Below are 46,669 nucleotides of genomic sequence, written 5' to 3' on the forward strand. Positions count from 1 at the left end.
GCGCGACGCCCGGGCCCGAGGCCAGCGCCCCGCGGCCCTCGTCCGCGCCCCCGCCGGCCCGCCGCAGCGCGCCCCCGCCTGCTGCGGAGGTCGCACCGGCACCCGAAGCGCCCACCTCGCGCCCGGCCCGCAAGCCGTCGGGATCCGCGATGAACCTGCCGCGCGTGCAGACGCTGCGGCTCGCGACGGCGGGCACGATCCCGCATGCCGCCTGGCCGGTGGCGCTGCGGGTCGCCGGTTCCGACGCGCCGCGCTTGGCCGAGGCCCGCCCCTCGCGCAGGCCCGCCGGGGCAGGGGAAACCCGGACGGATGCGTCGGTGAAGTCGGCGATCGAGGCAGCGGTCGAAGAGGCGGCAGCGCCCGCGCGGAAGTCGTCCGCCAAGTCGGCTTCGGCATCGGCTTCGCCCGAGAAATCGTCCTCCGAGAAGTCTTCTTCCACGAAGTCGTCCTCCGGCAAAGCGTCCGAGAACGCCGCCAAGCCGCCGGCCCGTTCCGCCATCGACGCCGCGGTGGCAGCCGCCGACGATCCGGCGCCAAAAGCCATCGTGGCCAGGTCCGCCTCGGCCGAAGGACGGCCGGCGCACCGGCCTTCCAGGTTGGCGCCTTCCGCCGCCGGCGCATCGGCTGTCGACGTGGCCGTGGCCGCCGCCGTCGCAAGTGCCGGGGCGAGCACCGCTTCGCCGGTGAAGATCGCGGCGCTGAGCTCGCCTTCGCCGCGCGCCCGTCCGAAGGGGTTGGGCCAGTCCGCCACATCCGGCACGGACGAGACGGCCGAGGCGGTCGCGAAGGCGGCCGCCCGCGCACCCGTCGCCACGCCCGACGCGCCGGCGCAGGCGGACACGGCCCCGGCGGCCCCCGCAGCCCCCGCGGCGGCTGCGGCACCGAAGGCGCCCAGCCCGACCCAGCAGGCGATGGACGAGCAGTTGCAGGCGCAGGCCGAGGCGCGCGCCCGCGCGCAAGCCTCGGCCGACCAGCAGCGCGAGCAGAACGAGCGGGCGGCGGCAGAGGCCCGCGCCCGCGCGCAGGCGGCGGCCGAGGAGCGGGCGGCGATCGCCTCGACCGGCACCTACAAGCCGCCGGAAGCCGATGCCGAGCCCGAGGTCGCCACCGCGACCGCCAGGACGCCGCAGTCGAACGCCGTCACCAAGAACGCGACCGTGGGCGGGCTCGACCTCGCCAAGACGCAGGTGATCGGGGTGATCGGCGCGGGCAAGGCCAGCCGCGGTCTGATCCGGCTTCGCAGCGGCAAGGTCGTGACGGTGCGCCTGGGCGACCGGATCGACGGCGGCGCCATCAACTCGATCGGCAAGGGGCGGATCAGCTACGTCAAGGCCGGCCGCCAGTACGACCTGCCGATCCTCGGCGGAAGCTAAGGACCGCCGGCGCCTGCCTCAGCGGCAATAGCTCTGCCGCCGGGTCCACGTGGCAAGCTCGCCGCGGCTTGAACCCGACCGCAGCGACAGCAGGTCGCGCGCGGCACCGCGCCAGCCGCGCCCGGTGCTGTCCAAAGGCGCGCTGATCGCGCCGTCGCGGGCCACGTTGCGGGCCATGATCCGGACGCCGCACTGCAGGTTGGCGCGCACGTCCAGCAATCCCGCCTCGCATCCCGCGCCTTGCGCCGCCTTGGCCGACACGCCCAGCAAGCCGACCGCGTCGCCGCGCTTCGACAGCGGGTTCCAGCCGCTTTCCTGTCCCGCGACCTTGGACATGAACCCGGCCCAGAAGGCGGCGCGGTCCTGCGGCGACTGCTTCGCGTAGCCCGGGCAGTATTCCAGCACGTCCGCGGGCATCGACGACATCAGCGTGACGCCTTCGGTTTCCAGCGCCTCCAGCATTGCGGCGGTCCAGTCGTCGGACTGGGCCTGGCCTTCCCACGCCATCGGCAGGGGCTTGCCGCCGGGCAGGGCCGCGCGCAGGCGGGCGACCGCGCCGGGCTTCGCATCCGGCACCATGGTGGGCGCGCGGACGGCGTCGCGCACTGCCGGGGTTCCGCAGCCCGCCAGTACCGCCATCATCGCGCCCGCGACGATCATCCGCATCGTTCTGTCCCCTCGTCGTTCTTTTGCCCCTGCATTGCAACGCGCGCCGGCAGGCCGCAACCAACGATCCCGCGACCGGAACCTGCGTCCGCCGCGGCGACTTGCCCAAACAGGGGCGGGGCCGTAGAAAACCCCGATTGAAGCCGGAGGCCCAGATGCTCGACCACCTCACCTATACCGCGCCCGAACCCAAGGTGATCGCCGGGGCCAAGGGCGACTGGGAACTGGTGATCGGGCTCGAGGTCCACGCGCAGGTCGCATCGAACGCGAAGCTGTTTTCCGGCGCGTCGACAACCTTCGGGGCCGAGCCGAACTCGAACGTGAGCTTCGTCGATGCGGCGATGCCGGGGATGCTGCCGGTCATCAACGAATACTGCGTGGCGCAGGCCGTCCGCACCGGGCTGGGGCTGAAGGCCGCGATCAACCTGACGAGCGCGTTCGACCGCAAGAACTACTTCTACCCGGACCTGCCGCAGGGCTACCAGATCAGCCAGCTCTACCACCCCATCGTGGGCGAGGGCGAGATCATCGTGGACATGGGCCCCGGCGTAGCGCGGCGGGTGCGGATCGAGCGGATCCACCTGGAACAGGACGCCGGCAAGTCGATCCACGACATGGACCCTGCGCTGTCCTTCGTGGACCTGAACCGCACCGGCGTCGCCCTGATGGAAATCGTGAGCCGCCCCGACATCCGCAGCCCCGAGGAGGCGGCGGCCTATGTCGCAAAGCTGCGCCAGATCATGCGCTATTTGGGCACCTGCGACGGCAACATGCAGAACGGCAACCTGCGCGCCGACGTTAACGTCAGCGTCTGCCGTCCAGGCGACTATGAACGCTATCAGGAAACGCAGGATTTCAGCCATCTCGGCACCCGCTGCGAGATCAAGAACATGAACTCGCTGCGCTTCATCCAGGCCGCGATCGACTACGAGGCGCGCCGGCAGATCGCCATTCTCGAGGATGGCGGGCAGATCGTGCAGGAAACCCGGCTCTACGATCCCGACCGGGGCGAGACGCGGTCGATGCGCTCCAAGGAAGAAGCGCACGACTACCGCTATTTCCCCGACCCCGACCTGCTGCCGCTCGAGATCGAGCAGGGGTGGGTGGACGACATCGCCGCGTCCATGCCGGAGCTTCCGGACGAGAAGAAGGCCCGCTTCGTGCAGGTGCTGGGGCTGTCGGAATACGACGCCGGCGTTCTCACGGCCGAGGTCGAGAGCGCGGACTTCTTCGAGGCGGTGGCGAACGGCCGCGAGGGCAAGCAGGCCGCGAACTGGGTCATCAACGAACTGTTCGGCCGGCTGAACAAGCAGGGCCTTTCGATCGCCGACAGTCCCGTCAGCGCGGCCCAGCTTGGCGGGGTGCTGGACCTGATCGGGTCGGGCGAGATTTCCGGCAAGATGGCCAAGGACCTGTTCGAGATCGTCTGGACCGAGGGCGGCGACCCGGCCGAGATCGCGGCCGCCCGCGGCATGAAGCAGGTGACCGACACCGGCGCCATCGAGGCCGCGGTGGACGAGATCATTGCCGCCAACCCCGCGCAGGTCGAGAAGGCGCGGGCCAACCCGAAGCTTGCCGGCTGGTTCACGGGGCAGGTGCTGAAGGCCACCGGGGGCAAGGCGAACCCGGCCACGGTCAACGAGCTGGTCGCGAAGAAGCTGGGGCATTGACCGCGGCCCGGGGCTGCCGGGTGCAACGATGAACGGGTCTCGGGCGTTCGGTCGCAATCGACGCCGGTCGCGAAGCCGCCGGTCGTGAACAGGGGGGCAGCATGCAGAGCTACGAATACACCGTCATCCCGGCCCCAAGCCGCGGTGAAAAGGCCAAGGGCGCGCGCACTGGGGCGGAGCGCTTTTCCTATGCGCTGCTGACCGAGATGAACCGGATGGCGGCGAACGGCTGGGAATACGTCCGGGCCGAGACGCTGCCCTGCGAGGAACGCAGCGGCCTGACCAGCCGCACGACGGTCTATCACAACGTGCTGGTGTTCCGCCGCGGGCTTCATGGCGACCAGCAGCGTAGCAACCCGGCCGCCCGTCACGATTCGGCGCAGCCCCCGGCTTCGGTGCCGCGGCAGGCGCAGGAGGTCCGGACGCAGGGGGCTTCGAGCGCCCCACCGCCTTCCGCGACGCCGGTCCCGATGCAGCGGGCGGACACCGCCGCGCCCGTCCGCCAGCCCGACCCCCCGCCCAGCTGGCCCGACGGGCCTTCCGGCGACGCGACCCCGACCGGCCAGCCGGTCCCCGACCGCACCCATGTCCCCGAGCGCGTCACTGACTTCGCGAGCGACCGGGCAGCATACCCGCCCGCACTCGACGGAGACGAGCAGAACGACGGTGCAGCGGCCGGCGCCAGCCCGCACCGCCCCGCCTTCGGCGAGGCGATGCCGCGCCACGGCGAGCCGGACCTGCCCGCGGACCCGACGGCGCCGCCGACCCGCCTGGGGCCGGCGCAACGCTGATCGCCGTCCGCACGCGATCACCCCGGACCCTGCGGTCCGCGACTCGTGCGGGAGCCGCGGGTTGCATGTCGGGATCATCGGCTTTTGTGGTCCCGCCCAGCCCCGTCGGCTTCCTGCTGCAGTCGTCTCAGCCGCCCGGGAACGCAGCGGGCAAGCGCCTGACGAAGCGCGGGGGATTCCCCCGGCCCTGCGCCCGTGGCACACTGGATGCCACGCCACCTTGCGGACGCCGCCATGAACCAATCCCGTCTTTCGATCAGCGCGCTGGTTTTCTTTGCGCTGATGGTCCTCGTGGGGCTCTACTTCGCGATCGCCGCCGTGCAGGGCCCGTCGGGGATCCTGCGGCGGGTGCAGCTTGACGCCGAGACGGCCGATCTGGTGGCCGAGCGCGACCGCCTGCAGGCCGAGGTGGACCGGATGAAGAACCTGACTCGGCGGCTGTCGAACGAATACCTCGACATGGACCTGCTGGATGAACGCGCCCGCGACGTGCTGGGCTACGCCCGACCCGACGAGATCGTGATCCGCTGACTTGCGGGGCGGAACGGGCTGCGCTAGCGTTGGTTTAACGCTGAACTATCGCCAGCCGGAGGAGCCCGCATGGCAAGGAAGCCCGCAGCCGCAAGCCAGGCCGACGCCACGTCGCCCGCCCCGACCAACATCCCGCGCGACGAACTGCTGAAGCTGTATCGCGACATGCTGCTGATCCGCCGGTTCGAGGAAAAGGCGGGGCAGCTGTACGGGATGGGCCTGATCGGCGGGTTCTGTCACCTCTACATCGGCCAGGAAGCGGTCGTCGTCGGCCTGGAAGCGGCAGCCAAGGAAGGCGACAAGCGCATCACCAGCTACCGCGACCACGGCCACATGCTGGCCGCCGGGATGGAGGCGCGGGGCGTCATGGCCGAGCTCACCGGCCGCATCGGCGGCTATTCCAAGGGCAAGGGCGGCAGCATGCACATGTTCAGCCGCGAAAAGCATTTCTACGGCGGCCACGGCATCGTCGGCGCGCAGGTGCCGCTGGGCGCGGGTCTCGCCTTCGCCGACAAGTACCTCGGCAACGACAACGTCACCTTCACCTATTTCGGCGACGGCGCCGCGAACCAGGGTCAGGTCTACGAAACCTACAACATGGCCGAGCTGTGGTCGCTGCCGGTCGTCTTCGTAATCGAGAACAACCAGTACGCGATGGGCACCTCGGTCAAGCGTTCCACCAAATCCACGACTTTCTACGGGCGGGGCGAGGCGTTCGGCATCCCGGGCGAGCAGGTGGACGGCATGGACGTGCTGGCGGTCAAGGCCGCGGGCGAGAAGGCGGTCGCGCACTGCCGCGCGGGGAACGGCCCCTACATTCTCGAAATGATGACCTACCGCTATCGCGGCCACTCGATGTCGGACCCCGCCAAGTACCGCACCCGCGAGGAAGTGCAGAAGATGCGCGACGAAAAGGACGCGATCGAGCATGTGCGCCAGATCCTCGTGTCGGGAGGCCATGCGTCGGACGACGACCTGAAGGCGATCGACAAGGACATCAAGGACATCGTGAACGACTCGGCCGACTTCGCGCGGGAAAGCCCGGAGCCGCCGCCCGAGGAGCTCTGGACCGACATCTACGCCGAAGCGAACGCCTGAGGGGACGACGAACATGGCAATCCAGATCCTGATGCCGGCGCTGTCCCCCACGATGGAGGAAGGGACGCTCGCCAAGTGGCTCGTCAAGGAAGGCGACGTCGTGAAATCCGGCGACATCCTGGCCGAGATCGAGACGGACAAGGCCACGATGGAGTTCGAGGCGGTGGACGAAGGCACCATCGGCAAGCTCCTGGTGGCCGAGGGGACGCAGGGCGTGAAGGTGAACACGCCCATCGCCACGCTGGCGGGCGAGGGCGAGGAGGCCGGCGACGCCGCGCAGCCCGAAGCGGCCGCAGCCGCACCGGCGGCGGACGGCCCCCTCGCCCAGAAGGGCAAGGGCGAGAACAGCCGCGACGAGACGGGCGAGGCCCCGGACCGCGCCCCCGCCGCCGCGAAATCCGCGGTCGAATCGGTCGCCACCCCTGAACCGGATGCCAGCCCCGATTGGCCCGAGGGCACGCCGGTCAGGCAGATGACCGTCCGCGAGGCGCTGCGCGAGGCCATGGCCGAGGAGATGGAGCGCGACGAGGCCGTGTTCCTGATGGGCGAGGAGGTCGGCGAATACCAGGGCGCCTACAAGATCAGCCAGGGCCTGCTGGACAGGTTCGGCCCGCGGCGCGTGGTGGATACGCCGATCACCGAACACGGCTTCGCGGGCATCGGCGTCGGCGCCGCGTTCGGCGGGCTGAAGCCGATCGTCGAGTTCATGACCTTCAACTTCGCCATGCAGGCCATCGACCACATCATCAACTCGGCGGCCAAGACGCTTTACATGTCGGGCGGGCAGATGGGGTGCCAGATCGTGTTCCGCGGCCCGAACGGCGCCGCCGCCCGCGTGGCCGCCCAGCACAGCCAGGACTACGCCGCGTGGTACGCCGCGATCCCGGGCCTGAAGGTCGTCCAGCCCTACACGGCGGCCGACGCGAAGGGCCTGCTCAAGACCGCGATCCGCGACCCGAACCCGGTCATCTTCCTGGAAAACGAGATCCTCTACGGCCGCAGCTTCGACGTGCCGGTGCTGGACGACTTCACCGTGCCGTTCGGCAAGGCGAAGATCGCGCGGCCGGGCAAGGACGTCACCATCGTCAGCTTCGGCATCGGCATGGCCCACGCGCTGGAAGCCGCCGAGACGCTGGCGCAGGACGGGATCGAGGCCGAGGTGATCGACCTGCGCACCGTCCGGCCGATCGACTACGCCGCGATCCTCGCCTCGGTGCAGAAGACCAACCGCTGCGTCACGGTCGAGGAAGGCTTCCCGGTCGGGTCCATCGGCAACCACCTGAGCGCCTGGCTGATGGAGAACGCGTTCGACTGGCTCGACGCGCCGGTCATCAACTGCGCGGGCAAGGACGTGCCGATGCCCTACGCGGCGAACCTGGAAAAGCTGGCGCTGATCACCGCGGCCGACGTGGTCGAGGCGGTCCGCAAAGTGACCTATCGGTAAGGGGGCGCGCGACATGGCAACCGAGATCCTGATGCCCGCCCTGTCCCCCACGATGGAGGAAGGGACGCTCGCCAAGTGGCTCGTCAAGGAAGGCGACGTCGTGAAATCCGGCGACATCCTGGCCGAGATCGAGACGGACAAGGCCACGATGGAGTTCGAGGCGGTGGACGAAGGCACCATCGGCAAGATCATGATTGCCGAGGGCACCCAGGGGGTGAAGGTCAACACGCCGATCGCCGTGCTGCTGGAGGAAGGCGAGGACGCGTCGGCCGTATCCGCTCCCGCCGCGACGGAAGCGCCCGAGACGAAGGGCGGCGCGGCGAATGGGGACGACGCGCAAGGGGCCGCTGCGAGGACGGGCGAGGCGCCGCAGGAAGCCAGGGGCTACGGGGGCGCAACCGACGCACCGGCGTCGGCCGACGGCCAGGCGGATGCGGCCGGGGCGGCGCCGGTCAGGGCGGCTGCGGCTTCGGCCGACAAGCCTGCGCCGAAGGGAAAGGGCGACCGCGTCTTCGCGTCCCCGCTCGCCCGCCGGATCGCGGCCGAGCGCGGCATCGACCTGTCCGGCATCGCCGGCAGTGGGCCGAAGGGCCGGATCGTCAAGTCCGACGTCGAGGGTGCGGAACCCGCTGCGGCCCAACCCGCCGCTGGCCAGCCCACCGCTGCGAAAGCCCCCGCCGAGAAGGCCACCGCAGCCGGCGCGCAGCCCGCAGCCGCCGCACCGGCCGCTGCCGCCGCGCCGAAGGGCATGGGGGCCGAGACCGTCCGCAAGATGCTGGAAGGCCGCGAGATTGAGGAGGTGCAGCTCGACGGTATGCGCCGCACCATTGCCGCGCGGCTATCCGAGGCCAAGCAGACCATCCCGCACTTCTACCTGCGCCGGTCGGCCAGGCTGGACGCGCTGATGGCGTTCCGCGCCGACCTGAACAAGCAGCTTGCGGGCCGAGACGTGAAGCTGTCGGTCAACGACTTCATTATCAAGGCCTGCGCCGTCGCGCTGCAGCAGGTGCCCGACGCCAACGCCGTCTGGGCCGGAGACCGGATCTACAAGCTGAAGCCGTCCGACGTGGCGGTCGCGGTCGCGGTCGAGGGCGGGCTGTTCACGCCGGTCCTGAAGGACGCCCACACCAAGACTTTGTCGGCGCTGTCGGCCGAGATGAAGGACCTTGCGAACCGCGCGAAGTCGAAAAAGCTTGCGCCGCACGAATACCAGGGCGGCAGCTTCGCCATCTCGAACCTCGGCATGTTCGGGATCGAGAACTTCGACGCCGTCATCAACCCGCCGCACGGTGCGATCCTCGCGGTCGGCGCGGGCATCCAGACGCCCGTCGTCGAGGGCGACCAGGTCGTGATCCGCAACGTCATGTCGATGACGCTGTCGGTGGACCACCGCGTCATCGACGGCGCGCTGGGGGCGAAGCTGCTGGCGCATATCGTCGAGAACCTGGAACACCCGATCTCGATGCTCGCCTGACCGGGGCGGCCCGCGCACGAACGGCGCGGGCCTGCCCTGCCATCGTCCAAGGTCCGGCCGCGGCGCTGTCCTTGCACTTATTCGGCGGGTGCCTTCCGCTCGCTGTTCACCCCGATCAGCTGCCGCAGCACGCGTCCCAGGCGGTCCTGCATGCCGTCCAGAAGCGAGAACAGCGACGGCACGAACAGCAGCGACAACAGCGTGGACAGCAGCAGCCCGCCGATCACCGCCACGGCCATCGGCGACCGGAACTCGCTGCCGTCGCCCTGCGACAGGGCCGAGGGCAGCATCCCCGCCGCCATTGCGATCGTAGTCATGATGATCGGGCGCGCGCGCTTGTGGACGGCGTCGAGGATCGCGTCGCGCTTGGGCACCCCGTCGCTCATCGCCTGCAGCGCGAACTCGACCAGCATGATCGCGTTCTTGGTCACGATCCCCATCAGCATCAGGAACCCGATCACCACCGGCATCCCGATGGCGAAGTCGAAGATGTAGAGCGCGAGGATTGCGCCGCCGATCGCCAGCGGCAGCGACAGCAGGATCGAGATGGGCGTGATGAAGCTGTGGAACAGCAGCACGAGCACGACGTAGACGAGCAGCACCCCCGCAGCCATGGCCAGGGCAAAGGAACTGAACACCTCGGCCATGATCTCGGCATCGCCCGAGCTCTGGAACTCGGTTCCCGGGGGCAGGTCGAGCGAATCCTGCAGCGCCTGCACCTGAGCGGCCGCCGGCCCCAGGACCGCGCCGTCGGCAAGGTTGGCCGAGACCGAGGTGCGATAGCGGCGGTCGTAGCGTTCGATCTGCGTGGGACCGGCCGACAACGACACGTCGGCCACGACTGCCAGCGGCACCTGGCCCGCGGCGGACGGCACGCGCAGGTTCTGGACCTGCTGCAGGTCGTTCCGCGCGGCCTCGTTCAGGCGCACCACGATCGGGATCTGCTCGTCGCCCGCGTTGAACTTCGCCAAGTTCGATTCGCTGTCGCCGAGCGTCGCGACCAGCAGCGTCTGGGCAAGGCTGCTGGCCGACACGCCCAGCTGCGCCGCGATCTCGTCCTTCGGCGTGATCTGGATCTCGGGACGCCGCATCGCGGACGACGACCGGACCCCTTCCAGCGTCGGAAGCTTGCGCATCTCCGCGACCAGCAGGTCGGCCGCCTCGGCCGCGCCGTCCTCAGTGTCGGCCAGCACGCTGACGCTGAGATCGTTGCCTCCCGCTTCGTTCTGGAAGTTCAGCCGCACGTCGGGCACGTCCGAGAGGTCGTGCTTCAGCTGTTCCTCGATCTCGAACTGCGTCCGTTCGCGCGTGTCGCTGCGGCCGTAGTTCACCATCATCCGCGCCTCGGACACGTTGTCCGGGGAGGCCTGCACGAACACCGTCTGCACCTCGGGCACGTCCGAAATGCGATCGGTCAGGTGGCGGGCGACGGTCTCGGTCTGCTCGATCGTCGATCCGGGGGGCAGCTCGACCTGGATCTGGCTGCGGCCCTGGTCGGCGGCGGCCAGGAACTCGGTCGGCAGCAGCGTGGCCGAGAAGATGGAGCCGGCGAAGATGCCAAGGCCCATCAGCAGCGTGAGGAAGCGGTGCCGCATCGTCCAGCGCAGCGTCCCCATGAGGCCGCGCATCATGGCGCCGTCGCGTTCCTCCTCGGCGCGGCCGCCGCGGATCAGGTAGGCGGCCATCATCGGCGTGATGATGCGCGCGGTCAGAAGCGAGAACAGCACCGCCACCGCGACCGTCAGCCCGAACTGGCGGAAGTACTCGCCCGCCACCCCGCTCATGAAGCCGACCGGCGCGAACACCGCCACGATCGAGAAGCTGATCGCGATCACGGTCGTGCCGATCTCGTTCGCCGCCTCTATCGCGGCCTCGTAGGGCGGCGTGCCCATGTGGATGTGGCGGACGATGTTCTCGATTTCCACGATCGCGTCGTCGACCAGGATCCCGGTGACGAGCGTGATCCCCAGCAGGCTGATCCCGTTGAGGGAAAACCCCAGCAGGTCCATGACGAAGAAGGTGGGGATGACCGAAAGCGGAAGGGCGGCGGCGGCGACCAGCGTGGCGCGCCAGTTGCGAAGGAACAGCAGCACCACGACGATCGCCAGCCCCGCGCCTTCGTACAGCGTGTGCATCGCCGTTTCGTAGCTCTGTTCGGTGTAGGTGGTGGCGTCGTCGATCAGCGTGATCTGCGCGTTCGGATAGCGCACCGCGATGTCGGCGAGCTTTTCCTTGACGCCGTCGCCCGCCAGCAGGTCGGACGCGCCGACCGCGCGGAAGACGCCGAAGGCCACGACCGGGCGGCCATTCAGCAGCGCGAAGTTGCGCTGTTCGCTCGCGCCGTCGACCACGGTGCCGAGCTGGTCCAGTCGAACCGTCCGGCCGCCGCCGATCTCGATCGCCGAGCCGGCAAGCTGGGCCACCGTGTCTGCGGCGCCGAGCGCGCGGATGGAATATTCCCGCCCCGACACGTCGCCACGGCCGCCGCCCATGTCGATGTTGCGCGCGCGCAGCTGCTGGGACACGTCGGCGGCGGTCAGGCCAAGCGCCAGCAGGCGGCTCGGGTCCAGCTCGACGCTGATTTCCCGGTCGGCGCCGCCGATCCGGTTGACCTGTCCGACGCCCGGGACGGTCGAAAGCTCGCGCCCGATCACGTCGTCGACAAAGTCGGAAAGTTCGCTCACCGTGCTGGTCTGGTCGCTGACCGCGTAGGTCAGGATCGGCATGCTGGTCACGTCGATGCGCCGGACGATCGGTTCCAGGATCGAACCGGGCAGGTCGGACCGCACGCCCGAGATCGCGTCCTTGACGTCGTTGAGCGCGCGGTCGCTGTCGGCTTCCAGCTCGAACTCGACCACCATGTTCACCGCGCCGTCCAGCGTGGTGGTGGTGATGTGACGCACGTCCGGGATCGAATAGACCGCGTCCTCGATCGGCCGGGCGACCTGGCTCACCAGCTCGCTGGGGCCGGCGCCCTGCTGCGCGACGGTGACGTCGATCAGCGGCAGGTCAACGGTCGGCATCGCGGTGATCGGCAGCCGGTTGAAGCTGACCAGCCCGACGATCAGCAGCACGAGGAAGATCGCGATGGGCGGGACCGGCTGGCGGATCGACCAGGTTGAGAGGTTCATCGCAGCGTTTCCTGCGAGTCAGGCAGCGTGCCCGGCGTCGCGGAGGGGGCCGCCTCGGCAGTCACTTCGGCGGCGATTGCTTCGGCGGCGATTTCTTCGGCGACAGGGGCACCGGCCGCGGGGGCGGCGGCTGCGGCCCCGCTCGCCTCGGCGCGAGGCCCGCCGGTGGCGCCAGCCTGGGCGGCAGGGGTATCCGCGGCCGCAACGGGCGCCGCGTCGGACGGGGCGGGGCCTTCGGCGACGGCGTTCACGGGATCGCCGTCGCGGAAGAACGCGCCCGCGCGCAGCAGCACCGGCTCTCCCTCGTCCAGCCCTTCGACGATCTCGCGGCGGCCGTCCCACAGGACGCCGGCGCGGACCGGCCGCGCCTCGACCCGGCCGTCGCGCACGACCTGCACGCGCTCGCCGTCGCCGTCGGTCAGCACGGCGGTGGACGGCACGGTGACGGCATCGCGTTCGTCGAGGACGATCCACCCGGTCGAGAACAGCCCCGGCCGCAGCCGGTCGTCGGGATCCAGCGCGACGCGTACGATCCCCAGCCGCGTGACCGGATCGACGCTCGCCGGGATCAGGCGGACCTGGCCCCGGACCTCGCCCACGCCGGCCACGGTGAGGAGCGCGGGATCCCCGACCTCGAGCCCGCCGAGCGCGGTTTCGAGGATCTCCCCCTGCATCTCGACCTCGCCGTCCGCGATCAGGCGGAACATCGGCTCGGCCGATCCGCCCGACAGCGCGCCGCGCGTCGCGTTCCGTTCCGTGATGATGCCGTCGGCGGGCGAGGTGATGGTCGCGCGGTCGAGGTTCAGCTGCGCGATGCCGCGCGCCGCCTCGGCCTGGGCCAGCCCGGCCTGCGCCACCTCCAGCCCGCCCCGCGCGGATGCCGCCGCGGCGGTGGCCGACGCGTTCGCGGCGATCGCCTCGTCCAGCACCGCCTGGGTCGTGTTGCCGCTGCGGTTGAGCCGCTGGGTCCGGTCCAGCGCCGACTGCGCCTGCGCCGCCGCCGCGTCCGCGCTCGCGATCTGGCTTTCCGCTTGGGCAATCGCGGCGCTGGCCCGCGCAAGCTCTGCCTCGGCCTGCGCCAGCTGGGCCCGCAGCGTCGTGTCGCTCAGCCGGGCGAGCGGCTGGCCCGCCGTCACCCGGTCGCCGACTTCGACCAGAAGCTCGTTGATCTCGTAGCCGGAAACCTGCGGATAGACCTGCACCTCGGCCCGCGCGACGAGGGTGCCCGACACCGGCACTCGCTGCTGCACGGGGCTGACGGTCGCGCGCGTGACGGTCACGGTCGGCACGATGGCGGCGACTGCCGCGGCGGGTTCGGGATCGGCGGCGCGGGCAGGACCGGCCGGGACCAGCATGAGCGGGGCCAGCACGAACGGGGCCACCACCGCAAACAGGGCCGCCGGAAGCGTGAAAGCCGGGGACGAAGGGCGGCGCGAACGTGGCATTGCTTCCTGACCTTGGATCGCCGCACTACTTAGTGCAGGGCCGCCCCCGCAACAATGCCGCCGTCCCGCTGCCGCGGCGTGCGACCGCTCAGAACGCGGCGTTCACGCCCGGCAATCGCAATTCGGTGATCAGGTCGCGCAGTTCCTGCCGCGCCGCGATGTTCGACATCGACAGCTGCGAGGTGCCGATGTCGCGCAGATCCAGAAGCGTCAGACCCCGAGGGAACAGCTCGCGGAAGATCACGCGCTCGGCAAAGCCCGCAGCGACCCGGAAGCCGATCCGCTTGGACAGGGATGCAAGCGCGGTCCCGACCTTGCGCTTGTTGTGCATTTCCTGCGTGCCGAGGCGGTTCCTGAGCACGATCCAGTCGATCGGCCCTGCACCCGCCTGGCCCCGCAGCTGGCGCGCGTTCCACACCATCTCGGCATAGATCGACGGGCCCAGCACCTTTCCTTCGGGCGACATGCGGGCGAGCAGGTCGAAGTCGATGAAGCTGTCGTTCATCGGCGTGATGAGCGTGTCAGCCAGCGCATGTGCCATCTGGCTGAGCCTGGTGTGCGAACCCGGGCAGTCGATCAGGATGAAGTCGCAATCCGCGTCGAGCCGGCCCACGGCCGCCGACAGCGGATCCTCGCCGGCCTCGACCGCGTCGCGCGGCAGCTCGCCCAGCAGCGGGGTGGGCAGGTCCAGCCCCTCGCGCTTGACGAAGGCGGCGCGGTTTTCAAGGTAGCGTCCGAAGCTGCGCTGGCGCACGTCGAGGTCCAGCGCGCCCACGCGGTGACCCATCCGCGCCAGCGCCGTCGCCACGTGCATCGAGGTCGTGGACTTGCCCGACCCGCCCTTTTCGTTCCCGACGACGATGATGTGCGCCACACGATTCCCCTTGCCGCCCCATCATCTAGCCAGCCCGGGACGGGGTTGAAAGAGCGGGCGGCAAGGGCCCGCCTGCGCTGTTCACCCGCGACGCGGGGCGCGATATGGTCTGCGCAAATGCCGCAAAGGACCACAGCCATGCCGTCCCTTCCCCCAGCCGCGCCGGTCGTCGAGTGCTTCTTCGACCGTCCCACAGGCAGCCTGCAATACGTGTTCCACGACCCCGCGACGATGCGCGGCGCGATCGTGGACCCGGTCTGGAACTTCTGCCCGCGCTCGGCCGCGACCAGCTCCGAACAGGCCGACCGGATCCTCGGCCACGTCAGGGACCGGGGGATCACGGTCGACTGGATCCTCGACACCCACCCCCACGCCGACCACTTCAGCGCCGCGGCTTACCTGTCCGAGAAACTGGGCGGCGTTCCCCGGGGGATCGGGGCGCGCGTGGTCGAGGTGCAGCGGATGTGGCGCGGCTTCTACCACGACGGCGACCTGCCGACGGACGGGCGCCAGTGGGACCGGCTGTTCAACGAGGGCGACATCTTCGAGGTCGGGTCGATCCCCGTCCGGGTGATGCTGTCGCCGGGGCATACGCTCGCGTCGGTCTCCTATGTGGCGGGGGATGCCGCCTTCATCCACGACACGCTGATGATGCCGAAAAGCGGGACCAGCAGGACCGATTTTCCGGGCGGCGGGGCGGCGGACCTGTGGGATTCCATCCGCGCGATCCTGAACCTGCCGGCGGACACGCGGCTTTACGTCGGCCACGACTATCCGTCGGCAGGGGTGGAGCCCGGCTTCGTGGCGACCGTGGCCGAGCATCGCCGGGGCAACGTCCACGTCCACGATGGGATCACGCGCGACGAGTTCATTGCCACGCGCGAGGCCCGCGACCGGACGCTCGCGCTGCCCGACCGGATGCTGCACGCGCTGCAGGTGAACCTTCGCGGCGGCCGCCTGCCGAAGGCCGAGGCGGACGGGCACAGCTACCTGAAGATCCCGCTGAACCGCTTTACGCCGCCGCAATCCGCCACCTGAACCGGAGACGTCGCCGAAATGACGAACGCCGCCCGAAGGGGCGGCATTCGCGTGTGCGGCTGGCGCGGGGATCAGAAGCCCAGGCCGGCGTACTTGTTCTTGAACTTCGACACGCGCCCGCCGGTGTCCATCAGCTTGGACGAGCCGCCGGTCCAGGCGGGATGCGAGGTGGGGTCGATGTCCAGCGACATGGTGTCGCCTTCCTTGCCCCAGGTCGAGCGCACCTGGTAGGTGGTGCCGTCCGTCATCTTGACGGAGATCATGTGGTAGTCGGGGTGGATTTCGGCTTTCATCGCGCGCGACCTCAGGCGTTGGCGTTGGCGTTGGAGCTAGCCGAAACTGCGGCCTTGTCGGCCTTCGGCTTGTAGTTGGTGACTTCGGCGATCCGGGCCGATTTGCCGCGGCGATCGCGCAGGTAGTACAGCTTGGCGCGGCGCACGCGGCCACGGCGCACGACCTCGATCGTCTCGATGTTGGTCGAGTACAGCGGGAAGACGCGCTCGACGCCCTCGCCGAACGAGATCTTGCGGACGGTGAACGAGGCGGCCAGCGTCTCGCCGCCCTTGCGGCTGATGCAGACGCCTTCGTAGTTCTGCACGCGGCTCCGGGTGCCTTCGGTCACCTTGTAGCCGACGCGCACGGTGTCGCCGGCCTTGAAGTCGGGGATGGTCTTGCCGAGCGAGGCGATCTGCTCGGCTTCGATCTGGGCGATAAGGTTCATCGCGACGGGTCCTTGTCATGCTCGCGGCTGTTCCGCGATTGGTCTGATGCGCCCGAGAGCTGTCGGTCCTTTGCCGGGTCCACATGCCGTTCGGCATATGCCCGCCACAGGTCGGGGCGGCGTTCCTTGGTCAGGCTTTCGGCCTGCTGCGCCCGCCATTGCGAAATGGCCGCGTGGTTGCCCGACAGAAGAACGTCGGGCGTCGCGCGGCCTTCCCAGATGGCAGGCTTCGTGTACTGCGGATGTTCAAGTAGGCCGTGGGAAAAGGATTCCTCGGCCAGCGAATCCTGATTCCCCAGCACGCGCGGTATAAGCCGGACCGTCGCGTCGATCAAGACCTGCGCCGCGATCTCTCCCCCCGTCAGGACGTAGTCGCCGATGCTGACTTCGGCCACGTCGAAGGCGTCCAGCACGCGCTGGTCCACGCCTTCGAACCGGCCGCAGATCAGGGTGACACCCGGACCCTGCGCCAGCTTGCGGGCAAGCGCCTGCGTCAGCGGCTTGCCGCGCGGCGACAGGTAGACGACCGGCAGGCCGGGATGCGCGCCCTGGGCGTCTCGCAGGGCGGACGCCATCACGTCGGGGCGCAGCACCATGCCCGCCCCGCCGCCTGCAGGCGTGTCGTCCACGTTGCGGTGCCGCCCCTCGCCGAACTGCCGCAGCGGGACCGTCCGCAGGTTCCACAGCCCCTCGGCCAGCGCCCGGCCGGTCAGGGACAGGCCCAGCGTGCCGGGAAACGCCTCGGGGAACAGGGTCACGATTTGCGCGGTCCAGGCGCCGGCCACCTGCGGCTCTGCCATCAGCTCGCGCGGGCGGAGCGACGGCGCCGCCCGCAGACGGCCGTGGGATCGGGGCGGCTGGTCGGTCATCGGCGCCGGAATCCCGGCGCGATCGCGAGGATTGCGCCCGCGGCGGTGACGGCGAGCGGCAGCCAGCCGGGGATGCCGGCCAGCGGGCCGACCTGCCCGCCGACCCACCACAGTGCCAGCGCGAGGACGCCAATGCCGAGGAACATCGCCGCAAGCCGCAGCGCGGCGGCCATGTCCTGACGCGCGCCGACGGGAAGGGTCGCCACGGCGATGACGGGTGCGAACAGATAGGCGTTCGGATCGCTCGCGCCCGACAGGCCTTGCAGCAGCGGGCCGGCGAACATGATCGCCAGCGCGGGGACGAGCGTCGGGGACACGCCGCGGGTCATTCGTCGCTCTCGGGCGGGTCGGCGACGATGCGGCCCGCGGCAAGGTCCACGGTCGGCACCGCGGCGCGCGTGAACGGGACCAGCAGGACGCCGGCGGCTCCGTAGATTTCAAGAATGTCGCCCGCGCCATGGTCGTGGACGGCGCGGACGCGGCCCAGCGAGGCGCCGCCGGTGTCCACGACCTCCAGCCCGATCAGGTCGGCGTGGTAGAATTCGTCATCGGGAAGCGAGGGCAAGGCGGCGCGGTCGGCCCATAGCGTCGTGCCCTTCAGCGCGTCCGCCTGTTCCTTCGTCTCGACCCCGGACAGCCGCGCCCCGAGCCCGCCGTTCACGGGGCGTGTCAGCCTGACGGCGAAGCTGCGCCTGCCGTCCTCGGTCGCAAGCGGGCCGTAGGTCGCGATGTCCTCGGCCTGCGCGCAGAAGCTTTTCAGCCGCACCTCGCCGCGCACCCCGAAGGCGCCGGCGATGGCCCCCACACAGATGCGGTCGGTCATGCGGATGCTCCGTCACGAAAGGGATGGCCGGGCGACGACGCGCCCGGCCGGTTGGCTGCGAAAGCTCAGGGCGATTCGGTGCCGCTGGTGGCTTCCGACGCGTCCAGCGCCGCTTCGTCGGTCGCGGTCGCGGTCGCCGTTTCCTCGACGGCGGGCGCGTTCCGCGCGGCTTCCTCGGCCTCGCGCGCGGCGGTCTCGCGGGCGGCGCGCTTTTCGGCGCGGTCCTTCGCGGCCTTGCCGGGCTCGCCCTTCTTCAGGTTCTTGCGCTCGGTCTTCTCGGTCGCGCCGGCGGCTTCCAGGAAGCGGGCCACGCGGTCGGTCGGCTGCGCGCCCTGGCCCAGCCAGTACTGCACGCGCTCCATGTCCATCTTGATGCGGTCTTCGCTGTCGCGCGGCAGAAGCGGGTTGTAGGTGCCCAGCTTTTCCAGGAAGCGGCCGTCGCGCGGCATGCGCGAGTCGGTGGCGACGATGGCGTAGTGCGGGCGCTTCTTGGAGCCGCCGCGGGCCAGTCGGATCTTCATTGCCATTCGATGTTCTCCTTTGAAATGGCGGGTGGCGGGGAAACCCGCCGTCGGGGATGGGGTCAGGACTGAAAGTTCTCGTGGTGGCGGATGACCTCGGCGATCACGAAGTTGAGGAACTTGCGCGCGAACGCGGGGTCGAGGTCGGCCTCGCGGGCAAGGCGTTCCAGCCGCTCGATCTGCTGGCTTTCGCGGGCCGGATCGGACGGCGGAAGGTCGTGCTGCGCCTTCAGCCTGCCCACGGACTGCGTGTGCTTGAACCGCTCTGCCAGGGTGAACACCAGCACCGCGTCCAGCCGGTCGATGCTGGCGCGGTGGTCGCGCAGAAGGGCCGCGGCCCGGGTCACCGGGTCGTCGCGGCCGGGCGCGGCATCGGTGGCGGCGTCGTGGGGCATCACTTCTTCCCGAACAGGCCCGACAGCCCGCCCGGCAGGTTCAGCCCGCCCAGCTGGCCGCCGATGCCGCGCGGGTCCTGCAGCATCTTCGTGGCCTCGGCCATCTTCGCGGGGTCGACGTCGGCGAGGTCGGGCAGGCCGCCGCCCTTCCCGGTCATCGACCGCATCGCCTGCTTCAGCATGGCGCCCTTGCCCATCTTCGAGACCTTCTTCATCGTGTCGGCCATCTGCCGCTGCATCTTCAGCAGCCGGTTCAGCTCGGCCACGTCCATCCCCGCACCCGCCGCGATCCGCTTCTTGCGGCTCGCCTGCAGAAGCTCGGGGTTGGCCCGTTCCTTCTTGGTCATCGAGTTGATGAGCGCGATCTGCCGGCGGATGGCGCTGTCGTCGAGGCCCGCGGTTTCCGCCTGCTTGGCCATCTTCCCCATGCCCGGCATCATGCCCATGATCGACTGCATCCCGCCCATCTTGAGCATCTGCTCGAGCTGGCCCTTGAGGTCGTTCATGTTGAACAGGCCCTTGGCGAAGCGCTTCATCATGCGCTCGGCCTGCTCGATCTCCAGCGTCTCCTGCGCCTTCTCGACCAGCGCCACGATGTCGCCCATGCCGAGGATGCGGCCCGCGACGCGGCTCGCGTCGAAGCCTTCCAGCGCGTCCATCTTCTCGCCGACGCCGACGAAGCGGATCGGCTTGCCGGTGACGGCCCGCATCGACAGCGCCGCACCGCCGCGCCCGTCGCCGTCCATCCGCGTCAGGACCACGCCGGACACGCCGACCTTGCCGTCGAACTCGGTCGCGACGTTGACGGCGTCCTGGCCGGTCAGGCCGTCGACGACCAGCAGCGTCTCGCGCGGGTTGGCCACGTCGCGGACGGCCTGCACCTCGTCCATCAGCACTTCGTCGATGTGCAGGCGGCCGGCGGTGTCGAGCATGTAGACGTCATAGCCGCCCAGCGTCGCCTGCTGCTTGGCGCGCCGCGCGATCTGCACCGCATTCTCGCCCGGCACGATCGGCAGGGTGTCCACCCCGACCTGCTGGCCGAGGATGGCCAGCTGTTCCATCGCGGCCGGGCGGTTGGTGTCGAGCGAGGCCAGCAGCACGCGCTTCTTCTCGCGGTCCTTCAGGCGCTTGGCGATCTTCGCGGTGGTGGTGGTCTTGCCCGAGCCCTGCAGGCCGACCATCAGGATCGGCGCGGGCGGGTTGTCGACCCGAAGCGCGTCGGCCGGGCCTTCGCCCTGCAGCATCGCGATCAGCTCGTCATGGACGATCTTGACCACCTGCTGGCCCGGCGTGATCGACTTGGTGACGGCGGCGCCGGTCGCCTTGGCGGTGACGGCGCGCACGAAGTTGCGGACCACGGGCAGCGAGACGTCGGCGTCCAGCAGCGCCTGGCGCACCTCGCGCATGGCGGCGGTGACGTCGTCGGGCGTCAGCGCGCCCTGCTTGGTCAGCCTGTCGAATACACCGCCGAGGCGGTCTGAAAGGCTCTCGAACATCTCGCGGGTCCTCCTGTTCAGGGCCGCTGCAAATACGCTGTCGGCCCCCGTGGGCGCAACGCGCTGACGGGGGGCGATCCCCGGCAGTCGGGGACCGGAAGGGTGGCCTTCCGGGAATCTGGCGGTGACTAGCGCAGGGGGGCAGGGGAAGTCAAGGCGCGGCGGAGCTGGTGGAGGCTTCCGGCCGCGGGTTCGGCCCGGACGGCATGCGCCGCCGCACGGCGCGGCAAGCAGGGCGGCGAGGGCGCGGAAAGACTTGAGTGGCTTATCTAAGTCGGTGACGAGCGAGGCGACGACGGGCAGGCGCAGCGCGCGGCCCCGATCCACAAGGGCCGCGCCAGTCCCCTTCGCTGTTGCGCATGGGTGCAGCCATTCCAACGCCTTCGATCAACGGCCCGCATCCCGCTGCGAAGCGCCCTTGCGCCTGCCGAGGGCCAGAGTAGCCTTCGCCCGAACAAGGGGAGGGGAGACCCATGGACAGCCTGCCGACCCGCGCCGCGATCAGCCGCTTCGCCGTGCCCGACATCGCCACCCTGCCGCAGGACATGCAGGACATGATCGCCACGGTGCAGGAAAAGTCGGGGTTCGTCCCGAACATCTTCCTCGCGCTTGCGCATCGCCCGGCCGAGTTCCGCGCCTTCTTCGCCTATCACGACGCGCTGATGGACAAGGACGAGGGGCTGTCCAAGGCCGAGCGCGAGATGATCGTGGTCGCGACCTCGGGGCTCAATCGCTGCCAGTACTGCGTCGTCGCGCACGGCGCGATCCTGAGAATCCGCGCCAGGGACCCGCTGATCGCCGACCAGGTGGCGATCAACTGGCGCAAGGCGCCGCTGGGCGCGCGTCACAAGGCAATGCTGGAATATGCCGAGCTGGTCGCGCTCGACGCCGAGGAGATCACCGAGGACGACCGCGAGGAACTGGCCGAGGCGGGCTTTACCCAGGACGAGATCTGGGACATCGGCGCGATCGCGGCCTTCTTCGGCATGTCGAACCGGCTGGTCAACATGGCCGACATCCCGCCCAACGAGGAGTTCTACACGCTGGGGCGGGACCCGCGTAAGTGACCGACGCCATCCGCGCCCGGATGAGCGGCAGCGAATGGGCGCTGATGCTGTTCCTGTCGGTGCTGTGGGGCGGGTCGTTCTTCTTCATCGGCACGGCGGTCAGGGACATGCCGGTGCTGACGATCGTGCTCCTGCGCGTCGCCGTGGCCGCGGCTGCGCTGTGGGTGTTCGTGCTGGCGACCGGGCGCCGGGTGCCGCGCCGTGCCCAGGCGTGGCGCGCATTCCTGGTGATGGGGCTGCTCAACAACGTCATCCCGTTCAGCCTGATCGTCTGGGGGCAGACGCAGATCCCGTCGGGCCTCGCCTCGATCCTGAACGCGAGCACGCCGCTGTGGACCGTCCTCGTCGCGACCGCGCTTCTGAGCGACGAGCGGGCGAGCGTGCGGAAGCTGACCGGGGTCGTTCTGGGTCTCGGCGGCGTCGCGGTGATGATGGGCATCGACGTGATCGGGGGCGATCACGCGCTTCTGCCGCAACTCGCGGTGCTGGGGGCGTCGGTGTCCTACGCGTTCTCCGCCTGGTGGGGGCGGCGGTTCCGCGACATGCAGGTGGACCCGGTGGTGACGGCGGCGGGGATGCTGACCGCCTCGACGCTGGTGCTGGCGGTCCCGGCGCTGGCGCTGAACGGCCTTCCGGTGGGCTACCCGGCCACGAGCTGGGCCGCGATCGCGGCGCTGGCGCTGCTGTCGTCGGCGCTGGCCTATGTCATCTACTTCCACATCCTCGCGACGGCGGGCGCGACCAACATCTCGCTGGTGACGTTCCTCGTGCCGGTGTCGGCGATCTTGCTGGGCTGGGCGTTCCTCGACGAACGGCTGGGCGCGGCGCAGCTTCTGGGCATGGCGCTGATCGGCGGAGGGCTTGCGCTGATCGACGGCCGCCTGCTGGCTTGGCGGCGGGCAATGGCCTGACGCCGAAGCGGGGCCGCTGGCCAAAAAACGGCTTCGGTGGGGCGGCTGCGCTGCCGAGGCGGCGGGCGATGGCCTGAAGCCGGCCGGCAACGAAAAAGGCCGCCCGGAGGGGCGGCCCTGATGCTGAAGGGAAAGGGGATCAGATCGCGGCGTCGCGGACGTCCTGGTCGACCTTGTCCTCGTACTTCTTGAAGTTTTCCCGGAACATGCCTTTCAACTTCTCGGCCTGCGCGTCGTAGGCCGAAGGGTCGGCCCAGGTCTGGCGGGGGTCCAGCAGCTTGTCCTCGACGCCCGGCACCGAAACCGGAACCTCGAAGCCGAAATTGGGGTCGCGGCGGAACTCGACGTCGTTCAGCGACCCGTCCAGCGCGGCCGACAGCAGCGCGCGGGTCGCCTTGATCGGCATCCGCTTGCCGGTGCCGAACGGCCCGCCGGTCCAGCCGGTGTTCACCAGCCAGCAGGTCGCGCCCGATTTCTCGATCCGGTCTTCCAGCAGCTTGCCGTAGACTTCCGGCCGGCGCGGCATGAACGGCGCGCCGAAGCAGGTCGAGAAGGTCGGCTGCGGTTCAAGCACGCCGTCTTCGGTTCCCGGGGTCTTGGACGTGAAACCCGACAGGAAGTGGTACATCGCCTGCTGGGGCGTCAGGCGCGAGATCGGGGGCATCACCCCGTAGGCGTCCGAGGTCAGCATGATGACGTTCCTGGGCGCGCCCGCGAGGCCCGATTCCGATGCGTTCGAGATCGCGTCCAGCGGATAGGCGCAGCGCATGTTCTCGGTGATCGAGCTGTCGTTGAAGTCCAGTTCCAGCGTGTCGGGGTGGTGGACCATGTTCTCGATCACCGTGCCGAAGCGCGAGGTCGTCGCGAAGATCTCCGGCTCGGCTTCCGCGGACAGGTTGATCGTCTTGGCGTAGCAGCCGCCCTCGAAGTTGAAGACGCCCTTGTCCGACCACCCGTGCTCGTCATCGCCGATCAGCGTGCGCGAGGGGTCCTGCGACAGCGTCGTCTTGCCGGTGCCGGAAAGCCCGAAGAACACCGCGACGTCGCTTTCGTCGCCGATCGCGTGGTTGGCCGAGCAGTGCATCGGCATCACGCCGCGTTCCGGCAGGATGTAGTTCAGCAGCGTGAACACGCTCTTCTTGTTCTCGCCCGAATAGCCGCTGTTGGCGATCAGGATCAGCTTCTTGTCGAAGTTCAGCGCGATGACGGTGTCGGTGCGGGTGCCGTGGCGGGCGGGATCGGCCTTGAAGGACGGGCAGTTGATGACGGTCCAGTCCGGCTCGAACGTCGCCAGCTCGGATGCGTCGGGGCGGCGCAGCAGGTGGCGGATGAACAGGTTGTGCCACGCCAGTTCGCTGACCACGCGCACGTCCAGCCTCTGTTCGGGGTCCGCGCCGGCATACAGGTCCTGCACGAAGTATTCGCGCCCCTTCATGTGTTCCAGCATGTCGTCGTACAGGCGCTGGAACGCCTCGGGCTCCATCGGCGGGTTGTTGTCCCACCAGATCGTGTCCTCGACGCCGGGCGTCCTGACGACGAACTTGTCCTTGGGCGAGCGGCCGGTCTTGGCCCCGGTGTGGACGAGGAACGCCCCGCCCAGGCCCAGCTTGCCTTCGCCGCGGCGCACCGCCGCCTCGATCAGCGCCGGCTCCAGCAGATTGTAGTGGACTTCGCCCGCTTCCCTTAGACCCTGATCCTCGAGGCGGAAGTTGGGGTTGACGCGGGGGTCGGACATGCTGGTGCTCCTTCGGTGCGCGGACGGCGCGGATGTGCCTATAGCACGCGTTTTCAATGATGGAAGCGCCGTTGCAGGGCGGTTAGCGCAACCATTCCATGTTAGCGTTACCCCGTCGACATCTGGCAATACGCGCGCTTTCGGGCTGCGGCAATGAATGCGGGGGACGAGCATTGAGCGACGGGAACGCATCCGTCCACGGATCCGCCGTGGTGCTGGGTGGGCGCGGACTGCTGGCGGTCGGCCCGTCGGGGTCGGGCAAGTCGGCCCTGTGCCTGGACCTGATGAGGCACGGCGCCCGTCTTGTTGCCGATGACAGGGTGCGGCTGTGGCGGGACGGCGCGGCGGTGATGGCCGAAGCGCCCGCGAGCCTTCGCGGCCTGGTCGAGGCGCGGGGCGTCGGCATCCTGCGCGCGGAGCCCGCCGGACCCGCGCGCATCGACATGGTCGTGGACCTCGGGTTGGCCGAGGATCAGCGCCTGCCGCCGTGGCGCACGCGCGCCGTGCTGGGGATCGAGTTGCCCCTTGTGCTGGGGCCCTTCACGCCACATCTTTCTGCTGCACTGCGGCAGAATCTTCTGGCAGGGCGGGCTGAATAGGACGGGCCAAGAGGGCTGGCTGATGCGCGCCGACGCGACCACGCTGAATCCCCGGGATCGGACTGCGCGCCAGCAGCGGGTGGTGCTGGTCACCGGCCCGTCGGGCGCCGGGCGCTCGACCGCGATCCGCGCGCTCGAGGATCTGGGGTTCGAGGTGATCGACAACCTGCCCCTGTCGCTGGTGCCGAGGCTCCTGGACGGGCTGACCCGGCCCACGCCGGTGGCGCTGGGGCTCGACACGCGCAATCGCGACTTCTCGGCCGCCACCGTCATCGACCTCATCGACCGGCTGACCCGCGATCCGGCCTATGCGTGCGAGGTGCTGTTTCTCGACTGCGGGACCGAGCGGCTGGAGGCCCGCTACAACGAGACGCGCCGCCGCCACCCGCTGTCGGGCGAGGGGACGCCGGGCGACGCGATCCGGATCGAGCAGGGGCTGCTCACGACCATCCGCTCGCGCGCGGATGTGCTGATCGACACGACGGACCTGTCGCCGCATGACCTGCGCGCCGAGATCGGCCGCTTCTTCGACGCGCGCGAAGGGGCGGGGCTTACGCTGTCGGTGCAGTCCTTCAGCTACAAGCGCGGCACGCCGCGCGGCATCGACATGATGTTCGACTGCCGCTTCCTGGCAAACCCGCACTGGGTCGACACGCTGCGTCCCTTTGACGGGCGCGACCCGCAGGTCCGCAGCTTCGTCATGTCCGATCCCCGCTACGCGGAGTTCTTCGAGCGGGTGCGGGACCTGATTCTGTTCGCCCTGCCGGCGCAGGTGGAGGAAGGGAAATCCCATCTGGCAATCGGATTCGGGTGCACCGGCGGGCAACACCGTTCCGTCACAATCGCTGAAAACATCGCCGACGCGCTTGCGCAGGCCGGCTGGCCGGTGTCAAAACGCCATCGGGAACTGGAACGCCGCGATGCGGCCCACGCGCTGTCGGCAGCCGCCGAACGCGGCAAGGGGGCGGCATGACCAGCGCGGTCTCAAGTGGTAGGTACCTTTGATCGGAATCGTCATCGTCGCGCATGGGGGACTGGCGCGGGAATATCTTGCCGCCGTCGAGCATGTCGTCGGGCCGCAGAGCGGCATTCGCGCGATCACCATGGAAGACAACCATGATCGCCGCGACAAGCAGGACGAGATCTGCGAGGCCGCCAACGCGGTCGATGTCGGCGACGGCGTCGTGCTCGTCACCGACCTGTTCGGCAGCTCGCCCTCGAACCTGTCGCTGTCGGCCTGCAGCCACAAGCAGCGCATGATCCTGTACGGCGCGAACATGCCGATGCTGCTGAAGCTCGCCAAGTCGCGCCACCTGCCGGTGGCCGATGCGGTCACGCTGGCCCGCGACGCGGGCCGCAAGTACATCAACTGCTACGACCTGTCGGTGGACAACAGCCCCGTCGAGCTGCGCCGCGCCGGCACATGACGACCGATCCCCTGAAGGGCGCCCTCCGGTCGGCCGGACAGGCCGCCGGCGAGACCGGGACCGCGGCGGCCCCGGATACCGGCCCGATCACCCGCGAGCTGACCATCGTCAACGAAAAGGGCCTGCATGCGCGCGCGTCGGCCAAGTTCGTCGAAACGGTCGAGCGCTTCGATGCGACCGCCGTCGTCGAAAAGGACGGCGAGCGGGTCGCCGGCAATTCCATCATGGGCCTTCTGATGCTGACCGCGCCGCGCGGAAGCTCGATCACCGTCACCACCGTCGGGCCGCAGGCGGCCGCGCTGATGACGGCGCTCGCGGCGCTGGTCGCCGACTTCTTCAGCGAAGGCATGTAGGCGGCAGCTTGGGCCGTGAGAGCTATCACCACGGCAACCTGCGTCAGGCGCTGGTTGATGCGACCGTCGGCCTGATCGAGGAAAAGGGCCCGATGGGCTTCACCCTGGCCGAGGCCGCCCGCCTGGCCGGGGTCAGCGCCGCCGCCCCCTATCGCCACTTCGCCGGCCGCGACGAGCTGCTGACCGAGGTGGCGCGGCAGGGGTTCCACGACTTCGCCCAGCGGCTGGAAGCGGCGTTCGATAGCGGCAAGCCCACGGCGCTGTCGGCGTTCCTGCGGCTGGGGCAGGCCTACCTGCGCTTCGCGTCGGAAAAGCCCGGCTTCTACATGGCGATGTTCGAATCCGGCCTGTCGATCACCGGGAACGCCGACCTGACCGCCGCCGCCGACCGCGCGCAGGACGCGATGCAGACCGCCTCGGCCGCCCTGTTCGAGCGGATGCCGCCCGAGGATCGGCCGCCCGTGCGGATGATCGCGAACCACGTCTGGGCCATGTCGCACGGCGTGGTCGAGCTGTTCGGCCGCGGACGGCCGGGCGGGCGGGCGCCCATTGGCGCCGGTGACATGCTGGAAAGCGGCGTCCTGATCTACCTGCGCGGCTTGGGCGTCATCCCCGCCGATCCGGCCCGCTGAAGATTTTCGTGCCGATTTCGCCGCCCGCCATTGACGCGGGGCCCGCCGCTCCCACATTGTTAATGTGATTAACATTCACATCCAACAGGAGCCGACCATGAACACTCCCGTCTCTCCCTACCGGCCCGGCGTATCGTCCGGGTTCTCGGTCAGGGGCACCCTGATGCAGGCGCGCGACTGGCTGGACCAGCGCGGCAGGCCCGGCTGGATCGTCGCCATGATCCTGGGCTTCGTTCTCTTTTGGCCCCTCGGCCTTGCCATCCTCGGCTACATGATCTGGAGCAATCGCATGTTTGGAAGCTGTCAGCATCGCACCCGCCGCGTGAGCGGTGGATCGAACCGGTTCCATGCGGAATCGACGGGCAATGCGGCGTTCGACGCCTATCGCGACGAGTCGCTGAAACGCCTCGAGGACGAGAACCGCGCCTTCCTGGACTTCCTGCAGAAGCTGCGCGAGGCGCGCGACAAGGCGGAGTTCGACCAGTTCATGGACGAACGCAAGAAGCCCGACGCCGCCTGACGCGACGGGGCATGAACGACTGCGCGATCTGAAGATGCGTTCAGGCAGACGATGGGCCGGGTTGTTCCCGGCCCTTAGTCGTCGGTGATGTCAGTAGCTGTACTCGCGGTAGATGTTCGACAGGTCGCCCTGCCATTCGCCGTGATACTTGCCCAGCAGCTCGTCGGCGGGCGTCGTGCCGCTGTCCACCGACTCGCGCAGCGCGTTGAGGAAATGCGTCTCGTCCGCGATCAGCCCTCCCGCGCCGGGGCGCGCGCGCGCCTTCAACCCCGCCTCGGCGATGTCGAGCACCTGCCGCGACAGCTCGTCCAGCCGCACGCCGTTCGCGTGCCCCGCCAGCCCCTCGCGCGCGGCCGCGCGGCGCAGCCCCTCGCGCGTCTCGTGGTCCCAGCCCTTGACCAGGTCCCACGCCGCGTCCAGCGCGCCCTGGTCGTAGAGCAGCCCGACCCACAGCGCGGGCAGGGCGCAGAGCCGCCGCCACGGGCCGCCATCGGCGCCGCGCATCTCGATGTACTTCTTGACCCGCGCTTCCGGGAACACGGTCGTCATGTGGTCCGCCCAGTCCGACAGCGTCGGCACCTCGCCCGGCAGCGCGGGCAGGCGGCCGTTCAGGAAGTCGCGGAACGATTGCCCCAGCGCGTTGATGTAGCGCCCGTCGCGGTAGACGAAGTACATCGGCACGTCGAGCACATAGTCGACCCAGGCGTCATAGCCGAACCCGTCCTCGAACACGAACGGCAGCATGCCTGTCCGCGCCTCGTCGAGGTTCTGCCAGATATGCGCGCGCCACGACTTCATCCCGTTGGGCTTGCCGTCGAGGAAGGGGGAGTTCGCGAACAGCGCCGTCGCCACCGGCTGCAGCGCAAGGCCCACGCGCAGTTTCCGGACCATGTCCGCCTCGGACGCGTAGTCGAGGTTCACCTGCACGGTGCAGGTCCGGTACATCATCTGCGTGCCGAGCGTGCCGACCGTTTCCATGTAGGGGGTCATCAGCGCGTAGCGTCCCTTGGGCATCATCGGCATCTCGGCCTGCGACCACTCGGGCGCGGCGCCAAGGCCGATGAAGCCCGCGCCGATCTCGTCCGCGACCTGCCGGACCTCGGCCAGGTGCGCGTTCACCTCGTCGCAGGTCTGGTGGACGGTCTCGAGCGGCGCGCCCGACAGTTCGAACTGCCCGCCGGGTTCCAGGCTGATGTTGGCGCCGTCCCGCTCGAGCCCGATCAGGTGGTCGCCCTCGACGACCTGCTTCCAGCCGAAGCGGTCGCGCAAGCCCTCGAGCATCGCCTTGATCGACCGCTTGCCGTCGTAGGGCAGGGGCTTCAGGTCGTCCCACGTGAAGCCGAACTTTTCGTGCTCGGTGCCGATGCGCCAGTTTTCGGCCGGCTTCTCGCCCGATGAGATATATTCGGCAAGCTGCTCGCGCCGCTCGATCGGGCCGCCGCCCTGCTGGGGAATGGACATGACGCCTCTCGCGGTCGTTGCTGCCGACAGGTGGCTTGCGGCACGCGCATAGTCAAGGTGAGCCGGGCGTCACGCCGCTGCCTCGTGGCGGCCGAGCGTCAGCCGAAACAGGGCAGGCCGGCGCCCGACGTCGGGCAGGCTTATCGCCGCGACGCCCCCGGCGTCGCGCCGCGGATCACCCGATCGTACCCCGCACGCCGCCGGTCTGCGCCCGGTCCAGCAGCAGGTGGTCGAGGATCACGCAGGCCGCCATCGCCTCGGCCACCGGGACCGCGCGGATGCCGACGCAGGGGTCGTGCCGGCCCTTGGTGATCAGGTCGATCTCGCGCCCCGTCGCCTCGATCGTGCGCCGCGGCGTCAGGATCGAGCTGGTGGGTTTCACCGCGAAGCGCACCACGATGTCCTGCCCGGTGGAAATCCCGCCGAGGATCCCGCCGGCGTGGTTCGACAGGAACTCGGGGCCCCGCGGCCCCATGCGGATCTCGTCGGCGTTCTCGGTGCCGCGCAGCGCCGCGGCCGCCATCCCCTCGCCGATCTCGACGCCCTTGACGGCGTTGATCGACATCATCGCGGCCGCAAGATCGGTGTCGAGCTTGCCGTAGACCGGAGCCCCCAGACCCGGGGGGCAGCCCTGTACCAGCACCTCGACCACGGCGCCGACGCTGTCCTGGTTCTTGCGGATGGCGTTGAGGTAGTCCGTCCACTCCGCCACCGCGCCCGGGTCGGGGCAGAAGAAGTCGTTGCGCCCGATCTCATCGAGGTCGATCCGGTCGCGGTCGATCGAAAGCGTACCGATCTGCACCATGTAGCCCGTGATCCGCAGCTTCGGGGTCAGTTCGCGCAGCACCGCCTGCGCGACGCCCCCGGCAGCGACCCGCGCCGCCGTCTCGCGCGCGCTGGACCGGCCACCGCCGCGATAGTCGCGGTGGCCGTATTTCAGGTGATAGGTGATGTCGGCATGCCCCGGCCGGAACGCCTGCGCGATCTCGCCATAGTCGCGCGACCGCTGGTCGGTGTTCTCGATCATCAGCTGGATCGGCGTCCCGGTCGTCCGCCCCTCGAACACGCCCGAGAGGATGCGGACGGCGTCCGCCTCCTGCCGCTGCGTGGTCATCTTGGACTGCCCCGGCCGGCGCCGGTCGAGGAAGGGCTGGATGGAGCCCTCGTCCAGCGGGACGTTCGGCGGGCAGCCGTCAACGGTTGCGCCCAAAGCGGGGCCGTGGCTCTCGCCCCAGGTGGTGAAGGTGAAGATGCGGCCGAAGGTGTTGGTCATGTGCGGGAACTCCGTTGGGTTCCGTTTACGCGAGGGGTGGGGGCGGGGGAAGGGTGGGGCGATGCACGGGCGGTGCGAACGCCGCCTTCACCGGCCGTAGACGCGCGCACGAGTGACACCGCATCACGCAGGGGCGCGCACGGGCGGGCTTACGAAAGCCGACACCGCGAGGCGATCAACTATCACGACATGGCTGACGCGATGCGGCGGCTGAAATGGGACCTGCATCAGAAGGTCCTAACCGAGGGGCGCATCCCCGAGGCCTGGCACGAGATCGCGCAGGAACGCGGCGCGGCGAAACGCATCCGGGTGACCATCGCGCTGGAGGAGGACGTGGTCCGCTTCTTCCGCGGCATGGGCGAGGGCTATGGCCCCCGCATGAACGCGGTGCTGCGCGCCTTCATGCACGCGCGGCTGGCGGGCCTGCTGCGCGGGGGCGAGACGATGGACTATCTGTCGAGGCGCGAGGGGGAGGGGCTGGACGGCCGCAAGCCGGGCTGGGGCGAGGCGCAGGCGGCCTACGAGGACCTCGGCCCCGACGCCGCCCGGCTGATGAGCGACGAGCGGGGGGTGCCGCTGGGCGAGGAGAAGCGCTCAGGCCGCGCGGACACGATGGCGTCGTTGAGGGGGAGGTAGGGGGGGTACCCCACCATACTTGCTATATTTTTCCTTCAAAGCGGGGCCGAGCTGCTAACACCGCCTCTACCTGGCTGACCGAGCGAGCCCAATTTGCTGTCTCTGGGCACATCCAATCGATGACCTCCAACACCTCTTGGTGGAAGGCGGCGAGATCTCGATCAAAGACGGGTTCATGGTGGGCGATTCTGTTACGCAAACGACGTATTGCGTTGATACGCTGGTGTACAATTCTCCGCGCTCGTCCACCTTGAGCGCCAAAGGCGCGGAATGCAGCGCGACGCCAAAGGTTCTTGTCGTACGACTGGTTTAGTAGACCAACCCAGAAGGCGAACTTGAGCTCAGCTATCAAGTTGCCTCTAGGGGCGTTTGGAGCCAGAGAGCGCTGAGCGTCTACAATCGCACTCAGCGAGTAATCATTCAACGGCGCTGTAGATGGAGAGGCTAGCCAGCGCTCATCGTAAGCTTCGCTCAAAGCAGCATCCAAGCGGTTACGCATGCATACCTCTAATATGTGGAGAACCTCATAGAAGGCTGAGGAGCAACGCATATTCCACTCATACAATGCCAATGCGTCGCCTAAGTGCTCAGTTGAGTGAGCATGATACTTAGCGAGCCTGTCTGAAGAGATACTCGTCACAAGTGCGTTAGAAGGCATGGGACGCAGATTTATCTTGACCTCCTGCCTGCAAGAGCATAAATAGGCAAAGTACACCCCGGCTTCGCCTCTGTCCCTTGGAGAACAAGGCTCACGCTGCCGGGGTCAGTCACTGGTGGAGCTAGAGGGGATCGAACCCTCCGGGAAAGTTTCTCACGCCACCCCGGCAACCATGCTAGCCCCAACAACGCCCCGCTCTGCGGGGCGTTGTCATATCGTATGTGCATCAGAAAAAACTCTAAGTCAAGACTTCGCAGGGAAGAATCTTAAGACTTCCTGGGTGAGGACTCTGACTGCCTGTCGGAGGGGAGCAGCCACATCTTTGAGTGAGGATTGTAAGTCAACTCGCCGCTGTCCTTGAGTCTAGACAACTGCGGCGACAAGCTGGTTCGCTCTAAGTTTCTGTCGAAGTCATTGTTTATCCAAGACAAAATCTCACGTGCGGATGCGCTTTCACGACCTCTCCGCTTCATCACGTCAAGGGCCATGTCCTTGATCGTGAGCTTTCTGCTCGGTCGTTGGGCAGGTGTGCTTGCAGCCTCGCCTTCAGCAGACGTTTCTGGCGCGCCTGATTTTTTAGGAGTTTCTTGAAGGAGCAGGTCTCTTAGTGACTCAATCTCTTTAAGGCGAGCTTGTAATAGAGTGATCTCTCTATGCAGCTCCTGAGCGCGCCGCGTCAGCGTAGAAATTAAGCTCTCCGACATGACGCGCTCCCTAAAAACTCGATTCAGTCTAACTCTTCTTGGGAGGTAAGTCAAAAAAGACTTAGTCTATATATAGAGCAGGGAGCGAAGACTATTCTATATCTTGTGACCGCCTCTCACCCCTGCAACGTCCTGACCCCCACATCCCCCTCGGCTCGTGACGCAATCGCGGCCACGGCTGCAATCGCCCCGGCCGCCGTCGTGAAGTAGGGGATCTTGTCGTACAGCGCGACAGACCGGATATCACGCGAATCCGCGATCGCCTGCGCGCCTTCCGTCGTGTTCAGGACCATCGCGATGTCGCCGTTCTTCAGGCGGTCCACGATGTTCGGGCGGCCTTCGTAGACCTTGTTGACCGGCTCGGCCTCCACCCCCGCCTCGCGCAGGAACCCGGCGGTGCCGCGGGTGGCGGTCAGGGCGAAGCCCATCGACACCAGGTCGCGCATAGCCGCGGCCATCTCGGGCGTCTTGTCGGCGTCCTTGACCGAGACGAAGACCCGGCCAGCGTCCGGCAGGTGCGTCCCCGCGCCCATCTGGGCCTTGAGGAAGGCGCGGGGGAAGTTGCGGTCCCAGCCCATGACCTCGCCGGTCGAGCGCATCTCGGGGCCCAGCAGCGTGTCGACGCCGGGGAAGCGGGCGAAGGGCAGCACGACCTCCTTGACCGAGAACCAGGGCGTGATCGGGTCGGCCAGCGTCAGCGGGTCGGCATAGGGCAGGGGCGTGTCGGGGCCGACGCCCTGGGCGTAGGGGGCGCGGTGGGGAAAGGCCTCCATCGGCTCACCCGCCATCAGCCGCGCCGCGATGGAAGCGATGGCGCTGTCGGTCGCCTTCGCCACGAACGGCACGGTGCGGGATGCGCGCGGGTTCACCTCCAGCACGTAGATCGCGCCGTCCTTGATCGCGAACTGCACGTTCATGAGGCCGACGACGTTCAGGGCCAGCGCCATCGCGACGGTCTGCCGCTTCAGCTCGGCGATTGTCTCGTCGTCCAGGGTATGCGGGGGCAGCGAGCAGGCGCTGTCGCCCGAATGGACGCCCGCCTCCTCGATATGCTCCATGATGCCCGCGACATGGACGGTGCGACCGTCCGACAGGGCGTCGACGTCAAGCTCGATCGCGCCGGACAGGTAGCTGTCGAGCAGCACCGGGTTCCGGCCCGACACCTGCACCGCGGTGGTGATGTAGCGGTTGAGGTGGTCCATGTCGCGCACGATCTCCATCGCGCGGCCGCCCAGCACGTAGGAGGGGCGGATCACCAGCGGGAACCCGACCCGTCCGGCGATCTCGCGCGCCTCGTCGGCGCTGCGGGCGATGCCGTTCACGGGTTGCTTCAACCCGAGCTCGTGGAGGAGCTTCTGGAACCGCTCGCGGTCCTCGGCCAGATCGATGGCGTCGGGCGTGGTGCCGAGGATCGGGATCCCCTCGTCCTTCAGCGCCTGCGCGAGCTTCAGGGGCGTCTGCCCGCCGAACTGCACGATGACGCCGTGAAGCGTCCCGTTCTCCTGCTCGACGCGCAGGATTTCAAGGACGTGCTCCAGCGTCAGCGGCTCGAAATACAGGCGGTCCGAGGTGTCGTAGTCGGTGCTGACCGTCTCGGGGTTGCAGTTGACCATGATGGTCTCGAACCCGGCGTTGGTGAGCGCGAAGCAGGCGTGGCAGCAGCAATAGTCGAACTCGATCCCCTGGCCGATCCGATTCGGACCGCCGCCGAGGATCACGACCTTCCTGCGGTCCGACGGCCATGCCTCGTCCTCGACGTCGCCCATCGCGGGGGATTCGTAGGTCGAATACATGTAGGGCGTCTGCGCCTCGAACTCGGCGGCGCAGGTGTCGATGCGCTTGAACACGGGCAGGATGCCCGCGCCGTGGCGGATGCGGCGAACCTCGGTTTCCGGCCGGTCGATCAGGTGGGCAAGGCGGGCGTCGCTGAAGCCCATCATCTTGATGCGGCGCAGCCCCTCGGCGTCGGACGGCAGGCCGTGGTGGCGGATCTCGTGCTCGGCGTCGACGATCTCGCGGATGCGGGCGAGGAACCAGGGGTCGAACTTCGTCACCGCGTTGATGTCGTCGTCCGACAGGCCCGCGCGCATGGATTCCGCGATGACGCGGATGCGGTCCGGCGTGGCGCGGGACAGCGCCTTGATGAAGGCCGGGCGGCCCTCCTCGGCCGCGCCCTCGATCGGGATCTCGTCAAGGCCGGTCAGGCCGTTCTCCATCGAGGCGAGCGCCTTCTGGAGCGATTCATGGAAGGTGCGGCCGATCGCCATGACCTCGCCCACGGATTTCATCGCCGTGGTCAGCTCGGGCTTCGAGCCCGGGAACTTCTCGAACGCGAAGCGCGGGATCTTGGTCACGACGTAGTCGATGGACGGCTCGAAGCTTGCGGGCGTTACGCGGGTGATGTCGTTGTCGAGCTCGTCCAGCGTGTAGCCGACCGCGAGCTTGGCCGCGACCTTGGCGATCGGGAAGCCGGTGGCCTTGGACGCGAGCGCCGAGGAGCGGCTGACGCGCGGGTTCATCTCGATCACGACCATGCGGCCATCGGCGGGGTTGACGGCCCACTGCACGTTGGAGCCGCCGGTCTCCACCCCGATCTCGCGCAGGACGGCGATGGATGCCGACCGCATCCGCTGGTATTCGCGGTCGGTGAGCGTGAGCGCGGGCGCGACGGTCATGGAATCGCCGGTGTGGACGCCCATCGGGTCCACGTTCTCGATCGAGCAGACGATGATGGCGTTGTCGGCGCGGTCGCGCACCACCTCCATCTCGTATTCCTTCCAGCCGAGCAGGCTTTCGTCGATGAGCACCTGCGCCACGGGCGAGGCGTCGAGGCCGGACCGCACGATCGCCTCGTAGTCGTCGCGGTTGTAGGCGACGCCGCCCCCCGTTCCGCCAAGGGTGAAGGCGGGGCGGATGATCGCGGGCAGGCCGACGCTGTCCAGCGCCTCCATCGCCTGCGCGACGCCGGCGGCGATGTCGTGCTTGCCGCTCGGCAGCTTCGGGGCGGACACGATCGTGGCGCGCGGGTTTTCCAGCCCGATCCGGTCCATCGCCTCGCGGAAGAGCGCCCGGTCCTCCGCCATCTCGATGGCGGAACGCTGCGCGCCGATCAACTCGACGCCGTATTTCTCCAGCACGCCCATGTCGGCCAGCGCCAGCGCGGTGTTCAGCGCCGTCTGCCCGCCCATGGTCGGCAGCAGCGCGTCGGGACGTTCGGCGGCGATGATCTTTTCCACCACCTCGGGGGTGATCGGCTCGATGTAGGTGGCGTCCGCCATGCCGGGGTCGGTCATGATCGTCGCAGGGTTCGAGTTCACGAGGATGACGCGGTAGCCTTCCTCGCGCAGCGCCTTGCAGGCCTGGGCGCCGGAATAGTCGAACTCGCAGGCCTGGCCGATCACGATGGGACCGGCGCCGATGATGAGGATCGAGGAAATGTCGGTTCTTTTCGGCATGGGCTCGTTTCCTCGGGCTCGCGGCGGACAAATCGTCCGGGGTTATAGCTACCGACCGTCCGGGCGCAAGGGCGGCGGGACCGGTCGAGGAACGCCCGACAGGGGGGAACGCCGGGGGTCCGCCCGCGTTGTGCGAAAGCCCCATGAACGAGGGTCCAGATGTCGAACAACGAAGGCAACATCCAGAAGTCCGCTCGCTGGCACCGGCCCGCGATCATCGCGATCGTCGTTGCGCTGGCGCTGGCTGCGCTCGCGGCCGTGATCTTCGCCCCGATGGGGCGCAACGATGCGGGGCCGGGCGGCATCGCCGCGCCGGGCACCGATGCGCTGGCGCCCGCGACAACGCCGGGCGCCGAGCCGGTTCCGGGCGGCACCGGCACCACGACGACGACGACCACGCCCGCGACCAACTGATCGCGGCCGCCTGGGCGCCGGCACCTGACCGGCGGGGCTGACCGCGACGGGCGCACGGCGAAAACGAAAAGGGCGGCCGGTGGCCGCCCTTCCTTCATTCCCCCGGCCTCCGGCGGTCAGCCGCTGCGGACATCCGCCAGCGCGGCGACCCCGGGCAGGTCCTTGCCTTCCATCCATTCCAGGAAGGCGCCCCCCGCGGTCGAGATGAAGGTGAAGTCGTCCGCGGCGCCCGCCTTGTTCAGCGCGGCCACGGTGTCGCCGCCGCCCGCGACCGACACCAGCCGGCCATCGCACGTCAGCTTCGCCGCCGCCGCCGCCGCCGCGTTGGTGGCCGCGTCGAAGGGCTGGATCTCGAACGCGCCCAGCGGGCCGTTCCACAGAAGCGTCCGGCACTGCGCGAACACCTCGCCGATCCGGGCCACGGTCTCGGGGCCCGCGTCCAGGATCATCGCGTCCGCCGGGCAGGCGTTGGCAGGCACGACGGAACTGTCGGCGTTCGCCTTGAACTCGCGCGCGACGACCACGTCCACCGGCAGGTGGATGGTGCAGCCGGCGGCCTGGGCCTTGTCGAGGATCGATCGCGCGGTGTCGGCCATGTCGCGTTCGGCCAGGCTTTTCCCGACCTCGATCCCCTGCGCGACGAGGAAGGTGTTGGCCATGCCGCCGCCGATCACCAGGTGCTCGACCTTCTCGATCAGGTTCGACAGCAGTTCGAGCTTGGTCGAGACCTTCGCGCCGCCCACGACCGCGACGACCGGCCGCTGCGGGTTGCCGAGCGCGGCGTCGAGCGCGTTCAGCTCCGCCTCCATCAACCGGCCGGCGGCGCTGGGCATCAGCCGCGCCAGCCCCTCGGTCGACCCGTGCGCGCGATGCGCGGCCGAGAAGGCGTCGTTCACGTAAACCTCTCCCAGCGCGGCGAGCGACGCCACGAAGGTCGGGTCGTTGGCTTCCTCGCCGGGGTAGAAGCGGGTGTTCTCCAGCAGCAGGACGTCGCCCTTCTGAAGCTCCGCGACGGCGCGCTTGGCGGCGCCGCCGATCGCCTCGTCCGCGAACCCGACCTGCTGGCCAAGCGCCGCTTCCAGCGCGGGGACGATCTGCCTGAGGCTCATCGCGTCGACCCGCTTGCCCTTGGGGCGGTCGAAATGCGCCAGCAGGACCGGGATCCCGCCGCGGCCCTGGATGTCCTTCAGGGTCGGCACGATCTTCGCGATCCGGGTCGCGTCCGTGACCTGCCCGTTCTCGACGGGGACGTTCAGATCCACCCGCGTGAGGACGACCTTGCCGTCCATGTCGAGGTCGTCGATCGTGTTGAACCGGGCCATGAAGGTCCCCTTTTCTGCGGCGTTCCGTGTGTGCTGCGCCTTACTGGCCGCAGATGACATTCGCGTCAACTGCCCGCGATGGCGGGCGACGGCCAGCCTTTCACCGCGTTGCCCTTGGCCGCACGGGCGCATAAGCCGGTGCAACATCACGCAAAGGAGGCCCGGATGGCCGACATCAAGGATCCCGAGAACACCATCATCATCGAGCTGAAGGACGGCCCGGTGGTGATCGAGCTTCTGCCCGACGTGGCGCCGAAGCACACGGCGCGCATGAAGGAGCTGGCGCGAGCGGGCAAGTACGACAACGTGGCCTTCCACCGCGTGATCGAGGGCTTCATGGCCCAGACCGGCGACGTGGAGCACGCGAACATGGAAGCCCGCTACAACCCCGGCCGCGCCGGGACGGGCGGGTCGGACCTGCCGGACCTGCCGGCCGAGTTCTCGAAGCTGCCGCACGAGCGCGGCACGATCGGGGCCGCGCGCAGCCAGAACCCGAACAGCGCCAACAGCCAGTTCTTCATCAACTTCAAGGACAACTCGTTCCTGAACGGCCAGTACACGGTCTACGGCCGCGTCCTGTCGGGGATGGAGCATGTCGACAAGATCGCCCGCGGCGAGCCGCCGGCGAACCCCGACCGCATGATCTCCGTGAAGGTGGCCGCCGATGTCCGGTAAGTTCCTGATCGCAGCGGCGCTCGCCGCCGTCGCAACCGGCGCGGCGGCGCAGGACATGCCCGCCGACGGCCCCGGCCCGAACCTCGTGATCGAGGTCGCGGACGCGGGCGGCGAGCCCAAGGGGCAGATCGTCCTCGACCTTTATGCCGACAAGGCGCCCGCGCATGTGGAACGCGTCGTCGCGCTGGCGAAGGCCGGGGCCTATGACGGGGTGGTGTTCCACCGCGTGATCGACGGCTTCATGGCGCAGACCGGCGATGTGCAGTTCGGCAAGCAGGGCGGCGACACCGCCATGGCCGGCACCGGCGGGTCCGACATGCCCGACCTCGCGGCCGAGTTCAGCGACATCACCTTCGGCCCCGGCACCGTCGGCATGGCCCGCTCGTCCAGCCCGGACAGCGCCAACAGCCAGTTCTTCATCGGCCTGGCGCCGGCGCCGTTCCTCGACGGGCAGTACACCGTCCTGGGCCAGCTGGTCGAAGGCTGGGACGTTCTGAACTCGGTCAAGAAGGGCGACGCGGCGGCCAACGGCGCCGTGGACCGGCCCGACTACATGAGCAAGGTCACCGTGGCGGAGTGATCCGCCCCGGCCGATGACCGAACCGGAAGGAAGGGCGGCGGGCCTCGGGTCCGCCGCCTTTCGCGTCGGCCCCTACTGCGCCGCGGGCAGCAGGGTCGTCACGCCGGTCGCGCCCGCGCGCGCGAGGTCCGGGTCCAGCGACATGCGCACGTATTCCCCGCGCCGCCACAGTTCCGACAGGTCGTCGTAGTGGCGCGACAGCGGGTGGCCCGACTGCCCGGTGGAAATCACGAAGACCGAGCTGTCCGGGTCGGCCAAGTCGTAGACGCCGCGATAGCCCGCCCCCGTCACCTGCGTCCAGCGCCCGGGCGCGGCCAGCCCGCCCGAACCCGGCGCCGCGCCGTCCGTTCCGCCCGCGATCCCCGCGCGCGCCAGCGTCGCGTCGTCGCCCGAGGTCGACTGGATCAGGCTCACCACCCAGCGCAGCCCCGGCATCCGGCCGAGCGCGGGGTGTTCGTGCCGCGCCTCGTGGACGTCGCCCCAGCGCCAGCTGGTCACGTCGCCGCCGAACCGGCCCGACAGGTCCAGGATTGCGGCGTCCAGAGCCTGCCGGGCGATGGTCGCGCAGGTCTCGACCGGGGCGGACTGGACCACGTCGCACCAGACGCCCGCGCCCCCCGTGTCGCGGAACACCGCGTCGATGAAGGAGGGCCGGAGCCGCGTGAGCGAATCCGTCAGCGGCCCCAGTTCGTCCTGCACCAGCCGCGCCTGAAGCTGGGCCATCCAGGCCGAATAGATCAGCGGCTCGGGCAGGTGCTCGCTCATGTTGCCGTCCCACTCGGCCAGCAGCGCGAGCGCGTCCTGCCGCTGCCGCTCGGGCGTGCCCTGCGCGGCGGGCTCGCCCGTGAACCACAGGTCGGCGCCGACCAGCGGCAGCAGCGCGCGCGCCGCGGGGCTGACCGTGTCGAGCTGCGCGTCGATGAAGCTGTCGCGCGAATGGACCTCGCGCGAGGACAGGAGCCGGTCCAGCCGCGACTTCCGAAGCGCGCCGTTGCGGTCGTCGCCGAGGAAACCGCCCGAGGTGGCGGGGACGAGAAGCGGCGCCGGCGGTGTGGTGGAGGCGGGCGCGGCGTCCGGGGGCGAGAGCTGCAGCATCGTCGCTTCGACCGGGCCGGGGCCGTCGATCGGCTGCGGGGCGGGCTGCGGCGTGGCCTGCGACGTGGGCTGCGGGGCAGGCTGCGAAGCGGGTTGCCCGGGCGCCGCCGGGGCGGCGGGAGGGGCGATGTCCTCGGCCCCCGTGGCGGCGATGACGCCGTTCTCGGCCGCCTGGTCGCGCCCCGCCGCGGCTGCGGGCATCAACCCGGTCCAGCCCGCGCCCGGTGTCCAGCCCGGGACCGGCATCCGGCCGCCGGTCGGATGGCCCGCATCGCGCAGCGGGACGGCCCCGCCGAGCGTCTGCGCCACCCCGGCCTGGTCGGCCAGCGTCACCTGCACCGCGGGCGCCACGATCCCGCGCGCGGCCTGCACCGCCGCCGCGCGGTCGGGCGCGGTCATCAGCCCCACCAGCGCCGTCATCGTGGTGTCGTCGGCCGCAAGCCCCGTCCAGCGCAACGCCGCGACGTGACCCGAGGGTGTCACCGAGGCCAGCCCGAAATGTCCGCCCGGGATCACCGGCCCGTTCCTCGTGTCGCGCAGTGTGACCGGCTGGCTGTCGGCCCCGCGGATGCGGATCACCTCGGTCCGCGTGGTGAATTCGGTCCAGCCGTCCGGGCCGCGATAACGGTCGGCGTTGCCGGGCTCGACCTCCTCCATCACGATGTCCTGGTCGTCGACATGCGCGGGCGTCAGCCCCCAGGCGAGCGTCGGGTTGCGGCCCGTCAGCACGGCCGGGATGCCGGGGATCGTGCCGCCGATCACCCCGCCCGAGGCAAGCTCGATCCGGGCGAGATACCAGAGCGACGGCGCCGTCAGCGCGACGTGCGGGTCGTTGGCAAGCAGCGGCGCGCCCGCGGCGGTGCGTCCCGGCGCGGCGGCGAAGGCGTTGGCGGACGCACCCATGCCGGGGTGCACGAAGCCCGCGAGCCCGTCGAACCAGCCGCCGGTCAGGGCCGCGGCGTGGTCCGGGCTCGGCAGGCGCGCGTCCCCGAAGAGCGAGGCATAGGCAGGCAGCGGCGCCTCTCCCGGACGCGCCACCACGTCCTGCCCCCGTTCGGGCGCCGCGATCGACAGGCGCGCGCGCAGCACCTCGGCCGGGACCTGGTCCGACGCGCCTGCGGCGAGCAGCTTGAGGATCGCCAGCGAATCCGCCGGCTGCCAGTAGGCCACGTCGCCCGGCAGCACGAAGAACTCGGGCGCGCCGCGTCCCCGCGCGCCTTCGTTGACCAGTGCGATCCAGGCGTTGACCCCGTCGGCATAGGCGCCGAGCGCCGCCTTGGTGCGGTCGTCCTGCGCGGCAAGCGACGCCTCCGCGGTCCGCCACAGCCCCAGCCGGCGGGCGAGGTCGTCGGCGGCATAGGTGCGCGATCCGTAGATTTCCGACAGCCGTCCCTGCGCGGCCCGGCGCAGGACCGTCATCTGGAACAGCCGGTCCTGCGCATGGGCGAGCCCCAGCGCGAAGAAGGCGTCGTGATCGGACCCCGCGAAGACATGCGGCACGTCGTCGGTCGTCCGCACGATCTCGACCGGCCCGGCGATCCCCGCGACATGATGGGTCGCCTGGTAGTCGGGAAGCGAGCGGACCGCGAAGTACCACGCCAGCGTCACCGCCAGCACCGCCCCGACGAGAAGCCCCACGGTCAGCCGGACCAGCCAGCGGAAAAGCGTCAGCATCGGCAGGGTGGTCCTTCGGGTCGGTCGGCCGGGAGGCGGCGAGTGGGTCGGCTGGGCGGGGCGGCGAGATGCATGGTTGACCCGCGCGGGCGGACGAGGCTTGAAATGCGGCGATGCATAAGTCAGCACCGGCCGCAGATCAACGCGGGGCGGAAAGCAGGGGGACGGCGGATGGCGCGTGTGGCATTTCTGGGGCTGGGGGTGATGGGCTACCCGATGGCGGGGCACCTTGCCCGTGCGGGGCACGAGGTGACGGTCTACAACCGCACCGCTGCCAAGGCCGACGCATGGCTGGCGCAGCACGGCGGGCGCGCCGCGCCGACCCCGCGGGCGGCGGCCGAGGGGGCCGAGTTCGTGATGGCCTGCGTGGGCAACGACGGCGACCTGCGCGCGGTCTGCGCGGCTGCCGACGGGGCGTTCGCGGGCATGGCGCCCGGCGCCACCTTCGTCGACCACACCACCGTCAGCGCTTCGGTCACGCGCGAGCTTGCGGCCAGGGCAGGCTCGGCGGGCATCGGCTACGTCGATGCGCCGGTGTCGGGCGGGCAGGCGGGGGCGGAGAACGGCCAGCTGTCGATCATGTGCGGCGGTGCGCAGGATGCCTTCGACCAGGCCGAGCCGGTGATGGCGGTCTACGCTAAGATCTGCCGGCGCATGGGCGACACCGGCGCGGGCCAGCTTGCCAAGATGTGCAACCAGATCGCGATCGCGGGCGTGGTGCAGGGGCTGGCGGAATCGCTGAGCTTCGCGGAACGCGCGGGCCTGTCGGTCCCCGACCTCGTCGAGGTCATCAGCCAGGGCGCGGCCGGCAGCTGGCAGATGCAGAACCGCCACGCGACCATGGCTAGGGGCGAGTTCGACTTCGGCTTTGCCGTCGACTGGATGCGCAAGGATCTCGGCATCTGCCTTGCCACCGCCGACGAGAACGGGGCGAGCCTGCCGCTGACCGCGCTCGTGGACCAGTTCTACAAGGACGTGCAGAACATGGGCGGCGGGCGCTGGGACACCTCGTCCCTGATCGCCCGGCTGCGTGCGAGATGAGCGGCGCGGTGATCCACCGCCGGGTGGGCGAGGCGGACCCGGAGTGGTTCGAGAACCGCTTCGCCGAAAACGGCTGGACCGGCGCGTGGCGGAACGGGGTTTACGGCTACCACCACTACCACGCCACCACGCACGAGGTGCTGGGCTGCTACGCGGGCTCCGCCCGGCTCCAGCTCGGCGGGCCGGACGGCGACGTGCACGACATCGCGGCGGGTGACGTCGTGGTGATCCCCGCGGGGGTCGCGCACCGGCGGGTGGAGGCATCGGACGACTTTGCCGTCGTCGGCGCCTACCCGGACGGGGTCACGCCCGACCTGCAGGAAGGCGAGGGCGACCCGTCCATCGCGCTGGACCTGCCAGAACGCGACCCGGTGCTGGGCGCCGGACGGGGGTTCGCGGCCTGACGCGCCTTCCGCGGCCTGACACGCCTAACAGGGCCTGACGCCGGGCGCAGGCACCGGCCCCGCTCGCCTGTGCCCGCGCGGCTTCCCAGCCGCCGCCCGGCGAGAACCTGCGGGGGTGCAGGCGCCGTGCGATGGCAACTGCCGCCTCAATGGAAATCCCGCGACTCCGGCATGATCCGGGCGTCCCTCGGATGCCCGTGCCGCTGGACCGGGATCGGCCGCTTCACCTCGTCGGCGCGGGCCAGCTGCGGGTCCACCGTTTCCCCCTGCGACAACCGCAGCAGCGCGTCGCTGCGGTCGTGGAGGGCGCGGGCGACGATGTGGGTCACGCCGGCGCTGCGCTGGATCTGCCCCTCGACCACCATCAGCCGGGCGGTCATGACGGTCTTGCGGAACGCATCGAACACCTTGGGCCAGACGACGAGGTTGGCGACGCCGGTCTCGTCCTCGATGGTGACGAAGCACACCCCCTTGGCGCTGCCCGGGCGCTGGCGGATCAGGACGATCCCGGCCATCCGCACCTGCTGCCGGTTCCTGAGCCGGGGCAGGTCCGCGGCCGAGACGTGGCCCTGTCGCGCAAGCGACCGGCGCAGGAACTGCATCGGGTGCGCCTTCAGCGACAGCCGCAGGGTCTGGTAGTCGGCGACCACATGCTCGCACACGGGCATCGCGGGCAGGGTGACGCGCGGCTCCGCGCCCTCGTCCTGCGTGTCGCGGTCCGCGAACAGCGGCAGGTCCGGCGCATCGCGGAGCGCGCGCGCATCCCACAGCGCCGCGCGCCGGTCGAGGTCCATCGACCGCAGCGCATCCGCCGCCGCGATCCGCCGCACCGTGCCCGCATCCAGCCGCGCCCGGTCCTTCAGCTCGGCGAGGCTTTCATAGGGCGCATCCCGCGCCTCCACGATCCGGGCCGCAGCTGTCTCGGCCATCCCCGTGATCTGCCGCAGCCCCAGCCGCAGGGCGAAGCGCGGCTTCTTCATCACCGGAACATCCCCGGGCTTCCGGGCGCCCGCGAACCGGTCCGGTGGACCGTTTCCAGCAAAGGGCGCCGCGGCGGTGGCCGAAGTCGCGGACGGACCGAGCGGCAGCGCCCCTTCCTCCGCCCCCGCGGGCTCAAGCGTGTTGTCCCAGTCCGACAGGTTCACGTCCACGGGCCGGACGGCGACCCCGTGCGCCCGGGCGCAGCCCACGATCTGCGCCGGCGCATAGAACCCCATCGGCTGGCTGTTCAGCAGCGCCGCGGCAAAGGCGTCGGGGTAATAGTGCTTGAGCCAGGCCGAGACATAGACCAGATGCGCGAACGCCGCCGCGTGGCTTTCGGGGAATCCGTATTCGCCGAACCCCTTGATCTGGTCGAAGCAGCGGCGGGCGAAGTCGGGGTCGTAGCCGCGCTCGATCATCCGGCCCACCATCTTGTCCTGCAGCCGGTCGATCGTCCCGCGAGACCGGAACGTCGCCATCGCCTTGCGCAGCTGGTTCGCCTCGGCGGGCGAGAACCGCGCCGCCACCAGCGCGATCTTCATCGCCTGCTCCTGGAAGATCGGCACGCCCTTGGTCCGCCCGAGGATGTCGCGCAGCTCGTCGGGATGGTGGGGCGGCGCGGGCGAGGGGTATTCCTCGGGCTCGATCCCGTGCCGGCGCCGCAGGTAAGGATGGACCATGTCGCCCTGCACCGGGCCGGGGCGGACGATCGCGACCTCGATCACGAGGTCGTAAAAGCAGCGTGGCTGCAGCCGCGGCAGCATGTTCATCTGCGCCCGGCTTTCCACCTGGAACACGCCGAGGCTGTCGCCCCGGCACAGCATGTCGAAGACGGGCTTCGCGTCGGGGGCGTCCGCCTTCAGGTCGGCGAGCGTCAGCGACCGCCCGTAATGCGCGGCCACCAGGTCGAAGCACTTCCTGATGCAGGTCAGCATCCCCAGCGCCAGCACGTCCATCTTGAGGATTCCCAGCGCGTCGATGTCGTCCTTGTCCCATTCGATGAAGCTGCGGTCGGGCATGGCGCCGTTGCCGATCGGCACGGTCTCGGTCAGCCGCCCCTCGGTCAGGATGAAGCCGCCGACATGCTGGCCCAGATGCCGCGGCATCCCGATCATCTGCTCGGCCAGCCGCAGGGTCATGGAAAGATGCGGGTCGCGCAGGTTCAGCCCGGTTTCGGGCGCGTGCTCGAGGTTCTCGCCCCAGCTGCCCCACACGGTCGAGGCGAGCGCGCCGGTCACGTCCTCCGACAGGCCCATGGCCTTGCCGACCTCGCGGATGGCGCTGCGGGGGCGGTAGTGGATGACCGTCGCGCACAGGCCCGCGCGGTGGCGGCCGTATTTCGCATAGATGTGCTGGATCACCTCCTCGCGCCGCTCGTGTTCGAAATCCACGTCGATGTCGGGCGGCTCGTCGCGATCCTCGCTGATGAAGCGCTCGAACAGAAGGTCGTGGTCGGCGGGATCGACCGGGGTGATGCCCAGGACGAAGCACACCGCGCTGTTCGCCGCCGACCCGCGCCCCTGGCACAGGATCCCCTCGCCGCGGGCGAACTGCACGATCTGGTGGATGGTCAGGAAATAGCGCGCGATCTGCTTCTTGGCGATCATCGCCAGTTCCTTGACGATGGTCTCGCGCACCTTCTCGGGCGTTCCGTCGGGATAGCGCCACTCGCACCCGGCCCAGGTCAGTTCCTCCAGGTGCTGGTCGGCGTCGAGCCCCTCGGGCACCGTCTCGGCCGGGTATTCGTAGCGCAGGTCGTCGAGCGAGAAGCGGCAGGCGTCGGCGACCTGCCGCGTGGCGGCGATGGCGTGGGGCCAGTCGGCGAACAGCCGCGCCATCTCGGCGGGCGACTTAAGGTGCCGCTCGGCGTTGGCGTCCAGCAGGAAGCCCGCGCGGGCGACGGTGGTGCCGTGCAGGATGCAGGTCATCACGTCCTGCAGCGGGCGGCGGTCGGGCGTGTGGTAGTGCACGTCGTTGGTGGCGAGGATCGACAGCCCGCAGGCGCGCGCTGCCTCGTCCAGCCGGTTGATCCGGGCCCGGTCGCAGCCGCGATACAGCCATCGCGCCGCGACATGGCGCAGCGTGGGCAGCCGCGCGGCGAGGTGCGGCAGCGCCGACAGGTCGTCGCACGCGGCGGCGGCGGCCGCGTCGCCTGCGACTTCCGGCGGCATCCAGATCAGCTGGATGACGCTGTCCGCCGCCCCCTCGGGCGCGCGCGCCGCGGCGGCGAGGTCGCCCAGCGTCAGGTCGCACGCGTCCTTGGCCTGCCACCCGCCCTCCGCCGTCGCCATCCGCCCCCTGGAGATCAGCGCCGACAGCCGCCCGTAGGCGGCCCGGTCGGTCGGATAGGCGAGGAACGCGGTCCCGTCCGTCAGCACGATCCGTGCGCCGATGACCGGGCGCATGTGGGCCTTCTTCGCCTCGGCATGGATCCGCACCACCCCGGCCAAGCTGTTCAGGTCGGCGATCCCGATCGCGTCATGGCCCAGTTCCCACGCGGTCTGGACCAGGTCGGGCGCCATCGACGCCCCCCGCAGGAACGAGAACGCCGAGGTCACGCCCAGCTCGACGTAATCCGCGCGCGGGTTGGGCGTGAACTCGCCCCCCAGCGTCCGGCGCGGAACGGTGTCATTCTGCGGCATCAGCCCGTCCCCATCCCCGCCGTCCCCATCCCCGCCGTCCCCATCCCCGC

At 69.6% G+C, this 46,669-nt stretch carries 43 protein-coding genes; 22 read left to right on the forward strand and 21 right to left on the reverse strand.

Going from position 1 to position 46,669, the window contains the following annotated elements; all coding sequences use genetic code 11:
• Positions 1-841: hypothetical protein (locus tag ELI80_RS16000; RefSeq protein ID WP_161596406.1), on the reverse strand; the 841-nt coding region annotated here is incomplete at its 3' end.
• A 70-nt stretch (positions 842-911) separates the two neighbouring features.
• On the opposite strand from ELI80_RS16000, the gene ELI80_RS16005 reads away from it, so the two are divergent.
• Positions 912-1,373, forward strand: coding sequence for a hypothetical protein (locus ELI80_RS16005; RefSeq protein WP_161596407.1), 462 nt, complete (start codon positions 912-914; stop codon positions 1,371-1,373).
• An 18-nt stretch (positions 1,374-1,391) separates the two neighbouring features.
• On the opposite strand, the gene ELI80_RS01265 is transcribed toward ELI80_RS16005, so the two are convergent.
• Positions 1,392-2,039, reverse strand: a complete 648-nt coding sequence (locus ELI80_RS01265; protein WP_136649182.1) for a lytic transglycosylase — start codon at positions 2,037-2,039, stop codon at positions 1,392-1,394.
• A gap of 155 nt (positions 2,040-2,194) precedes the next feature.
• On the opposite strand from ELI80_RS01265, the gene gatB reads away from it, so the two are divergent.
• The 6 genes from gatB (at position 2,195) to ELI80_RS01295 (ending at position 9,047) form a co-directional block, all read left to right on the forward strand.
• The gene (gatB, locus tag ELI80_RS01270) at positions 2,195-3,709 is read left to right on the forward strand and encodes an Asp-tRNA(Asn)/Glu-tRNA(Gln) amidotransferase subunit GatB (RefSeq protein WP_136649183.1); all 1,515 of its coding nucleotides are present in this window, start codon (positions 2,195-2,197) and stop codon (positions 3,707-3,709) included.
• Positions 3,710-3,810: 101 nt separating this feature from the next.
• A complete protein-coding gene (locus tag ELI80_RS16275; RefSeq protein ID WP_236641268.1) occupies positions 3,811-4,500 on the forward strand; it encodes a DUF4177 domain-containing protein in 690 nt (229 codons plus the stop codon).
• A 234-nt stretch (positions 4,501-4,734) separates the two neighbouring features.
• A complete protein-coding gene (locus ELI80_RS01280) occupies positions 4,735-5,031 on the forward strand; it encodes an FtsB family cell division protein (protein WP_136649184.1) in 297 nt (98 codons plus the stop codon).
• Positions 5,032-5,100: 69 nt separating this feature from the next.
• Positions 5,101-6,129 carry a pyruvate dehydrogenase (acetyl-transferring) E1 component subunit alpha gene (gene pdhA, locus ELI80_RS01285; RefSeq protein ID WP_136649185.1) on the forward strand — a complete coding sequence of 343 codons (1,029 nt, stop codon included), beginning with the start codon at positions 5,101-5,103 and terminating at the stop codon, positions 6,127-6,129.
• 13 nt (positions 6,130-6,142) lie between these two features.
• On the forward strand, positions 6,143-7,573 hold the full coding sequence (locus tag ELI80_RS01290; RefSeq protein ID WP_136649186.1) for a pyruvate dehydrogenase complex E1 component subunit beta: 1,431 nt from the start codon (positions 6,143-6,145) through the stop codon (positions 7,571-7,573).
• A gap of 13 nt (positions 7,574-7,586) precedes the next feature.
• On the forward strand, positions 7,587-9,047 hold the full coding sequence (locus ELI80_RS01295; RefSeq protein ID WP_136649187.1) for a pyruvate dehydrogenase complex dihydrolipoamide acetyltransferase: 1,461 nt from the start codon (positions 7,587-7,589) through the stop codon (positions 9,045-9,047).
• A gap of 77 nt (positions 9,048-9,124) precedes the next feature.
• Here ELI80_RS01295 and ELI80_RS01300 read toward each other — a convergent pair whose 3' ends face one another.
• The 3 genes from ELI80_RS01300 to ELI80_RS01310 form a co-directional block, all read right to left on the reverse strand.
• Positions 9,125-12,178 (reverse strand): efflux RND transporter permease subunit, encoded by a 3,054-nt coding sequence (locus tag ELI80_RS01300; RefSeq protein ID WP_136649188.1) that lies wholly within the window; start codon positions 12,176-12,178, stop codon positions 9,125-9,127.
• Positions 12,175-13,548 (reverse strand): efflux RND transporter periplasmic adaptor subunit, encoded by a 1,374-nt coding sequence (locus ELI80_RS01305; protein WP_236641269.1) that lies wholly within the window; start codon positions 13,546-13,548, stop codon positions 12,175-12,177. Before ELI80_RS01305 ends, ELI80_RS01300 begins: the two co-directional genes overlap by 4 nt.
• 163 nt (positions 13,549-13,711) lie before the next feature.
• Complete coding sequence (locus ELI80_RS01310) at positions 13,712-14,497, reverse strand: division plane positioning ATPase MipZ (RefSeq protein ID WP_136649189.1); 786 nt, start codon at positions 14,495-14,497, stop codon at positions 13,712-13,714.
• 138 nt (positions 14,498-14,635) lie between these two features.
• Between ELI80_RS01310 and ELI80_RS01315 the strand changes: the two genes are divergently transcribed.
• Entirely contained in the window at positions 14,636-15,535 is a 900-nt protein-coding gene (locus tag ELI80_RS01315; RefSeq protein WP_136649190.1) for an MBL fold metallo-hydrolase, read from the forward strand.
• Positions 15,536-15,606: 71 nt separating this feature from the next.
• Here ELI80_RS01315 and rpmE read toward each other — a convergent pair whose 3' ends face one another.
• From rpmE to ffh, 8 genes are read right to left on the reverse strand one after another with little or no spacing between them, the layout of a single operon-like run.
• Positions 15,607-15,828, reverse strand: a complete 222-nt coding sequence (gene rpmE / locus ELI80_RS01320) for a 50S ribosomal protein L31 (protein ID WP_131674715.1) — start codon at positions 15,826-15,828, stop codon at positions 15,607-15,609.
• Between the two features lie 11 nt (positions 15,829-15,839).
• Entirely contained in the window at positions 15,840-16,256 is a 417-nt protein-coding gene (rplS, locus tag ELI80_RS01325) for a 50S ribosomal protein L19 (RefSeq protein ID WP_136649191.1), read from the reverse strand.
• Positions 16,253-17,125, reverse strand: coding sequence for a tRNA (guanosine(37)-N1)-methyltransferase TrmD (gene trmD, locus ELI80_RS01330; RefSeq protein WP_136649192.1), 873 nt, complete (start codon positions 17,123-17,125; stop codon positions 16,253-16,255). The genes rplS and trmD overlap by 4 nt, the downstream gene beginning before the upstream one ends.
• Positions 17,122-17,442, reverse strand: a complete 321-nt coding sequence (locus ELI80_RS01335) for a hypothetical protein (protein WP_136649193.1) — start codon at positions 17,440-17,442, stop codon at positions 17,122-17,124. The genes trmD and ELI80_RS01335 overlap by 4 nt, the downstream gene beginning before the upstream one ends.
• A gap of 8 nt (positions 17,443-17,450) precedes the next feature.
• The gene (rimM, locus tag ELI80_RS01340) at positions 17,451-17,954 is read right to left on the reverse strand and encodes a ribosome maturation factor RimM (RefSeq protein ID WP_136649194.1); all 504 of its coding nucleotides are present in this window, start codon (positions 17,952-17,954) and stop codon (positions 17,451-17,453) included.
• A gap of 59 nt (positions 17,955-18,013) precedes the next feature.
• Complete coding sequence (rpsP, locus tag ELI80_RS01345; RefSeq protein WP_136649195.1) at positions 18,014-18,475, reverse strand: 30S ribosomal protein S16; 462 nt, start codon at positions 18,473-18,475, stop codon at positions 18,014-18,016.
• 56 nt (positions 18,476-18,531) lie between these two features.
• Entirely contained in the window at positions 18,532-18,864 is a 333-nt protein-coding gene (locus ELI80_RS01350; RefSeq protein WP_136649196.1) for a chorismate mutase, read from the reverse strand.
• The gene (gene ffh / locus ELI80_RS01355) at positions 18,864-20,360 is read right to left on the reverse strand and encodes a signal recognition particle protein (protein WP_136649197.1); all 1,497 of its coding nucleotides are present in this window, start codon (positions 20,358-20,360) and stop codon (positions 18,864-18,866) included. Before ffh ends, ELI80_RS01350 begins: the two co-directional genes overlap by 1 nt.
• 473 nt (positions 20,361-20,833) lie before the next feature.
• On the opposite strand from ffh, the gene ELI80_RS01360 reads away from it, so the two are divergent.
• Together ELI80_RS01360 and ELI80_RS01365 are read left to right on the forward strand one after the other, a co-directional pair.
• The gene (locus ELI80_RS01360) at positions 20,834-21,427 is read left to right on the forward strand and encodes a peroxidase-related enzyme (RefSeq protein ID WP_136649198.1); all 594 of its coding nucleotides are present in this window, start codon (positions 20,834-20,836) and stop codon (positions 21,425-21,427) included.
• Positions 21,424-22,338, forward strand: a complete 915-nt coding sequence (locus tag ELI80_RS01365; protein ID WP_236641270.1) for a DMT family transporter — start codon at positions 21,424-21,426, stop codon at positions 22,336-22,338. Before ELI80_RS01360 ends, ELI80_RS01365 begins: the two co-directional genes overlap by 4 nt.
• A gap of 139 nt (positions 22,339-22,477) precedes the next feature.
• On the opposite strand, the gene ELI80_RS01370 is transcribed toward ELI80_RS01365, so the two are convergent.
• Positions 22,478-24,073, reverse strand: a complete 1,596-nt coding sequence (locus tag ELI80_RS01370; protein WP_136649199.1) for a phosphoenolpyruvate carboxykinase — start codon at positions 24,071-24,073, stop codon at positions 22,478-22,480.
• A gap of 173 nt (positions 24,074-24,246) precedes the next feature.
• Between ELI80_RS01370 and ELI80_RS01375 the strand changes: the two genes are divergently transcribed.
• From ELI80_RS01375 to ELI80_RS01400, 6 genes are all read left to right on the forward strand, one after another.
• The gene (locus ELI80_RS01375; RefSeq protein WP_236641271.1) at positions 24,247-24,672 is read left to right on the forward strand and encodes an HPr kinase/phosphorylase; all 426 of its coding nucleotides are present in this window, start codon (positions 24,247-24,249) and stop codon (positions 24,670-24,672) included.
• A 22-nt stretch (positions 24,673-24,694) separates the two neighbouring features.
• Positions 24,695-25,645, forward strand: a complete 951-nt coding sequence (gene rapZ, locus ELI80_RS01380) for an RNase adapter RapZ (protein WP_136649201.1) — start codon at positions 24,695-24,697, stop codon at positions 25,643-25,645.
• 28 nt (positions 25,646-25,673) lie between these two features.
• A complete protein-coding gene (locus ELI80_RS01385; protein ID WP_136649202.1) occupies positions 25,674-26,099 on the forward strand; it encodes a PTS sugar transporter subunit IIA in 426 nt (141 codons plus the stop codon).
• Positions 26,100-26,185: 86 nt separating this feature from the next.
• On the forward strand, positions 26,186-26,452 hold the full coding sequence (locus ELI80_RS01390) for an HPr family phosphocarrier protein (protein ID WP_236641272.1): 267 nt from the start codon (positions 26,186-26,188) through the stop codon (positions 26,450-26,452).
• 8 nt (positions 26,453-26,460) lie between these two features.
• Complete coding sequence (locus tag ELI80_RS01395; RefSeq protein WP_136649204.1) at positions 26,461-27,084, forward strand: TetR/AcrR family transcriptional regulator; 624 nt, start codon at positions 26,461-26,463, stop codon at positions 27,082-27,084.
• A 97-nt stretch (positions 27,085-27,181) separates the two neighbouring features.
• The gene (locus ELI80_RS01400; RefSeq protein WP_136649205.1) at positions 27,182-27,604 is read left to right on the forward strand and encodes a DUF2852 domain-containing protein; all 423 of its coding nucleotides are present in this window, start codon (positions 27,182-27,184) and stop codon (positions 27,602-27,604) included.
• A gap of 90 nt (positions 27,605-27,694) precedes the next feature.
• Here ELI80_RS01400 and ELI80_RS01405 read toward each other — a convergent pair whose 3' ends face one another.
• On the reverse strand, positions 27,695-29,065 hold the full coding sequence (locus tag ELI80_RS01405; RefSeq protein ID WP_136649206.1) for a glutamate--cysteine ligase: 1,371 nt from the start codon (positions 29,063-29,065) through the stop codon (positions 27,695-27,697).
• Positions 29,066-29,240: 175 nt separating this feature from the next.
• The gene (gene aroC / locus ELI80_RS01410; protein ID WP_136649207.1) at positions 29,241-30,338 is read right to left on the reverse strand and encodes a chorismate synthase; all 1,098 of its coding nucleotides are present in this window, start codon (positions 30,336-30,338) and stop codon (positions 29,241-29,243) included.
• Positions 30,339-30,527: 189 nt separating this feature from the next.
• Here aroC and ELI80_RS01415 point away from each other — a divergent pair, with 189 nt between their 5' ends.
• A complete protein-coding gene (locus tag ELI80_RS01415) occupies positions 30,528-30,974 on the forward strand; it encodes a BrnA antitoxin family protein (protein WP_136649208.1) in 447 nt (148 codons plus the stop codon).
• A gap of 924 nt (positions 30,975-31,898) precedes the next feature.
• Here ELI80_RS01415 and ELI80_RS01425 read toward each other — a convergent pair.
• Positions 31,899-32,336: a hypothetical protein gene (locus tag ELI80_RS01425; protein ID WP_136649210.1), complete on the reverse strand. Its 438-nt coding sequence runs from the start codon at positions 32,334-32,336 to the stop codon at positions 31,899-31,901.
• A 116-nt stretch (positions 32,337-32,452) separates the two neighbouring features.
• Complete coding sequence (gene carB, locus ELI80_RS01430; RefSeq protein ID WP_136649211.1) at positions 32,453-35,791, reverse strand: carbamoyl-phosphate synthase large subunit; 3,339 nt, start codon at positions 35,789-35,791, stop codon at positions 32,453-32,455.
• Between the two features lie 159 nt (positions 35,792-35,950).
• Between carB and ELI80_RS01435 the strand changes: the two genes are divergently transcribed.
• On the forward strand, positions 35,951-36,205 hold the full coding sequence (locus tag ELI80_RS01435) for an endopeptidase (RefSeq protein WP_136649212.1): 255 nt from the start codon (positions 35,951-35,953) through the stop codon (positions 36,203-36,205).
• 116 nt (positions 36,206-36,321) lie between these two features.
• On the opposite strand, the gene ELI80_RS01440 is transcribed toward ELI80_RS01435, so the two are convergent.
• Positions 36,322-37,527 carry a phosphoglycerate kinase gene (locus tag ELI80_RS01440; RefSeq protein WP_136649213.1) on the reverse strand — a complete coding sequence of 402 codons (1,206 nt, stop codon included), beginning with the start codon at positions 37,525-37,527 and terminating at the stop codon, positions 36,322-36,324.
• Between the two features lie 165 nt (positions 37,528-37,692).
• Between ELI80_RS01440 and ELI80_RS01445 the strand changes: the two genes are divergently transcribed.
• Together ELI80_RS01445 and ELI80_RS01450 are read left to right on the forward strand one after the other, a co-directional pair.
• Positions 37,693-38,202, forward strand: coding sequence for a peptidylprolyl isomerase (locus ELI80_RS01445; RefSeq protein ID WP_136649214.1), 510 nt, complete (start codon positions 37,693-37,695; stop codon positions 38,200-38,202).
• Entirely contained in the window at positions 38,192-38,782 is a 591-nt protein-coding gene (locus ELI80_RS01450) for a peptidylprolyl isomerase (RefSeq protein ID WP_136649215.1), read from the forward strand. Before ELI80_RS01445 ends, ELI80_RS01450 begins: the two co-directional genes overlap by 11 nt.
• 72 nt (positions 38,783-38,854) lie before the next feature.
• On the opposite strand, the gene ELI80_RS01455 is transcribed toward ELI80_RS01450, so the two are convergent.
• The gene (locus ELI80_RS01455) at positions 38,855-41,551 is read right to left on the reverse strand and encodes a penicillin acylase family protein (protein ID WP_136649216.1); all 2,697 of its coding nucleotides are present in this window, start codon (positions 41,549-41,551) and stop codon (positions 38,855-38,857) included.
• Positions 41,552-41,722: 171 nt separating this feature from the next.
• On the opposite strand from ELI80_RS01455, the gene ELI80_RS01460 reads away from it, so the two are divergent.
• Together ELI80_RS01460 and ELI80_RS01465 are read left to right on the forward strand one after the other, a co-directional pair.
• Complete coding sequence (locus ELI80_RS01460) at positions 41,723-42,592, forward strand: NAD(P)-dependent oxidoreductase (RefSeq protein WP_136649217.1); 870 nt, start codon at positions 41,723-41,725, stop codon at positions 42,590-42,592.
• The gene (locus ELI80_RS01465; RefSeq protein ID WP_136649218.1) at positions 42,589-42,996 is read left to right on the forward strand and encodes a cupin domain-containing protein; all 408 of its coding nucleotides are present in this window, start codon (positions 42,589-42,591) and stop codon (positions 42,994-42,996) included. The genes ELI80_RS01460 and ELI80_RS01465 overlap by 4 nt, the downstream gene beginning before the upstream one ends.
• A gap of 146 nt (positions 42,997-43,142) precedes the next feature.
• Here the strand turns inward: ELI80_RS01465 and ELI80_RS01470 are convergent, their stop codons facing one another.
• The gene (locus tag ELI80_RS01470) at positions 43,143-46,619 is read right to left on the reverse strand and encodes an error-prone DNA polymerase (RefSeq protein WP_136649219.1); all 3,477 of its coding nucleotides are present in this window, start codon (positions 46,617-46,619) and stop codon (positions 43,143-43,145) included.
• Positions 46,620-46,669: the final 50 nt, after the last annotated feature.

Origin of the sequence: Paracoccus aeridis (genome assembly GCF_004923205.2) — a bacterium.
GTDB classification, from domain to species: Bacteria; Pseudomonadota; Alphaproteobacteria; order Rhodobacterales; family Rhodobacteraceae; genus Paracoccus; species Paracoccus aeridis.

Coding starts and splice junctions, on each gene's coding strand:
- ELI80_RS16005 (WP_161596407.1), top strand. CDS start 912: ATGGACGAGCAGTTGCAGGCGCAGGCCGAGGCGCGCGCCCGCGCGCAA.
- ELI80_RS01265 (WP_136649182.1), bottom strand. CDS start 2,039: ATGCGGATGATCGTCGCGGGCGCGATGATGGCGGTACTGGCGGGCTGC.
- gatB (WP_136649183.1), top strand. CDS start 2,195: ATGCTCGACCACCTCACCTATACCGCGCCCGAACCCAAGGTGATCGCC.
- ELI80_RS16275 (WP_236641268.1), top strand. CDS start 3,811: ATGCAGAGCTACGAATACACCGTCATCCCGGCCCCAAGCCGCGGTGAA.
- ELI80_RS01280 (WP_136649184.1), top strand. CDS start 4,735: ATGAACCAATCCCGTCTTTCGATCAGCGCGCTGGTTTTCTTTGCGCTG.
- pdhA (WP_136649185.1), top strand. CDS start 5,101: ATGGCAAGGAAGCCCGCAGCCGCAAGCCAGGCCGACGCCACGTCGCCC.
- ELI80_RS01290 (WP_136649186.1), top strand. CDS start 6,143: ATGGCAATCCAGATCCTGATGCCGGCGCTGTCCCCCACGATGGAGGAA.
- ELI80_RS01295 (WP_136649187.1), top strand. CDS start 7,587: ATGGCAACCGAGATCCTGATGCCCGCCCTGTCCCCCACGATGGAGGAA.
- ELI80_RS01300 (WP_136649188.1), bottom strand. CDS start 12,178: ATGAACCTCTCAACCTGGTCGATCCGCCAGCCGGTCCCGCCCATCGCG.
- ELI80_RS01315 (WP_136649190.1), top strand. CDS start 14,636: ATGCCGTCCCTTCCCCCAGCCGCGCCGGTCGTCGAGTGCTTCTTCGAC.
- rpmE (WP_131674715.1), bottom strand. CDS start 15,828: ATGAAAGCCGAAATCCACCCCGACTACCACATGATCTCCGTCAAGATG.
- rplS (WP_136649191.1), bottom strand. CDS start 16,256: ATGAACCTTATCGCCCAGATCGAAGCCGAGCAGATCGCCTCGCTCGGC.
- trmD (WP_136649192.1), bottom strand. CDS start 17,125: ATGACCGACCAGCCGCCCCGATCCCACGGCCGTCTGCGGGCGGCGCCG.
- rpsP (WP_136649195.1), bottom strand. CDS start 18,475: ATGGCAATGAAGATCCGACTGGCCCGCGGCGGCTCCAAGAAGCGCCCG.
- ELI80_RS01350 (WP_136649196.1), bottom strand. CDS start 18,864: ATGCCCCACGACGCCGCCACCGATGCCGCGCCCGGCCGCGACGACCCG.
- ffh (WP_136649197.1), bottom strand. CDS start 20,360: ATGTTCGAGAGCCTTTCAGACCGCCTCGGCGGTGTATTCGACAGGCTG.
- ELI80_RS01360 (WP_136649198.1), top strand. CDS start 20,834: ATGGACAGCCTGCCGACCCGCGCCGCGATCAGCCGCTTCGCCGTGCCC.
- ELI80_RS01370 (WP_136649199.1), bottom strand. CDS start 24,073: ATGTCCGACCCCCGCGTCAACCCCAACTTCCGCCTCGAGGATCAGGGT.
- rapZ (WP_136649201.1), top strand. CDS start 24,695: ATGCGCGCCGACGCGACCACGCTGAATCCCCGGGATCGGACTGCGCGC.
- ELI80_RS01400 (WP_136649205.1), top strand. CDS start 27,182: ATGAACACTCCCGTCTCTCCCTACCGGCCCGGCGTATCGTCCGGGTTC.
- ELI80_RS01405 (WP_136649206.1), bottom strand. CDS start 29,065: ATGTCCATTCCCCAGCAGGGCGGCGGCCCGATCGAGCGGCGCGAGCAG.
- aroC (WP_136649207.1), bottom strand. CDS start 30,338: ATGACCAACACCTTCGGCCGCATCTTCACCTTCACCACCTGGGGCGAG.
- ELI80_RS01415 (WP_136649208.1), top strand. CDS start 30,528: ATGGCTGACGCGATGCGGCGGCTGAAATGGGACCTGCATCAGAAGGTC.
- ELI80_RS01425 (WP_136649210.1), bottom strand. CDS start 32,336: ATGTCGGAGAGCTTAATTTCTACGCTGACGCGGCGCGCTCAGGAGCTG.
- carB (WP_136649211.1), bottom strand. CDS start 35,791: ATGCCGAAAAGAACCGACATTTCCTCGATCCTCATCATCGGCGCCGGT.
- ELI80_RS01435 (WP_136649212.1), top strand. CDS start 35,951: ATGTCGAACAACGAAGGCAACATCCAGAAGTCCGCTCGCTGGCACCGG.
- ELI80_RS01440 (WP_136649213.1), bottom strand. CDS start 37,527: ATGGCCCGGTTCAACACGATCGACGACCTCGACATGGACGGCAAGGTC.
- ELI80_RS01445 (WP_136649214.1), top strand. CDS start 37,693: ATGGCCGACATCAAGGATCCCGAGAACACCATCATCATCGAGCTGAAG.
- ELI80_RS01450 (WP_136649215.1), top strand. CDS start 38,192: ATGTCCGGTAAGTTCCTGATCGCAGCGGCGCTCGCCGCCGTCGCAACC.
- ELI80_RS01455 (WP_136649216.1), bottom strand. CDS start 41,551: ATGCTGACGCTTTTCCGCTGGCTGGTCCGGCTGACCGTGGGGCTTCTC.
- ELI80_RS01460 (WP_136649217.1), top strand. CDS start 41,723: ATGGCGCGTGTGGCATTTCTGGGGCTGGGGGTGATGGGCTACCCGATG.
- ELI80_RS01465 (WP_136649218.1), top strand. CDS start 42,589: ATGAGCGGCGCGGTGATCCACCGCCGGGTGGGCGAGGCGGACCCGGAG.
- ELI80_RS01470 (WP_136649219.1), bottom strand. CDS start 46,619: ATGCCGCAGAATGACACCGTTCCGCGCCGGACGCTGGGGGGCGAGTTC.